The sequence below is a fragment of the Pseudomonas sp. GW460-LB5 genome (assembly GCF_059423245.1).
This window is the reverse complement of sequence record NZ_JBWKXT010000008.1, coordinates 90296-140695: the sequence shown is the minus strand read 5'-3', so window position 1 is coordinate 140695 and position 50400 is coordinate 90296. Positions and strand designations below refer to the sequence as shown.

The 50400-nt window shown below is 63.0% G+C and carries 40 protein-coding genes and 2 pseudogenes; 27 read left to right on the top strand and 15 right to left on the bottom strand.

Annotation, left to right across the window (positions count from 1 at the left end):
* Window positions 1-105 precede the first annotated feature (105 nt).
* From AC07XM_RS07905 to AC07XM_RS07850, 12 genes are all read left to right on the top strand, one after another.
* Window positions 106-675 carry a YqgE/AlgH family protein gene (locus tag AC07XM_RS07905; RefSeq protein ID WP_016489545.1) on the top strand — a complete coding sequence of 190 codons (570 nt, stop codon included), beginning with the start codon at window positions 106-108 and terminating at the stop codon, window positions 673-675.
* Window positions 675-1100 (top strand): Holliday junction resolvase RuvX, encoded by a 426-nt coding sequence (gene ruvX, locus AC07XM_RS07900; protein WP_016489546.1) that lies wholly within the window; start codon window positions 675-677, stop codon window positions 1098-1100. The genes AC07XM_RS07905 and ruvX overlap by 1 nt, the downstream gene beginning before the upstream one ends.
* A gap of 49 nt (window positions 1101-1149) precedes the next feature.
* Window positions 1150-1668, top strand: a complete 519-nt coding sequence (gene pyrR, locus AC07XM_RS07895) for a bifunctional pyr operon transcriptional regulator/uracil phosphoribosyltransferase PyrR (RefSeq protein WP_016489547.1) — start codon at window positions 1150-1152, stop codon at window positions 1666-1668.
* Window positions 1669-1680: 12 nt separating this feature from the next.
* The gene (locus AC07XM_RS07890; RefSeq protein WP_008099987.1) at window positions 1681-2685 is read left to right on the top strand and encodes an aspartate carbamoyltransferase catalytic subunit; all 1005 of its coding nucleotides are present in this window, start codon (window positions 1681-1683) and stop codon (window positions 2683-2685) included.
* Complete coding sequence (locus AC07XM_RS07885; protein ID WP_016489548.1) at window positions 2682-3953, top strand: dihydroorotase; 1272 nt, start codon at window positions 2682-2684, stop codon at window positions 3951-3953. Before AC07XM_RS07890 ends, AC07XM_RS07885 begins: the two co-directional genes overlap by 4 nt.
* Before the next feature lie 212 nt (window positions 3954-4165).
* The gene (hslV, locus tag AC07XM_RS07880; protein WP_003249309.1) at window positions 4166-4696 is read left to right on the top strand and encodes an ATP-dependent protease subunit HslV; all 531 of its coding nucleotides are present in this window, start codon (window positions 4166-4168) and stop codon (window positions 4694-4696) included.
* A 76-nt stretch (window positions 4697-4772) separates the two neighbouring features.
* Window positions 4773-6116 carry an ATP-dependent protease ATPase subunit HslU gene (gene hslU, locus AC07XM_RS07875; protein WP_016489549.1) on the top strand — a complete coding sequence of 448 codons (1344 nt, stop codon included), beginning with the start codon at window positions 4773-4775 and terminating at the stop codon, window positions 6114-6116.
* Window positions 6117-6303: 187 nt separating this feature from the next.
* Complete coding sequence (locus AC07XM_RS07870; protein ID WP_016489550.1) at window positions 6304-6681, top strand: gamma-butyrobetaine hydroxylase family protein; 378 nt, start codon at window positions 6304-6306, stop codon at window positions 6679-6681.
* 268 nt (window positions 6682-6949) lie between these two features.
* Window positions 6950-8629, top strand: coding sequence for a class II poly(R)-hydroxyalkanoic acid synthase (gene phaC / locus AC07XM_RS07865; RefSeq protein WP_102689460.1), 1680 nt, complete (start codon window positions 6950-6952; stop codon window positions 8627-8629).
* 62 nt (window positions 8630-8691) lie between these two features.
* Complete coding sequence (phaZ, locus tag AC07XM_RS07860) at window positions 8692-9543, top strand: poly(3-hydroxyalkanoate) depolymerase (RefSeq protein WP_016489552.1); 852 nt, start codon at window positions 8692-8694, stop codon at window positions 9541-9543.
* 41 nt (window positions 9544-9584) lie between these two features.
* Complete coding sequence (gene phaC, locus AC07XM_RS07855) at window positions 9585-11267, top strand: class II poly(R)-hydroxyalkanoic acid synthase (RefSeq protein WP_016489553.1); 1683 nt, start codon at window positions 9585-9587, stop codon at window positions 11265-11267.
* 13 nt (window positions 11268-11280) lie between these two features.
* Window positions 11281-11895 carry a TetR/AcrR family transcriptional regulator gene (locus tag AC07XM_RS07850; protein WP_016489554.1) on the top strand — a complete coding sequence of 205 codons (615 nt, stop codon included), beginning with the start codon at window positions 11281-11283 and terminating at the stop codon, window positions 11893-11895.
* A 121-nt stretch (window positions 11896-12016) separates the two neighbouring features.
* Here the strand turns inward: AC07XM_RS07850 and AC07XM_RS07845 are convergent, their stop codons facing one another.
* Window positions 12017-12793 carry a phasin family protein gene (locus AC07XM_RS07845; RefSeq protein ID WP_096426862.1) on the bottom strand — a complete coding sequence of 259 codons (777 nt, stop codon included), beginning with the start codon at window positions 12791-12793 and terminating at the stop codon, window positions 12017-12019.
* 10 nt (window positions 12794-12803) lie between these two features.
* Window positions 12804-13223, bottom strand: coding sequence for a phasin family protein (locus AC07XM_RS07840; RefSeq protein ID WP_016489556.1), 420 nt, complete (start codon window positions 13221-13223; stop codon window positions 12804-12806).
* Between the two features lie 182 nt (window positions 13224-13405).
* On the opposite strand from AC07XM_RS07840, the gene AC07XM_RS07835 reads away from it, so the two are divergent.
* Window positions 13406-18139 (top strand): DUF6543 domain-containing protein, encoded by a 4734-nt coding sequence (locus tag AC07XM_RS07835; protein ID WP_102689459.1) that lies wholly within the window; start codon window positions 13406-13408, stop codon window positions 18137-18139.
* 36 nt (window positions 18140-18175) lie between these two features.
* On the opposite strand, the gene AC07XM_RS07830 is transcribed toward AC07XM_RS07835, so the two are convergent.
* Complete coding sequence (locus AC07XM_RS07830; RefSeq protein ID WP_016489558.1) at window positions 18176-18451, bottom strand: polyhydroxyalkanoic acid system family protein; 276 nt, start codon at window positions 18449-18451, stop codon at window positions 18176-18178.
* 124 nt (window positions 18452-18575) lie between these two features.
* Between AC07XM_RS07830 and ubiE the strand changes: the two genes are divergently transcribed.
* From ubiE to AC07XM_RS07765, 13 genes and pseudogenes are all read left to right on the top strand, one after another.
* Window positions 18576-19346 carry a bifunctional demethylmenaquinone methyltransferase/2-methoxy-6-polyprenyl-1,4-benzoquinol methylase UbiE gene (ubiE, locus tag AC07XM_RS07825; protein WP_016489559.1) on the top strand — a complete coding sequence of 257 codons (771 nt, stop codon included), beginning with the start codon at window positions 18576-18578 and terminating at the stop codon, window positions 19344-19346.
* Complete coding sequence (locus AC07XM_RS07820) at window positions 19346-19969, top strand: ubiquinone biosynthesis accessory factor UbiJ (protein ID WP_016489560.1); 624 nt, start codon at window positions 19346-19348, stop codon at window positions 19967-19969. The genes ubiE and AC07XM_RS07820 overlap by 1 nt, the downstream gene beginning before the upstream one ends.
* Window positions 19966-21585, top strand: coding sequence for a ubiquinone biosynthesis regulatory protein kinase UbiB (ubiB, locus tag AC07XM_RS07815; protein ID WP_102689458.1), 1620 nt, complete (start codon window positions 19966-19968; stop codon window positions 21583-21585). The genes AC07XM_RS07820 and ubiB overlap by 4 nt, the downstream gene beginning before the upstream one ends.
* Before the next feature lie 72 nt (window positions 21586-21657).
* Window positions 21658-22050 carry a phosphoribosyl-AMP cyclohydrolase gene (gene hisI, locus AC07XM_RS07810; protein ID WP_023049299.1) on the top strand — a complete coding sequence of 131 codons (393 nt, stop codon included), beginning with the start codon at window positions 21658-21660 and terminating at the stop codon, window positions 22048-22050.
* A 1-nt stretch (window position 22051) separates the two neighbouring features.
* The gene (locus tag AC07XM_RS07805; protein ID WP_016489563.1) at window positions 22052-22387 is read left to right on the top strand and encodes a phosphoribosyl-ATP diphosphatase; all 336 of its coding nucleotides are present in this window, start codon (window positions 22052-22054) and stop codon (window positions 22385-22387) included.
* 25 nt (window positions 22388-22412) lie between these two features.
* Window positions 22413-22685 carry a twin-arginine translocase TatA/TatE family subunit gene (locus tag AC07XM_RS07800; protein WP_016489564.1) on the top strand — a complete coding sequence of 91 codons (273 nt, stop codon included), beginning with the start codon at window positions 22413-22415 and terminating at the stop codon, window positions 22683-22685.
* Between the two features lie 3 nt (window positions 22686-22688).
* The gene (gene tatB / locus AC07XM_RS07795) at window positions 22689-23066 is read left to right on the top strand and encodes a Sec-independent protein translocase protein TatB (RefSeq protein ID WP_016489565.1); all 378 of its coding nucleotides are present in this window, start codon (window positions 22689-22691) and stop codon (window positions 23064-23066) included.
* A complete protein-coding gene (gene tatC, locus AC07XM_RS07790; RefSeq protein WP_023047997.1) occupies window positions 23063-23851 on the top strand; it encodes a twin-arginine translocase subunit TatC in 789 nt (262 codons plus the stop codon). The genes tatB and tatC overlap by 4 nt, the downstream gene beginning before the upstream one ends.
* The gene (locus AC07XM_RS07785) at window positions 23848-24555 is read left to right on the top strand and encodes a 16S rRNA (uracil(1498)-N(3))-methyltransferase (RefSeq protein ID WP_016489567.1); all 708 of its coding nucleotides are present in this window, start codon (window positions 23848-23850) and stop codon (window positions 24553-24555) included. Before tatC ends, AC07XM_RS07785 begins: the two co-directional genes overlap by 4 nt.
* A 101-nt stretch (window positions 24556-24656) precedes the next feature.
* Window positions 24657-25718 (top strand): annotated as a pseudogene (locus AC07XM_RS07780) (methyl-accepting chemotaxis protein); the annotation flags it as partial.
* On the top strand, window positions 25701-26573 hold the full coding sequence (locus AC07XM_RS07775) for a methyl-accepting chemotaxis protein (RefSeq protein ID WP_371855228.1): 873 nt from the start codon (window positions 25701-25703) through the stop codon (window positions 26571-26573). The pseudogene AC07XM_RS07780 and the gene AC07XM_RS07775, both read left to right, overlap by 18 nt.
* 231 nt (window positions 26574-26804) lie before the next feature.
* Window positions 26805-27893: pseudogene (locus AC07XM_RS07770) on the top strand (methyl-accepting chemotaxis protein); the annotation flags it as partial.
* The gene (locus AC07XM_RS07765) at window positions 27876-28748 is read left to right on the top strand and encodes a methyl-accepting chemotaxis protein (protein ID WP_371855227.1); all 873 of its coding nucleotides are present in this window, start codon (window positions 27876-27878) and stop codon (window positions 28746-28748) included. The pseudogene AC07XM_RS07770 and the gene AC07XM_RS07765, both read left to right, overlap by 18 nt.
* Before the next feature lie 120 nt (window positions 28749-28868).
* Here AC07XM_RS07765 and AC07XM_RS07760 read toward each other — a convergent pair whose 3' ends face one another.
* From AC07XM_RS07760 to pip, 7 genes are all read right to left on the bottom strand, one after another.
* The gene (locus AC07XM_RS07760; protein WP_024717350.1) at window positions 28869-29603 is read right to left on the bottom strand and encodes an amino acid ABC transporter ATP-binding protein; all 735 of its coding nucleotides are present in this window, start codon (window positions 29601-29603) and stop codon (window positions 28869-28871) included.
* Window positions 29596-30558, bottom strand: a complete 963-nt coding sequence (locus tag AC07XM_RS07755; protein WP_016489571.1) for an amino acid ABC transporter permease — start codon at window positions 30556-30558, stop codon at window positions 29596-29598. The genes AC07XM_RS07760 and AC07XM_RS07755 overlap by 8 nt, the downstream gene beginning before the upstream one ends.
* A 77-nt stretch (window positions 30559-30635) precedes the next feature.
* Window positions 30636-31433, bottom strand: a complete 798-nt coding sequence (locus AC07XM_RS07750; RefSeq protein WP_024717349.1) for a transporter substrate-binding domain-containing protein — start codon at window positions 31431-31433, stop codon at window positions 30636-30638.
* Between the two features lie 258 nt (window positions 31434-31691).
* Window positions 31692-34265 (bottom strand): glucans biosynthesis glucosyltransferase MdoH, encoded by a 2574-nt coding sequence (mdoH, locus tag AC07XM_RS07745; RefSeq protein WP_060516893.1) that lies wholly within the window; start codon window positions 34263-34265, stop codon window positions 31692-31694.
* On the bottom strand, window positions 34258-35997 hold the full coding sequence (locus AC07XM_RS07740) for a glucan biosynthesis protein G (RefSeq protein WP_033734161.1): 1740 nt from the start codon (window positions 35995-35997) through the stop codon (window positions 34258-34260). Before AC07XM_RS07740 ends, mdoH begins: the two co-directional genes overlap by 8 nt.
* Window positions 35998-36259: 262 nt before the next feature.
* Window positions 36260-36697, bottom strand: coding sequence for a D-aminoacyl-tRNA deacylase (gene dtd, locus AC07XM_RS07735; protein ID WP_016489575.1), 438 nt, complete (start codon window positions 36695-36697; stop codon window positions 36260-36262).
* Window positions 36694-37665, bottom strand: coding sequence for a prolyl aminopeptidase (gene pip, locus AC07XM_RS07730; protein WP_016489576.1), 972 nt, complete (start codon window positions 37663-37665; stop codon window positions 36694-36696). The genes dtd and pip overlap by 4 nt, the downstream gene beginning before the upstream one ends.
* 183 nt (window positions 37666-37848) lie before the next feature.
* Between pip and AC07XM_RS07725 the strand changes: the two genes are divergently transcribed.
* Window positions 37849-43356: a dermonecrotic toxin domain-containing protein gene (locus tag AC07XM_RS07725; RefSeq protein ID WP_158248160.1), complete on the top strand. Its 5508-nt coding sequence runs from the start codon at window positions 37849-37851 to the stop codon at window positions 43354-43356.
* Window positions 43357-43370: 14 nt separating this feature from the next.
* Here the strand turns inward: AC07XM_RS07725 and hutG are convergent, their stop codons facing one another.
* The 5 genes from hutG to hutU all read right to left on the bottom strand — a co-directional run bounded on the left by hutG (window position 43371) and on the right by hutU (window position 50262).
* Window positions 43371-44165, bottom strand: coding sequence for an N-formylglutamate deformylase (gene hutG / locus AC07XM_RS07720; RefSeq protein ID WP_023048801.1), 795 nt, complete (start codon window positions 44163-44165; stop codon window positions 43371-43373).
* Between the two features lie 10 nt (window positions 44166-44175).
* Entirely contained in the window at window positions 44176-45381 is a 1206-nt protein-coding gene (hutI, locus tag AC07XM_RS07715) for an imidazolonepropionase (RefSeq protein ID WP_060516896.1), read from the bottom strand.
* Window positions 45382-45396: 15 nt separating this feature from the next.
* A complete protein-coding gene (locus AC07XM_RS07710; protein ID WP_016489580.1) occupies window positions 45397-46800 on the bottom strand; it encodes an amino acid permease in 1404 nt (467 codons plus the stop codon).
* Window positions 46801-46947: 147 nt separating this feature from the next.
* A complete protein-coding gene (gene hutH / locus AC07XM_RS07705) occupies window positions 46948-48480 on the bottom strand; it encodes a histidine ammonia-lyase (RefSeq protein ID WP_016489581.1) in 1533 nt (510 codons plus the stop codon).
* A gap of 108 nt (window positions 48481-48588) precedes the next feature.
* Window positions 48589-50262: a urocanate hydratase gene (hutU, locus tag AC07XM_RS07700; RefSeq protein WP_023048244.1), complete on the bottom strand. Its 1674-nt coding sequence runs from the start codon at window positions 50260-50262 to the stop codon at window positions 48589-48591.
* Window positions 50263-50400: the final 138 nt, after the last annotated feature.

Here is a 50400-nt window from a genome sequence, read left to right as displayed (position 1 = left end):
GGCGGCGCTCGATCTCATAAGCGCCAAAAACCTCAAGACAGCCGCCAACCAAGCGACACAAATCCGCACCTTGTCAGCCTCGCCGCCTGGCGCCACACTATCCCCATGAAAACCCTCGCCCCGAGCTATCTCAAGCACCAGTTCCTGATCGCCATGCCGCACATGGCCGATCCGAACTTCGCCCAGACCCTCACGTACATTGTCGAGCACAATGAACATGGCGCCATGGGCCTGGTGGTCAACCGGCCGCAGGAACTGAGCCTGGCCGACATCCTCGAGCAGCTGCGCCCGGACGAAACGCCGCCGGCCAGCACCCTGCAGGTGCCGATCTACCAGGGCGGCCCGGTGCAGACCGATCGCGGCTTCGTGCTGCACAGCAGCGAATGCAGCTTCCAGGCCACCGTGGCCCTGGAAGGGCTGTCACTGAGCACATCGCAGGATGTGTTGCTTGCGATTGCCGCAGGGGTAGGCCCGAAACAGAGCCTGATCACACTGGGTTATGCCGGCTGGGAGGCGGGCCAGCTGGAAGCGGAACTGGCCGACAACGCCTGGCTCAACTGCCCGTTCGACGCGCAAATCATCTTTGACCGGGCCAGCGACCTGCGCCTTGAAGCAGCGGCCGCCAGCCTGGGGATCAACCTGCACTTGCTGACCAGCCAGGCGGGCCACGCCTGATGGCCGAACTACGCCTCTTGCTGGGTTTCGACTACGGCAGCAAACAGATTGGCGTGGCCGTCGGCCAGGTGATCACCGGGCAGGCACGCGAGCTGTGCACCCTGAAGGCGCAGAACGGCGTGCCGGACTGGGCTCAGGTGGAAAAGCTCATCAATGAGTGGAAACCCGATGCCATTGTCGTCGGCCTGCCGCTGAACATGGACGGCACACCCAGCGAAATGAGCGCCCGCGCCGAGAAGTTCGCCCGCCGCCTTAACGGCCGTTTCAACCTGCCGGTTCATACCCACGACGAACGCCTGACCACCTTCGAAGCCAAAGGCGAACGCATGGCCCGTGGCGGCCAGCGCGGCAGCTACCGCGACAACCCGGTCGATGCCATCGCCGCCGCCCTGTTGCTGCAAGGCTGGCTGGAGGCCAATACCTGATCATCTTTGCCGCCGGGCCCGCCCGGCGCCCCCTTCCGAGGAGCCCGCAATGAGCCTACCCAATCCCGCCGACCTGATTCGGCAGATGGCTGTCGACCTTCGTGCCCACCTGGCGCGCCGGGCAATCACCGAGCCCCGTTACATCGGTATCCGCACCGGCGGTGTCTGGGTTGCCCAGGCCCTGCAGGAAGCCATGGGCGACAGCAGCCCGATGGGCACCCTGGACGTCTCCTTCTACCGCGACGACTTCAGCCAGAACGGCCTGCACCCACAAGTGCGCCCGTCCGAGCTGCCGTTCGAGGTCGAGGGCCAGCACCTGGTGCTGGTGGATGATGTACTGATGAGCGGTCGCACCATCCGCGCGGCGCTCAACGAACTGTTCGATTACGGCCGCCCGGCCAGCGTCACCCTGGTCTGCCTGCTGGACCTGGACGCCGGCGAATTGCCGATCCGTCCGAATGTGCTCGGTGCCACCCTGTCGCTGGCCGCCCATGAACGGGTAAAATTGACCGGACCCGCACCGCTCGCCCTCGAGCGCCAGGACCTCGCCTCCGCTTCCGCCCTTTAAGAGTCCCCCGCGATGACGCCAATCGACGCCAAGCGCCCGCTGCAGCTCAATGATCAGGGCCAGCTGCGCCACTTCCTCTCGCTCGACGGTTTGCCCCGCGAACTGCTCACCGAGATCCTCGACACCGCCGACTCCTTCCTGGAAGTCGGTGCCCGGGCCGTGAAGAAAGTCCCGTTGCTGCGCGGCAAGACCGTGTGCAACGTGTTCTTCGAGAACTCGACCCGCACCCGCACCACCTTCGAACTGGCAGCCCAGCGCCTGTCGGCCGACGTGATCAGCCTGAACGTGTCGACCTCCTCGACCAGCAAGGGCGAGACACTGTTCGACACCCTGCGCAACCTCGAGGCCATGGCGGCCGACATGTTCGTGGTGCGCCATTCCGACTCCGGCGCCGCGCACTTCATCGCCGAGCACGTGTGCCCGGATGTCGCCGTGATCAATGGCGGTGATGGCCGCCACGCGCACCCGACCCAGGGCATGCTCGACATGCTGACCATTCGCCGCCACAAAGGCAGCTTCGAAAACCTCTCGGTGGCCATCGTCGGCGACATTCTGCACTCGCGCGTGGCGCGCTCCGACATGCTGGCGCTCAAAGCGCTGGGTTGCCCGGACATCCGCGTGATCGGCCCGAAAACCCTGATCCCGATCGGCATCGAACAGTACGGCGTGAAGGTCTACACCGACTTGGCCGAAGGCCTGAAGGATGTCGACGTGGTGATCATGCTGCGCCTGCAGCGTGAGCGCATGGCCGGCGGCCTGCTGCCCAGCGAAGGCGAGTTCTACCGCCTGTTCGGCCTGACCACCGCGCGCCTGGCCGGGGCCAAGCCTGATGCCATCGTCATGCACCCGGGCCCGATCAACCGGGGCGTGGAAATCGAATCAGCGGTGGCCGACGGCAAACACTCGGTGATCCTCAACCAGGTCACCTACGGCATCGCCGTGCGCATGGCCGTGCTGTCCATGGCCATGAGCGGGCAGAACGCACAACGTCAATTCGACCAGGAGAACGCCCAGTGACCATCAGCATTCTTGGCGCCCGGGTCATCGATCCCACGACCGGCCTGGATCAGGTGACCGACCTGCACCTGGACGGTGGCCGCATTGCCGCCATTGGCGCCGCACCGGCCGGTTTCAGCGCCAGCCGTACGATACAGGCCGATGGCCTGGTCGCCGCACCGGGCCTGGTCGACCTGGGCGTGTCCCTGCGTGAGCCGGGTTACAGCCGCAAAGGCAACATCGCCAGCGAAACCCGCGCTGCCGTTGCCGGCGGTGTCACCAGCCTGTGCTGCCCGCCGCAGACCAAGCCGGTGCTGGACACCTCGGCGGTGGCCGAACTGATCCTGGACCGCGCCCGTGAGGCCGCCAACAGCAAGGTGTACCCGATTGGCGCCCTGACCAAAGGCCTTGAAGGCGAGCAACTGGCCGAGCTGGTGGCCCTGCGCGATACCGGTTGCGTGGCCTTCGGCAACGGCCTGAAACAAATCCCCAACAACCGGACCCTGGCCCGCGCCCTGGAGTACGCCGCCACCTTCGACCTGACCGTGGTGTTCCACTCCCAGGACCGTGACCTGGCCCAAGGCGGCCTGGCCCATGAAGGTGCCATGGCCAGTTTCCTCGGCCTGCCGGGCATCCCGGAAACCGCAGAAACCGTGGCCCTGGCGCGCAACCTGCTGCTGGTGGAACAGACCGGTGTGCGTGCGCACTTCAGCCAGATCACCAGCGCCCGTGGTGCACAGCTGATTGCCCAGGCGCAGGAGCTCGGCCTGCCGGTGACCGCCGATGTGGCGCTGTACCAGCTGATACTCACCGATGAGTCGCTGCGCGAGTTTTCCAGCCTGTACCACGTGCAGCCACCGCTGCGCACTGCCAAAGACCGGGATGGCCTGCGCGCCGCAGTCAAATCGGGCGTGATCCAGGCGATTTCCAGCCATCACCAGCCGCACGAGCGCGACGCCAAGCTGGCACCGTTCGGTGCCACCGAGCCGGGTATCAGCAGCGTCGAGCTGTTGCTGCCACTGGCCATGACCCTGGTGCAGGACGGCCTGCTCGACCTGCCAACTTTGCTGGCCCGCCTAAGCAGCGGCCCGGCAGCCGCCCTGCGCCTGCCCGCGGGCGAGCTGAAGGTGGGTGGCGCAGCTGACCTGGTGCTGTTCGACCCACAAGCCTCGACAGTGGCTGGCGAGCAGTGGTTGTCGCGGGGCGAGAACTGCCCGTTCATCGGCCACTGCCTGCCGGGTGCGGTGCGTTATACCTTGGTCGATGGCCACATCTGCCACGAGGCCTGAGTAACCCTCACAGGCCCCATCGCCGGCAAGCCAGCTCCCACAGGAAATCACTGCCCTCAAGCCCTGTGATGACCTGTGGGAGCTGGCTTGCCGGCGATGAGGCCTGTGCTGGAGAGCATTAACCATTCATCCCCCCCGGTTGAAATCTTTCACCCCACCCCCATATGAGTCTGCATCAGGCACTTTCGCCCCGCTGCGTGGAGACTCTCCCCTTGACCACCATCGTTTCTGTCCGCCGTAACGGCAAAGTCGTCATGGGCGGCGACGGCCAGGTTTCCCTCGGCAATACCGTGATGAAAGGCAACGCCAAGAAAGTGCGCCGCCTGTACCACGGCCAGGTCATCGCCGGCTTCGCCGGTGCCACTGCCGATGCGTTCACCCTGTTCGAGCGCTTCGAAGGCCAGCTGGAGAAACACCAGGGCCACCTGGTCCGCGCTGCCGTCGAACTGGCCAAGGAATGGCGTACCGACCGCTCCCTGAGCCGCCTGGAAGCCATGCTGGCCGTGGCCAACAAGGATGCCTCCCTGATCATCACCGGTAACGGTGACGTGGTCGAACCCGAAGATGGCCTGATCGCCATGGGTTCCGGCGGCGCCTATGCCCAGGCCGCAGCCCGCGCCCTGCTGAACAAGACCGACCTCTCGGCCCGTGAAATCGCTGAAACCGCCCTGAACATCGCCGGCGACATCTGCGTGTTCACCAACCACAACCTGACCATCGAGGAGCAGGACCTGGCCGACTGATTCAGCTGCTCTGGCGCCTCTTCCCGGTGAAGGGGCTTTTCCACGCTGACTCATCTGCCCAAGGACCCTATTGATCATGTCCATGACCCCCCGCGAGATCGTCCACGAACTCAACCGCCACATCATCGGCCAGGACGACGCCAAGCGCGCCGTGGCCATTGCCCTGCGCAACCGCTGGCGCCGGATGCAGCTGCCTGTCGAGCTGCGTGCCGAAGTGACCCCCAAGAACATCCTGATGATCGGCCCTACCGGTGTCGGCAAGACCGAAATCGCCCGTCGTCTGGCCAAGCTGGCCAACGCACCATTCCTCAAGGTCGAAGCCACCAAGTTCACTGAAGTGGGCTACGTGGGCCGCGACGTCGAGTCGATCATCCGTGACTTGGCCGACGCCGCGCTGAAGATGCTGCGCGAGCAGGAAATCATCCGCGTGCGCCACCGCGCCGAAGACGCCGCCGAAGACCGTATCCTCGATGCCCTGCTGCCGCAGGCGCGGGTGACCAGCTTCAGCGAGGAAGCCGCGCAGACCAGCAGCGATTCCAACACCCGCCAGCTGTTCCGCAAACGCCTGCGTGAAGGCCAGCTGGACGACAAGGAAATCGAAATCGAAGTGGCCGATGCCGTGGGCGTCGAAATTGCCGCGCCGCCCGGCATGGAAGAAATGACCAATCAGCTGCAGAGCCTGTTTGCCAACATGGGCAAAGGCAAGCGCAAGGCGCGCAAGCTGAAGGTGAAAGAGGCGCTGAAGATGGTTCGCGATGAAGAAGCGAGCCGCCTGGTCAATGAGGAAGAGCTCAAGGCCAAGGCCCTGGAAGCAGTCGAGCAGCACGGTATCGTGTTCATCGACGAAATCGACAAGGTTGCCAAGCGCGGCAATGTTGGCGGCGCCGATGTGTCCCGTGAAGGCGTACAGCGCGACCTGCTGCCGCTGATCGAGGGCTGCACCGTCAACACCAAGCTGGGCATGGTCAAGACCGACCATATCCTGTTCATTGCCTCGGGTGCGTTCCACCTGAGCAAGCCGAGCGACCTGGTGCCCGAGCTGCAAGGCCGCCTGCCGATCCGTGTCGAACTCAAGGCACTGACCCCGGAAGACTTCGAGCGCATCCTGCAAGAGCCGCACGCTTCGCTGACCGAGCAGTACCAGGCCCTGTTGAAAACCGAAGGCCTGAACATCGAGTTCATCGCCGACGGCATCAAGCGCCTGGCCGAGATTGCCTACCAGGTCAACGAAAAGACCGAAAACATCGGTGCCCGTCGCCTGCACACACTGCTTGAGCGTTTGCTCGAAGAAGTGTCGTTCAGCGCCGGCGACCTGGCCAGCGCACATGACGAAACGCCAATCCAGATCGACGCTGCGTATGTGAACAGCCACCTGGGTGAACTGGCGCAGAACGAAGACCTGTCGCGTTACATTCTGTAAGACCGCAGGGGGCCGCTGTGCGGCCCAATCGCCGGCAAGCCAGCTCCCACAGGATTATCACAACTCTGATGCTGTGAAGTACCCGTGGCCGCTGGCTTGCCGGCGACTGGGCTGCAAAGCAGCCCCCTTGCACAATCCCCAGAATGTCCCGAAGCTGTGCATCATCAGCTCCCGAGAGATTCTGCCCATGGCCCGCCTGCCCACTGCCATCAACCTGCACAAAGCCTCGAAAACCCTCACCCTCACCTACGCCCCCGGCGAGGTCTACCACCTGCCCGCCGAACTCCTGCGCGTGCACTCCCCCTCCGCCGAGGTCCAGGGCCACGGCAACCCCATCCTGCAGTTCGGCAAGATCAACGTCGGCTTGGTCGGCCTGGAGCCTGCCGGCCAATATGCACTGAAACTGACCTTCGACGACGGCCATGACAGCGGCCTGTTCACCTGGGAATACCTGGAACAGCTGTGTCTGCGCCAGGAACAGCTGTGGGCCGAATACCTCGACGAGCTGCACAAGGCCGGAAAATCCCGCGACCCGGCCGAATCGGTGGTCAAACTCATGCTCTAGCGCAAGGTCTTCAGGGTTTAGAGCGCATTTTCTAAATTCATCTGTTTGAATGACTTACAGACAGGCCAGTGAAGGGCTGTCTTGCGCATTACATGAAAGTCGGGTAACCAATGGGTGTGGCAAGTTCCCTGCATCACTTTGCAGGCAGTCAGAACCCCCGCAGCACCGCTGTTCCTTATCACTGGTCACCCGAGTAGCAGTACCGGGCTCAGGGCTGTGCCCCCGCCACAGCAACCGGTACTCGTCTCAGGACAACGGAGCGTCGTAGATGAGTAACAAGAACAACGATGAGCTGCAGCGGCAGGCCTCGGAGAACACCTTGGGGCTGAACCCGGTCATCGGCATTCGCCGCAAGGACCTGTTGAGCTCGGCACGCACCGTGCTGCGCCAGGCCGTGCGCCAACCGCTGCACAGCGCCAAGCATGTGGCCCACTTTGGCCTGGAACTGAAAAACGTGCTGCTGGGCAAGTCCAGCCTGGCCCCGGAAAGCGACGACCGCCGTTTCAACGACCCGGCCTGGAGCAACAACCCGCTGTACCGCCGCTACCTGCAAACCTATCTGGCCTGGCGCAACGAGTTGCAGGACTGGATCGGCAACAGCGACCTGCCACCCCAGGACATCAGCCGCGGCCAGTTCGTCATCAACCTGATGACCGAAGCCATGGCGCCGACCAATACCTTGTCCAACCCGGCAGCGGTCAAGCGCTTCTTCGAAACCGGCGGCAAGAGCCTGCTCGATGGCCTGTCCAACCTGGCCAAGGACATGGTCAACAATGGCGGCATGCCCAGCCAGGTGAACATGGACGCCTTTGAAGTGGGCAAGAACCTGGGCACCAGTGAAGGCGCGGTGGTGTACCGCAACGATGTGCTGGAGCTGATCCAGTACAGCCCCATCACCGAACAGGTGCATGCTCGCCCGCTGCTGGTGGTGCCACCGCAGATCAACAAGTTCTACGTGTTCGACCTGAGCCCGGAAAAGAGCCTGGCCCGCTACTGCCTGCGCTCGCAGCAGCAAACCTTCATCATCAGCTGGCGCAACCCGACCAAGGCCCAGCGGGAATGGGGCCTGTCCACCTACATCGATGCACTCAAGGAAGCCGTCGACGCCGTACTGGCGATTACCGGCAGCAAAGACTTGAACATGCTCGGCGCCTGCTCTGGCGGCATCACCTGTACTGCGCTGGTGGGCCACTACGCCGCCATTGGCGAAAACAAGGTCAATGCCCTGACCCTGCTGGTCAGCGTGCTGGACACCACCATGGACAACCAGGTCGCATTGTTCGTCGACGAACAAACCCTGGAAGCCGCCAAGTGCCACTCGTACCAGGCTGGCGTGCTGGAAGGCAGCGAAATGGCCAAGGTGTTCGCCTGGATGCGCCCCAACGACCTGATCTGGAACTACTGGGTCAACAACTACCTGCTCGGCAACGAGCCGCCGGTGTTCGACATCCTGTTCTGGAACAACGACACCACGCGTCTGCCGGCCGCCTTCCACGGCGATTTGATCGAGATGTTCAAAAGCAACCCTTTGATACGCCCGAACGCACTGGAAGTGTGCGGCACCCCGATCGACCTGAAGAATGTGCACTGCGACATCTTCAGCGTTGCCGGTACCGCCGACCACATCACCCCGTGGCAATCGTGCTACCGCTCGGCGCACTTGTTCGGCGGCAAGATCGAGTTCGTGCTGTCCAACAGCGGCCACATACAGAGCATCCTCAACCCGCCGGGCAACCCCAAGGCACGCTTCATGACCGGGGCTGATCGCCCGGGTGATCCGGTGGCCTGGCAGGAAAACGCCACCAAGCACGCCGACTCCTGGTGGCTGCACTGGCAAAGCTGGCTGAGCGAGCGGGCCGGGGAGCTGAAAAAAGCGCCAACCCGCCTGGGCAACCGTGCCTATGCAGCTGGCGAAGCCGCCCCAGGCACCTACGTTCACGAGCGCTGAGTTGCATTGCCGTGGCAGCCATGAGCGCGCCACGGCACTTTTTTCACGAAAGAGTCGAACGCATGCCGGAACCCTATATCTTCAGGACCGTCGAGCTGGACGACCAGTCCATTCGCACCGCCGTCCGCCCAGGCAAGCCGCACCTGACCCCGTTGCTGATCTTCAACGGCATCGGCGCCAACCTGGAGCTGGTGTTCCCCTTCATCGAGGCGCTGGACCCGGACCTGGAGGTCATTGCCTTCGATGTACCCGGCGTGGGTGGATCATCCACACCGCGCCACCCTTATCGTTTTCCTGGCCTGGCCAAGCTCACAGCGCGCATGCTCGATTACCTGGACTACGGCCAAGTCAACGCCATCGGTGTGTCCTGGGGCGGCGCCCTGGCCCAGCAGTTCGCCCACGACTATCCGGAACGCTGCAAAAAACTGGTGCTGGCCGCCACTGCCGCCGGCGCGGTAATGGTGCCGGGCAAACCCAAGGTGTTGTGGATGATGGCCAGTCCACGGCGCTACGTGCAGCCCTCCCATGTGATCCGTATTGCACCGCTGATTTACGGCGGTGCCTTCCGCCGCGACCCGGACCTGGCCATGCATCATGCATCCAAGGTGCGCTCGGGCGGCAAGCTGGGCTACTACTGGCAATTATTCGCCGGCCTGGGCTGGACCAGCATCCACTGGCTGCACAAGATCCATCAGCCGACGCTGGTACTGGCCGGTGACGACGACCCGCTGATCCCGCTGGTCAACATGCGCCTGCTGGCCTGGCGGATTCCCAATGCCCAGCTACACATAATCGACGATGGCCACCTGTTCCTGATTACCCGGGCCGAGGCCGTCGCACCGATCATCATGAAGTTTCTCCAGGAAGAACGTCAGCGCGCGGTCATGCACCCGCGCCCCGCCTCTGGCGGTTGATTGTCGCTGCCCAAGCATCGGGAAGACGAGGGAGTGTTGCCATGACAGACAAACCGGCCAAAGGAACGAAACCGCTGCCCGCCACCAGCATGAACGTGCATAACGCCATGCTTGGCCTGCGTGGGCGCGACCTGGTGTCGACCCTGCGCAGGGTTGGCCGCCACGGCTTGACCAACCCGCTGCACACTGCGCGGCACCTGTTGGCGCTCGGCGGCCAACTGGGCCGCGTGATGCTGGGCGACACGCCCTATCAGCCCAACCCTCGCGACAGCCGCTTCAACGACCCGACCTGGAGCCAGAACCCGTTTTACCGCCGGGGCCTGCAGGCCTATCTGGCCTGGCAGAAGCAGACGCGCCAGTGGATCGACGAAAGCCACCTGGATGACGATGATCGGGCACGCGCCCACTTCCTGTTCGGCATGATCAACGACGCCCTGGCGCCGAGCAATTCGCTGCTCAACCCGCTGGCCGTCAAAGAGCTGCTGAACACCGGCGGGCAAAGCCTGGTGCGTGGCCTGGCCCACTTGCTGGACGACCTGCGTCACAATGACGGCCTGCCGCGCCAAGTGGACGAACGCGCTTTCGAGGTGGGTGGCAGCCTGGCGGCGACACCCGGTGCGGTGGTGTTTCGCAACGAGCTGCTGGAGCTGATCCAGTACAAGCCGATGAGTGAAAAACAGCACGCCAGGCCCCTGCTGGTGGTACCACCGCAAATCAACAAGTTCTATATCTTCGACATGCAGGCGCACAATAGCTTCGTCCAGTACATGCTCAAGAACGGCCTGCAGGTGTTCATGATCAGCTGGCGCAACCCCGACCCGCGCCACCGCGAATGGGGCTTGTCCTCGTACGTTCAGGCGTTGGAAGAAGCGCTGAACGCCTGCCGCAGCATCAGCGGCAACCGCGACCCCAACCTGATGGGTGCCTGTGCCGGCGGCCTGACCATGGCTGCACTGCAGGGCCACCTGCAGGCCAGACATCAGCTGCGCAAGATCCGCAGCGCCACTTACCTGGTCAGCCTGCTCGACAGCAAGTTCGACAGCCCGGCCAGCCTGTTCGCCGACGAGCAGACCGTCGAGGCGGCCAAGCGCCGTTCCTATCAACGGGGTGTACTGGACGGCGGCGAGGTGGCGAGGATTTTCGCCTGGATGCGCCCCAACGACCTGATCTGGAACTACTGGGTCAACAACTACCTGCTTGGCAAAGCCCCACCCGCGTTCGACATCCTCTACTGGAACGCCGATAACACACGGCTGCCGGCGGCACTGCACGGCGACTTGCTGGACTTTTTCAAGCACAACCCGCTCACCCACCCGGCCGGCCTTGAAGTATGCGGCACGCCCATCGACCTCAAGCAGGTCGACCTGGACAGTTTTACCGTGGCCGGCAGCAACGATCACATCACCCCGTGGGACGCCGTGTATCGCTCTGCCCTGCTGCTCGGTGGCGACCGGCGTTTCGTGCTGGCCAACAGCGGGCACATTCAAAGCATCATCAACCCACCGGGCAACCCCAAGGCCTACTACCTGGAAAACCCCAAGCTTGCGAGCGATCCGCGCGCCTGGTTCTACGAGGCCAAACGCAGCGACGGCAGTTGGTGGCCGTTGTGGCTGGAATGGATCACACCGCGCTCTGGTCCGCTCAAGGCTCCCCGTACCGAGCTGGGCAATAGCACCTACCCACCGCTCGGCCCGGCGCCAGGCACCTATGTCCTGACCCGATGAGCCCGACGACCGGATGAAGACCCGCGACCGTATCCTGGAATGCGCCCTGCAGCTGTTCAACCAGCAGGGCGAACCGAACGTATCCACCTTGGAGATTGCCAACGAACTGGGCATCAGCCCGGGCAACCTGTATTACCACTTCCACGGCAAGGAACCCTTGGTGCTGGGCCTGTTCGAGCGCTTCGAGGACGCGCTGATGCCCTTGCTTGACCCACCCCTGGAAGTGCGCCTGGACGCCGAGGACTACTGGCTGTTCCTGCACCTGATTGTCGAGCACATGTCGCAGTACCGCTTCCTGTTTCAGGACCTCTCCAACCTCACTGGCCGCCTGCCAAAGCTGGCACGCGGCATGCGCAGCCTGATCAATGCCCTCAAGCGCACGTTGGCGGCGCTGTTGGCCAGCCTCAAGGGCCAGGGGCTGGTAGAGAGTGGTACGCAGGCGCTGGGGCAGCTGGTGGAGCAGATCACGATGACGCTGCTGTTCTCGCTGGATTACCAGCGTGTGCTGGGGCGCGAGGGGGATGTGGGGATCGTGGTGTACCAGGTGATGATGCTGGTGGCGCCGCATCTGCAGGCACAGGCGCGGGCAGCGGCGGAGCAGTTGGCTGTGCGCTACCTGGAGGGGTAGGCCTGCTGTTTCGGCGCTGGGGCCTTCGCGGCCATGCCCGCTCCCACAGGGCCTGCGCTGACCCGTTGATCGGCGCTGTCCCTGTGCGAGCGGGCAAGCCCGCGAAGAAGGCGATGCGGTATCAGATCAAGGTACCGGTGCCGTTTGGTGCCGACGGGGCGCTGCTGGCCGGGGCGGTGGCAGGTGTCGGTGCTGTGGTAGCGGCCGGGGCCGCGCTGGCCGCTGGGGCTGCCGGTTTCGCGGCTGCCGGCTTGGCCGGTGCTTTCTTCACCGCAGGTTTCTTCGCTGCCGCTGGCTTGGCCGCCGCAGCCTTGGCGGCGGCAGGTTTGGCCGCCGGCTTGGCAGCAGGTTTGGCCGCTGCCGTTTTAGCTGCAGGTTTGGCTGCCGCGGTTTTCGCCGCAGGCTTGGCCGCTGCTGCCTTGGCCAGTGGCTTGGCCGCTGCCTTGCTCGCAGCCGGTTTGGCCGCCGCAGCGCGCGACGAAACCGGCGTAACCGAAGCACCGGTCAGTTTCTCGATCTGCTTGGTCAGGCTGTCCACCTGCTGGTGCAGGGCCTTGATCTCGTTGCGGCTTGGCACACCCAAACGCGATATGGCGCTGTTCAGGCGCTTGTCGAAGGCTTCTTCGAGCTCGCTCCATTTGCCCAGCGCACGGTCTTTCACACCAGACACACGCGAGGTGGTCGAAGCCTTGGCGGTGTCGGCCACATCTTCAGCGGTCTTCTTCGCCTGTTTCTCGGCCTTCTCGCCATCCTTCACCAGCGAGTCGAACAGCTTGGGGCCGTCCTGGTCGATCTTCGAATAGATACCCAGCCCCGCCAGCCAGATCTTGCGGGAGTACTTCTCGATCCCGCCGACCCAGGAGCTGCTTTCTTTATCGGAATTCTTCTTGCCAGCCATCCTGCTCTCCTTATGGTTTGTGCGCGACGCGCTCAAGCAGCTCGTGCAGCTGTTCAAGCTTCACCGACAACGCCTCAACGTCATGTTTAGACGGAATGCCGAGGCGATTCAAGGCGCGTCCTACCCGCGCGTCGAAAGCTTTTTCGATCTTGTCGAGTTGAATTTCGACCTTGCCGCGTACGCGGCTGACTTCTTCAGCGGCGTCGTCGATCTGGTGGTTGGCAGCATCGAGCTCTTTGTCGATGCGTTTCTTGCCACGTTTTTCAACACCTTCGCCGGCCTTGACCAGCTCGCTGAAATACTCGGAACCTTCCTGGCCGACGCGGGCATAAGCGCCGATACCTGCCAGCCAGATCTTGCGCGCGTAGCCGCGCACCTCACCCAGCGTGCCCTGGGCGTCTTCCTTTTTCTTCACAGTCACTTTGGCCATGCTCAGTGCCTCATGTTCATCAGTGGAGGAGGATGCGCCCATGAACGCTGGGCTGATGCCTAAGGTAGGGAACAAAATTAGAAACCACACCCTAAGAACACGCATCACGACCTATCTACCTCACCCGTTACCCATGCAGCTTCTACCGTTCGCGCTCATTGACTAAACGGAGCTCGACTCGCATGGCTGTTTCCTCCTCGACAACCACCTATCGGCAGCTGGTGGCCAGCCGCTTCGCCAAACGCCCCACGCTACGTCAGCTGCTGGCTAGCGAAGGCTTCAGCGTGCTTGCCGATCGCTACCCGTGGATCGTTCGCAACTATCCGGACCTTGAAGGCCTCGAGCGTTTCACCGTGCTCAGGGCAGCACCTTCCGAGCCGCCAGTACAGCCACTGGTGCCCCTGCTGCTCGAGCACTACCTGAACGGCCGCCCCATGGACCTGGGGTCGGCGGATCAGCTCAGCATCGCACCACCGCAACCCTTCTACCCCCAGGAGCAAGGTGAAAACCCTGCCAGTCAGCCGCGAATCACGCTTGATATGGCAATGCTCAACCAGGATTTCGACACACTGCTGGCCGCTCTGGGCGATGCGTTCGAGCAGGCCCAAATCAGCTTCTGGGCCGGCACTGACGGCATTTCCGAGCGCTCCAACGTGCGCTGGCTGGCACACCTGCTGAAAGCTTCGCTGCTGAACGGGGTTGAACGCCAAGGGCTGGATGACACCGCCAAAGGCACGCTCTATCGCTTGCTGGAGAATGGGGCCGACACCCCCGCCGTCAGCGGCCTGCAGATATCGCTGGGCATGTCGGGCAACACCCAGTCGTTCACCCTGGCGGACCTTGTATTGTTCGGCCCCGATCAGGTGCTGTGGTGCAGCCCTGCGGGCAAAGTACGCCGCTACGTGGATGCAACCACCTTTGCCAGCGCCCTGCGCGACCAGTTGGCGCAAGCCTATCGCTTCGAGGCGTTCAGCTGGGCACATCGCCCCTTGCTGGGCGACCCCTTCGAACACCAGGCCACCGCCATGCTCAACAGCATTCTTGAGCGCCTCGGCCGCCTGAGCCTGGCCTCGTTCAGCACCGTCGAGGAGCTGGAACAGACGCTCGACGCCGTTACAGACCCCGCCTCCGATATTTCCGGCCAGTGGCTGGTGAACGAAGCCCAACCAGACATCGCCCTGCCGGCCTGGCTGGCTTCGGCGGCCGCCAGTGACCGCCTGCTGTACAGCGACGCAGTGCTGCGGCTATGCGCTCGCCAGGCGCAGGCGGGCAGCAAAGGTTCGCTGGACGACATCGAACCCCTGGACACCTATGCCAGAAGGCGCCTTCGCGAGCGCATGCAGCTCGACCACCCCGACCAGGCGCCGCTCGACCCTGACCTGCTGCTGATAGAGATTTCCGTCGTGGTTCCTGTGTCTTCGACAGGGCCGGCCGTGCTGCGGCACCTCAAACGCATAACCCTGACCGAGATGGCCGTAGTGCGCCTGCACACCGACCTGAACGAAGTGGCATCTGGCCTGACCTATCAGGGGCGCCAGCCGGAGCAAGCCTGGATGACCCTTGATTACCTCCAGGCACTGGTCACCGAGGTGGACATCGGCGGCCAGTACCCGGTGCACGTGGCGGCCCAGTTGCAGGCATTCGAGCATGACCCCGAACAAGTCCAGCGCTTCGCCCGAGAATGGCGTGGCAATCTGGCGTTCACGGCCCTAAAGGCGAAAATTGACGGCCAGATTGGCGAGACCGCCTGCCTGGCTGTTGTCGAATTCTGCCTGGGCAAAGCGCTGCCAGCAGAACCGTTGACCTTCTCGCCACTGGTGCTGCAACCGTTCAAGGGTGCCCCTGAAGGCGACACTGTGCAGGGCATGTTTGTGCTGCACGTCCAGGCCAGCGCCAGCTATTTGCTTTACCGCCCGTTGTTTGCCGAACAACCCTTGGCAGAACATGCCAGCCTGGATGCACTGATGGCTCAGATCCAGACCAATCCACAACTGCAACAGGACGTGCTCGACTGGGTAGATGACGAAAACCGGGCCGTCTATCAGAATGGCGGCTTCCTTCGGCCCCACCTGCATCCGCGCATGTCGAAACTGGCACACTGGCTGGGCGGTGGCACAGCGTGGACAGATGCTGCGCTGGAGTCGCTGCGGACCCCGGTTACCGTGGTGCATGAGCCTTGGCAGGGCGATCTGGACATCAAGCTGCACGAGTCGAGAGTCCAGGCGCTATTGCTTCTTGCCTCGCGCCAGACGGTCTCGAACTCACAGCAGCGCTGGGCGCTGGCCTGGCAGCTTGGCTGGATGCTGTTCAACGCCACCACGCCACTGCTGCGAGGCCCGGCGGCGGCCGTGGCCTGGGTGGTGGCTGCAGTGGCAGCATTGAAGGACGATTTGTCTGCCCTCACTCAAGGCACACCCGAAGCGCAGGCCTTGGCAGTCACTGACCTGCTGGCCAATGTCGCCATGTTGTTGATTCATGACGTTGGCAGCGTCACACCTGAGCCCCCTTCGGCCCGGCTGCAAGGCCCTCTGCCACGGCTTGAAAGCCTGGAAGCCCGACCGTCAGCTGCTGCGGCCTGGCGGGAGGCACCGGACGAAGGCGCCTGGCAATCGCCGGTTCCGACCCAAACCCACGTCACGCTGTTGAGCTGGGGCGACAACCAACGCTTGGGCAACCTTCCAGCGCCAACCCGACAAGCGCTGGGTCAACTGCAGGCCAACATTTCCCTGCAGGGGCGCACGGTGCAGCGCCAAGGCAGGCTTCGAGGGCTGTATGCCATCGAAGACCGCTACTACGTGAAGTTGCACGAGGTCGCCTACGAGGTGCTGGAAAGCGAGACAGGCCTGCGGATCATCGGCCCGCCGCAAAACGTGGATGAATGGCAAGCCCGCTGGGGTGGCAACCCGGACGGCTACCATATCGTTGGCCGCCAACGCAGTTACGGCCCCTGGCTGACACGCCGGAACGATACCTGGGTACTGGACCTCGCCCTGGCAGGTGGCATGCCGAAAAGCCGGCAGCAGATCATTGCGCAAAACCAACAGCAGTTCGACAGTTTGAACCAAGCGGTGTCTGCCAATCACAATGCCCTGAAAAAGATCAAGCCGCTGCTGGATGCCAACCAGCAATTGATGACCGACTACGATGCCGAGGCGAACGCCTTCGGGAAGGCCCTGGCCAGGGCAGGTGGCCAGGCAGCCATGGACGAACACTTGCAGCAACAGAACCGGGACCTGGCTGCCCGGCGTCTCGAGCTTATGCCGCAGATTCGCACGATATCGCTGTGCCTGGAAAAACAAGCGTCACTGCTGCAGACCAATGCCTCCCTCCTGCGCCAGCTGATGGAGCCCAGGTTCGCCAGGCTCGACCCGCTAGGCACCGCCCGACGCAGCCTGGGTGTCCTTTCCGAAACGCAGGTCGAGAACGACATCCTCTTGCTTCGCCGTCTGCTGGAACAATCGGACCACCAGGGCCTTGAGCAAAAATCTGTCGGCCTGAAAAAAGTGCCTGTGACCGATGAGCAAAAACAGCGCCATGTTTCGTTTCGCCAGGCAGTGCGTGACACGCTGGACATCGTCAGCCGCCTGCGCACGGTCAGTGAGCGGCTTGACACCCTCTTGCCCCGAATGCTGGAGGACCCGCTGATCACGTTCCCGAACAAGGACAAGAAAGCCAAGGTCGAAGCGGCCATCGCGCTGCGGCCCTATTCAACACTGGTCATTCGTGCGCAGCAGCTGAGCGACATGGCGTACCTGTTGCTGGACAAGACGCGCCTGACCGAACAGGTGGCCATCGATCTTCTACCGGTGCAGCAATCACTGGACAGCAGGCAGTTCTCACAAACCGTCTGGACACATGATGGGATCGCGACTGCAAACCTGCCCCAGGAAGAGCAGGCAGCGTTGCTCGGCGACGCATTGCGCGAGTATGAGACCACGCTCGGCAAGGCCCAGTACCTACAATCCTTCGAGCATCCGGCCATCGACCAGACCATACTGCAAGCGTACATCGAGGAATTGTCGGTACTGGTGCACATCACGGAATCACAACTAGCCAGCGCCCTGGTCAACGTCGACAGCGGCGCAAGCCCCGCCCCCGCCCCAGTGATGTACCGTGTACATCCTCGCAAGAGCATGGTGATCAGGACGGCGCAAGGTCGCAGGTTACTGGTTGACCGGGCGCAAGGCAGCAACCGGGCGGTTCAACATGACCCCGTCACTCAGCAACCTGCCAGCACCTTCGAGCAGCGCGACGGCGAGTGGTTCGAGCTGGCACCGGCGGAACCACCGGTGGCCCTCGACACCTCCGAACTGCGCCAGCGCGCCACCAGCCTGCTCGCCAGCCGTGAGGAGCGAATCGCCAAGGCCGCACGCCATATCCACGAGCCGAATGCCCTGTCCAACCTCATGGACTGGCATATCGAAGACATGCTCGAGATCGCCGTCAAAATCAAGGGCATCAAGGACGATCCCCGGTTGGCCGCGTTAACTGGCGAACTGCGTGAAGCGGTAGCCTACGTGCGGGCGGAGAAACAACGGCTGCTTACCCAGTCCTACCTCACCACACATCACCCCGATGCCACCGCATTGCGCTACCTGCATGAACAACAGCGCCTGCAGATCACGCCAACCGTGGCAAGGAAACCGACGCGTCGCGCGGATGATTTTCTGGACGTGTATGAGATCAGAGACACGCATGCCCCCACAGCGGTGCTTTGGGAGGCGCATTTTCATTACCGCAGCAAGCAGGCCAGCGCCCTCGACTTCGCCAAGGGTCACTTGAAGTTCTGGGAGCCCCGGAGCCTGGAGCGAGAGGAACAACTCAAGCAGGCCACAACCGCCGAGCGGATCAAGATCTACCGGGGCGATCTGAAGCGCGAAGATGTGGCAGACATCATACCGTTCCCTGCCGATTGATCGTGGGACGGGCCGACCTCGGTCGGCCCGTCAGGCTCAGACCAGCGCCTTGTCCAGCGCCCGCTCGATTTCACCCTTGATGGTGCCGCTCATCATCGACAGCATCATGCCCAGTTTCAGCTCCACACGGATGATGTCTTCGCCAATGTGCACGCTGCCGTTGGCGCCGCTGCGCGCCACATCGACCCGGTCACCGTTCCAGGTGGCCTTGAGGTCGTATTCGCGGCTGAGCTTGTCGACCAGCGCTTGCGCCTTGGCGCGGGCAGCATCGCGGCCGAGGGAGTGTTTGCGTTCAACGCTGATCTGGGTCATACGGGCATTCCTGAAGATGTAGACATAATTGGCATTATGCCCGCCCCTGCCCACTGGCACACCCCGCCAAGACAAATCCGCCCGTTCGCCCTAGAATGGCGGTAATTTTTTCCGGTGAAGCGATATGAACGACCAGCGCAAAGGCGACCACGCCGAACCCACCACCCACTTTGGTTACCAGGACGTACCTGAAAGCCAGAAGGCGAAAAAAGTCGCCGAAGTGTTCCACTCGGTGGCAGCCAAGTACGACCTGATGAACGATGTGCTTTCCGGCGGCATGCACCGCCTGTGGAAGCGCTTTACCATCGAGCTGTCGGGCGTGCGCAGCGGCAACCGGGTGCTGGACATCGCCGGCGGTACCGGTGACCTGGCTGCCAAGTTCTCGCGCCTGGTCGGCCCGACGGGTCAGGTGGTGCTGGCCGACATCAACGAGTCGATGCTCAAGGTTGGCCGTGACCGCCTGCTGGACCGTGGTGTAGCCGGCAACATCGAGTTCGTCCAGGCCGACGCCGAAAAACTGCCGTTCCCGGACAACCATTTCGACTGCGTGACCATCGCGTTCGGCCTGCGCAACGTCACCCACAAGGACGAAGCCATCCGTTCGATGCTGCGCGTGCTCAAGCCCGGTGGCCGCCTGCTGATCCTGGAATTCTCCAAACCGACCAGCAAGCTGATGTCCAAGGCCTACGACGCCTATTCGTTCGCCTTCATGCCGCTGGCGGGCAAGCTGATCACCAACGACGCCGAAAGCTACCGTTACCTCGCCGAATCGATCCGCATGCACCCGGACCAGGAAACCCTGAAGAGCATGATGGTCGAGGCCGGTTTCGACCGCGTCACCTACCACAACATGACCAGCGGCATCGTTGCCGTGCACCGGGGGATCAAACCCTGATGCTGCTGGCCGGGCTGCTCGCCAGCGTCGAACATGGCCTGAACCGCGTCCTGCGCATGGACAGCACGGCCCTGCCGCGGCTGGCCGCGCTGGAAGGCAAGGTCATCGAGATAGACTGCCGCCAACCGGCCCTGCAGGTCTTCATCCTGCCCGATGAAGACGGCCTGATGCTCGCCGCCCACTGGGAGGGCGAGGTCGACTGCAGCCTGCGCGCACCGGCCGGCAGCCTGGCGCAACTGGCCTTGGCCGGGGACAAGACCGCCGTGCTGCACAGCCCGCAGGTCGAACTGCATGGCGACAGCGCCGTGCTGCTTGACCTGTTCGGCGTGCTGCAGGACCTGGAACTGGACTGGGAGCACGAACTGCAACGCTGGCTCGGCCCGGTCGCCACGGCACTGCTGGCAGGCCACATCCGCCTGCGTGCACGCTGGACCCGGCAGGGCCTGGCGCGCTTCAGCCAGAACCTTTCCGAGTACCTGGCCGAAGAGTCCCGCGCCCTGGTAGGCAAACGCGAAGCCGAAGCCGCCTTCAGCGAACTCGATGCCCTGAAGCTCGATACAGAACGCCTCGAGGCGCGCATCAAGCGCCTCTCCCGATCCCTTGATACCAGCGAAAACGCATGAAGCTGCTCGCCGTCCGCCGTCTTTTTCGCATCCAGCGTGTGGTGATTCGCTACCGTCTCGATGACCTGCTGTTCGATCAGCCATTGCTGCCCTGGTGGCTGGCCAGCCTGCGCCTGCTGATGCCGTGGCGCTGGCTGCCACGCAAGCCCACTGAGCTCAGCCGTGGCGCGCGCCTGCGCCTGGCGTTGCAGGACCTGGGCCCGATCTTCATCAAATTTGGCCAACTGCTGTCCACCCGCCGCGACCTGCTGCCCACCGATATCGCCGACGAGCTGATGTTGCTGCAGGACCGCGTGCCGCCGTTCGACCCGAAACAGGCCGTGGCACTGATTGAAGCGCAGCTGGGCGCGAAGGTTGGTGAGGTGTTCAGCCGCTTCGACGTCGAACCGCTGGCCTCGGCCTCGGTGGCCCAGGTGCACGCCGCACGCCTCAAGACGGGCGAAGAGGTGGTAGTCAAGGTCGTGCGCCCGGGCCTGAAGCCGGTGATCGCCCAGGACCTGGCCTGGCTGTTCCTGATTGCCAAGGCCGCCGAGCGCGCCTCGGCGGATGCCCGCCGCCTGCACCCGGTGGAAATCGTCGGCGACTACGAAAAAACCATTTACGACGAGCTCGACCTGCTGCGCGAGGCTGCCAACGCCAGCCAGCTGCGGCGCAACTTCGAAGGCTCCGAGCTGATGTACGTGCCCCAGGTCTACTGGGACCTGTGCCGCCCTAAAGTGCTGGTGATGGAGCGCATCTACGGCGTACCGGTGACCGACATGGCCACCCTGGCCGACCAGCGCACTGACATGAAGCTGCTGGCCGAGCGCGGGGTGGAGGTATTCTTCACCCAGGTTTTCCGCGACAGCTTCTTCCACGCCGACATGCACCCGGGCAACATCTTTGTCAGTACGGTCAAGCCGTGGAGCCCGCAGTACATCGCCATCGACTGCGGCATCGTCGGCAGCCTGACCGCCGAGGACCAGGATTACCTGGCGCGCAACCTGTTTGCCTTCTTCAAGCGTGACTACCGCCGCGTTGCCGAGTTGCATATCGACTCCGGCTGGGTGCCGGCGCATACCAAGGTCAACGAATTCGAAGCGGCGATCCGCACCGTGTGCGAACCAATCTTCGAAAAACCGTTAAAGGATATTTCCTTCGGCCAGGTGCTGATGCGCCTGTTCCAGACGGCGCGGCGCTTCAACATGGAAGTGCAGCCGCAACTGGTGCTGCTGCAAAAGACCCTGCTCAACATCGAGGGCCTGGGCCGCCAGCTGTACCCCGACCTGGACCTGTGGAGCACCGCCAAACCCTACCTCGAACGCTGGATGCGCGACCGCTACAGCCCCAAGGCCGTGCTCGGCAACATTCATGGGCAGGTGGAGCAGTTGCCGCACCTGACCAACATGGCCCGAGACCTGCTCGAACGCCTGTCGCAACCGCACCTGCACGATCCGCAAATGCCGGAACGCCGCCAGGGTGATCGCTGGGCACTGCGCCTGCTGGGCGCCGGCCTGCTCGGTGGCGGCGCGGTGCTGGCCGCTGGCGCCGCCGAGGCCGCCAGCCTGGCCGCCCCTGCAGCCTGGCCGGCCTGGCTGATGCTGGCCGCAGGCCTTTACCTGATCGTGCGCCAATAGCCAGCCGCGCCTGCGGCTGGCACACTAGCGCAAAGGGCCCGATACAGGAGCGGGCCCGCTTTGGAGTCGACGATGAAAGACTGGCTGGACGAGATCAAGTGGAACAGCGACGGCCTGGTACCGGCAATCGCCCAGGACCACAAGACCGGACGCGTGCTGATGATGGCCTGGATGAACCGCGAATCGCTGGCGCTGACCGCCAGCGAACAGCGCGCCATCTACTGGTCGCGTTCGCGAGGCAAGCTGTGGCGCAAGGGCGAAGAGTCCGGGCATGTGCAGAAGCTGCATGAAATGCGCCTGGACTGCGACGCCGACGTGATCATCCTGATGGTCGAACAACTGGGCCATATCGCTTGCCATACCGGTCGGGAAAGCTGCTTCTACCGCGTCCATGAAGACGGCCAGTGGAAAATCGTCGACCCGGTCCTCAAGGACCCGGATGCCATCTACAGCGCAGGACACTGACATGAGCGACACCCTCAACCGCCTGGCCGAAGTGCTTGAAGAACGCAAGCAAGCGGCGCCTGACAGCTCCTATGTGGCCAGCCTGTACCATAAAGGCCTGAACAAGATCCTCGAAAAGCTCGGCGAAGAGTCGGTCGAAACGATCATTGCCGCCAAGGATGCTGCCGTCAGCAAGGATTACAGCGATGTCATCTACGAAACCGCCGACCTGTGGTTTCATAGCCTGGTGATGCTCAGCGCGCTGGGCCAGCATCCGCAAGCCGTGCTGGATGAGCTGGACCGCCGTTTCGGGCTGTCCGGGCACGATGAAAAGGCCGCTCGACAGCCTTCGGCTTGAGCACAACGCATTCTAGGAGAGCACCATGGGTATTTTTGACTGGAAACACTGGATCGTCCTGCTGGTTGTCGTGGTCCTGGTGTTCGGCACCAAGAAGCTGAAAAACTTCGGCAGTGACCTGGGCGAGTCGATCAAGGGCTTCCGCAAGGCCATGAACGAAGAAGAAACCAAGCCGGCCGAGCAAACGCCGCCGCCAGCCCAACCGGTGCCGCCGGTGCAAAACACTGCCCAGCCGCAACAAGGCCACACCATCGAAGGCCAGGCCCAACCGGTCCAAGAGCCGCAGCGGAAAGACTGACCCATGTTCGGCATCAGTTTCAGCGAGCTGCTACTCGTAGGTCTGGTCGCGCTGCTGGTGCTCGGCCCCGAGCGCCTGCCCGGAGCCGCGCGCACGGCAGGCCTGTGGATTGGCCGGCTCAAACGCAGCTTCAACAGCATCAAGATGGAAGTGGAGCGCGAAATTGGCGCCGACGACATCCGCCGCCAGCTGCACAACGAGCACATCCTGCAGATGGAAGAGGAAGCCAAGCGCATCCTCAACCCGATGACGCCACCCGCGCAGCCGCCGGTAACCACGGCCAGCGTGCAGCCACCTGCCGGGCTCGAAGCCAGGCCGGTCGAAGCACCTGCTGCCCCGGCCGTACCCTCTGAACCGCCTCAACCGCCGCGAGCCCCATGAGCGAGAATCCGGAACACGACCAGCCGATGCCGCTGGTCTCGCACCTGACCGAACTGCGCACCCGCCTGCTGCGCTGCGTTGCCGTCATTTTCCTGATCTTTGCCGGGCTGTTTTCCTTCGCCCAGCAAATTTACACCTTGGTCTCGGCGCCGCTGCGCGACCATTTGCCGGCCAACGCGACGATGATCGCCACCGACGTGGCCTCGCCGTTCCTTACGCCGTTCAAGCTGACCATGATCGTGTCGCTGTTCCTGGCCATTCCGTTCATTCTCCAGCAGATCTGGGGCTTTATCGCGCCAGGCCTGTACCGCCATGAAAAACGCATTGCCATTCCGCTGCTGGTGTCGAGCATTCTGTTGTTCTACGCCGGTATGGCCTTTGCCTATTTCCTCGTGTTCCCGCTGATGTTCAAGTTCTTTGCCGCCGCCACCCCGGCAGGCGTGGCAATGATGACCGACATCGCCAACTACCTCGACTTCGTGATGACGCTGTTCTTCGCCTTTGGCGTTGCCTTCGAAATCCCGGTGGCGGTGGTGTTGCTGGTGTGGATAGGCGTGGTCGACGTGAAGTACCTGAAGAAGATTCGCCCTTACGTGATCATCGGCTGCTTCGTGGTCGGCATGATCCTCACCCCGCCGGACATTTTCTCCCAGACCCTGCTGGCCGTACCTATGTGGCTATTGTTCGAGGTCGGCGTGCTATGTGGCAGCCTGATCCGCAAGCGTAGCGCCCACGACGAAGCAGCCAACGACCACAACGACCAGCCACCAGCGACCCAACCGTGAACCTGTTGCTCCTCGAAGAGGCCGACTTCGTCTCGGCCGACCGCGTCGTTCTCGCCGACCGGCGCTTCACCCACATGCAGGAGATCCACCGCGTGGCGGTGGGCGACCACCTGCGGGTGGGCCGGCTCAACGGCCTGATGGGCCAAGCCACGGTACTGCGCCTGGAAAAGCACGAAGCCGAACTTGAAGTGACCTTCGACCAGCAGCCACCGGCCAAGCTGCCGTTGACCTTGGTACTGGCAGTGCCGCGGCCAAAAATGCTGCGACGGCTGTTCCAGACCGTGGCGACCCTCGGCGTATCACGGCTGATTCTGGTGAACAGCTACAAGGTCGAGAAAAGCTTCTGGCAAACACCTTTCCTGCAGCCCGAGAGCATTCGCGAAAACCTGATCCTCGGCCTGGAACAGGCGCGTGACACGGTGCTGCCCGAGGTGATCATCGAGAAACGGTTCAAGCCTTTCGTCGAAGATCGGCTGCCCGCCATCGCCGCGGGCACCCTGGGCCTGGTCGGTCACCCCGGCCCCTACCCTGCCTGCCCGCGTGCCGTGGAACAACCCGTAACCCTGGCCATCGGCCCCGAGGGCGGCTGGATACCCTACGAAATCGAGCTGCTGGGCAAGGCTGGCCTGGCACCGGTGCAACTGGGTGATCGCATCCTGCGGGTAGAGACCGCCGTGACTGCGCTGCTTTCGCGTATTTTCTGACGCAAACGCCACTTTTTTGGCCATCAAGTTTCCCTCCCCCGGGCCGATGGCCTTGGCAACACAACAACTATTTGTGCTGCCAAGCCGCCGGGGAGTCGTACATGTATCAATGGTTAGCCCAATCGCTGGGCAATGTGAGCGTGAATCGCAAACTGGGGCTGGGTTTCGGCCTGGTGCTGCTGTTGACCCTGGCTATTACCCTGGCCGGCTGGCACGGCATGGACAGCATCATCGACCGCGGCGACAAGCTGGGTAACATCTCGGTCATCCAGCAGTACACCCAGGAACTGCGCATCGCCCGCCAGCATTACGAGCGCCGCAGTGATGACGCATCGGTGGCCGAGCTGGAGAAAGCACTGGCCAACCTCGACCGCCAGGTGCAGCTGATGCTCGGCCAGATCGAACACCCCGCCGACCGCCAGCGCCTGGAGCAGCAGCGCGAGGCGGTGCGCATCTACCAGCAGGCGTTCAACGAGCTGAAGCAGGCGGGCCAGCGCCGCGAGGCCAGCCGTAGCGTGCTCGGCGACAGCGCCGACAAGGCGGCAGAGCTGATCGGGCGCGTCCAGCGCGGCCTCCTGCAAGCTGGCGATATCAGCCAGTACCAGCACGCGGTAGACGTCAGCGCCCTGCTGCAACAAGCGCGTTTCCAGGTGCGTGGCTACACCTACAGCGGCAATACCGACTTCCAGCAAACAGCGCTGAAGGCCATCGACCAGGCCCTGGCCGAGCTGCGTGCATTGCCAGCCAAAGTGCCGGCCGAACATGCCGCCGGTCTCGACGATGCCGCCACCGCCATGGGCGGCTACCGTGATGCGGTCACCCAGTTCGGCAATGCCCAGGCTGCCAGCGAGCAGGCCCTGCAGCACATGGCCGAGCAAGGTACGTTGCTGCTGCAGACCAGCCAGGCGATGACCACCTCGCAGACCGCCGTGCGGGACGCCGGGGCCACCCAGGCCAAGACCCTGCTCGCCGTGGCCACCGGGTTGGCCTTGGCCCTCGGCCTGCTGGCGGCATGGGCTATTACCCGGCAGATCATCATTCCCCTGCGCCAGACCCTGCGCGCCGCGGAGCGGGTCGCCAGTGGCGACTTGACCCAGAACCTGCAGGTAAACCGCCGCGACGAACTGGGCCAGTTGCAAGCGAGCATGCAGCGCATGACCCAAGGCCTGCGCGAACTGATCGGCGGCATCGGTGACGGTGTCACTCAGATCGCCAGTGCCGCAGAGGAGCTGTCGGCGGTGACTGAGCAGACCAGCGCCGGGGTCAACAACCAGAAGGTCGAAACCGACCAGGTTGCGACCGCCATGAACCAGATGACGGCCACCGTGCACGAAGTGGCACGCAATGCCGAACAGGCCTCGGAAGCTGCCTTGATGGCCGACCAGCAGGCCCGCGAAGGCGACCGCGTGGTGGGCGAGGCCGTGGCGCAGATAGAGCGGCTGGCGGGTGAAGTGATCAACTCCAGCGAAGCGATGAACCAGCTCAAGACTGAAAGCGACAAGATCGGCAGTGTGCTCGACGTGATCAAGTCGGTGGCCCAGCAAACCAACCTGCTGGCCCTGAACGCCGCGATCGAAGCCGCCCGCGCTGGGGAGGCCGGGCGTGGTTTTGCCGTGGTCGCCGACGAGGTGCGCAGCCTGGCCCAGCGCACCCAGCAGTCGACTGAAGAGATCGAAGAGCTTATCGCCGGCCTGCAAAGCGGCACACAACGGGTGGCCAGCGTGATGGACAACAGCCGCCAGCTGACCGACAGCAGCGTCGAGCTGACCCGCCGTGCCGGTACCTCTCTGGAAACCATCACCCGCACGGTGTCTTCGATCCAGGCGATGAACCAGCAGATTGCAACTGCTGCAGAGGAACAGACCGCCGTCGCCGAGGAGATCAACCGCAGCGTGATGAATGTGCGGGATATATCCGACCAGACCTCGGCGGCAAGTGAAGAGACGGCCAGTTCCAGTGTGGAGCTGGCGCGGCTGGGGACCCACCTGCAGGGGTTGGTGGGGCGGTTCAAACTCTGACCCCGCCATTTCAGCTTCGCCGCACCTATTGCCGGGGGCGCTTTGCGGCCCTTTTTGCGACGCCTGGCAGCCTCCGCAGAGGCTGCGCCGCAGGGCGATTCTTCCTACAGTCGCCAGTGATTATTCCTACCTGATTATCAGGTCAAGTCCTACAGCTCCCCTGCCGATTGGCAGAGATGTGATGCCAGCAATGCGCCTGCATCCTCCCTCTCATTCGCTCGGAGACGCTCTATGTTCGCCTACCTCAACCGCAAGCTTGGCAATATCAGTGTCGCTGCCAAGCTGGCCCTCGGCTTCGCCGTAGTGCTGCTGCTCACACTGGCCACCACCATCAGCGGGTGGCGCGCCCTGGATGACGCCATCGTGCGCTCACAGCAACTCAGCGAAATAGGCCTGATCAACGACCTGACCAAAGACCTGCGGGCAGAACGCATCACCTACCGCGTGCTCAACGACGACACCAGCAAAGCGCGCATCAGCAGCATCCTCGAACAACTCAACAGCATGCTGACCACCCTGCAAAAACGCAGCAACGTCGATGAATCAAGACAGTTGCTGACCGAAAAGCTGGCGCTGTTACAGCGCCTGCGCGGCGATTTCAGCGAATTGCAACGTAGCACCGGTAACCGCAGCACGCTGCGCGAAGCCATGCAGGCTCGGGAACAGGCACTTAATGATGCGATCGACGAGCTGCAGACCCAAGCCCTGCTGAGGATGCCAGCCGACAGCCAGCAAAGTGGTGTTCTGGGCCTGATGGACACCCTCACCCGGCAGGTCGAAGGGGCCAATCAGCAAAGCCTGGTGCCAGCCTATACCTTCACTCCGGTCGAGGATTTCGCAAAAGTCGGCGACAACGCCCTGGATGCTGCCAAAAATAGCCTTGGGCAACTGCTTGCCGGCCTTGCGCCGCTGGGTTTGCCACGCGCAGTCAGCGAGCAGCCCGGTGTCGAGCTGGCCAAGTACCGCGCCGCCCTGGACGAGTACCGCCACGCCGCCATACGTGTCGAGCAGCTGCAGAACAATATGGAAAATATGGGCAATGAGCTGCGCGCGGTCAGCCTCGAATTGGGTAAACGCAAGGTCGAACAACGTGACAGCGAAGCCTTGGCCGCACGCTCGCTGCTGACCAGTGTGGCGCTGCTGGCACTGGCGGTGGGCGTACTGGCTGCGTGGCTGATCACCTTGCAGATCACCCAACCGCTGCGCCAGACGCTGGCCGTAGCCGCACGTATCGCCAAGGGTGACCTGAGCCAGGTTGACGCAGTGCAACGCCGTGATGAAATGGGCCAGCTGCAAAGCAGCATGCGCGAAATGACCTTGAGCCTGCGCGAGTTGATCGGCGGCATCGACCAGGGGGTCGGGCAGCTGTCACAGGCTGCTACACAACTGGCGGCCAGCAGCGAGGACACCAAGCTGCGCATCAACCAGCAGCGCGAGGAAACCGACCAGGTGGCTACCGCCATGAACCAGATGAGCGCAACCGTGCAGGAAGTGGCACAGAATGCCGAACAAGCCTCGCAGGCCGCGACCAACGCTGACCAGCAGGCGCAGATGGGCGACCAGGTCGTGTCCGAAGCCATCGGCCGTATCGAGCAACTGGCCGGGCAGATGGATCATTGCCTGGCGGCCATGCAGCACCTGGCGGGCGAAAGCCAGCGCATTGGCAGCATCCTTGACGTGATCAAGTCGGTGTCCGAACAGACCAACCTGCTGGCGCTGAACGCCGCCATCGAGGCGGCCCGTGCAGGCGAAGCCGGCCGTGGCTTTGCCGTGGTGGCCGATGAAGTACGCGGTTTGGCCCAGCGTACCTCGACGGCGACCGAGGAGATTGGCCAGCTGATCGACAGCCTGCACAACGGTACGGACGACGTGACCCGTTTGCTGGACAGCAGCAAGCGCCTGACCGAGCAGAGCGTGGCGCTGAGCCGCAGGGCCGGGCAGGCGCTGAGCCAGATCACCGACACAGTGTCGAGCATCCAGGGCATGAACCAGCAGATTGCCACGGCCAGCGAAGAACAGAGCGTGGTGGCCGAGCAAATCAACCGAAGCGTGATCAATGTGCGGGATGTGTCGGATCAGACCAGTGCGGCCAGTGAGCAGACGGCGGCTTCGAGCGGGGAGCTTGAGCAGCTGGGGCAGCAGTTGCGGGGGATGGTGGGGCGGTTCAACCTGTGAAATGCCGGGGCCGCATTGCGGCCCATTCGCGGGACAAGCCCGCTCCCACAAGCATCACGCACCCTGACAGCAGCCGGGCACCTGTGGAAGCGGGCTTGTCCCGCGAAGAGGCCGGTGCGGTTACAGCACCTGGCGCAGGAACGCCTGCGCGCGCGGGTCCTTCGGCGCATCGAAGAACGCCCCAGGCGCGGCATCTTCAAGCAGCTTGCCATGGTCGAAGAACAGCACCCGGTCCGCCACTTCGCGGGCAAACCCCATTTCGTGGGTGACGCAGACCATGGTCATGCCTTCCTGGGCCAGGGTCTTCATCACGTCCAGCACCTCGCCGACCATTTCCGGGTCCAGCGCCGAGGTCGGCTCGTCAAACAGCATCACTTTCGGGTCCATCGCCAGGGCGCGGGCAATTGCCACCCGCTGTTGCTGGCCGCCGGACAGGCGCGACGGGTACTCGTTGGCCTTCTGCGAAATACCCACCTTCTCCAGCAACGCCCGGGCCTTGGCTTCACGCTCGGCCTTGTTGCGCTTGCGCACCACCTTCTGCGCCAGGCACAGGTTTTCGAGCACGGTCATGTGCGGGAACAGGTTGAAGTGCTGGAACACCATGCCGACTTCGCGGCGGTAGGCGTTGATGTCGGTCTTTGGGTCGGCCAACTGCAGGCCGTCGATGGCCACATGGCCTTCGTCGAAATGCTCCAGGCCGTTGAGGCAGCGCAGGAAGGTCGACTTGCCCGAGCCCGATGGGCCGAGCACTACCACCACTTCGCCCTTGGCGACCTGGGTGGTGACATTGTCCACAGCCCGGACCACTTGGCCACGGGTGTCGAACACTTTCAGCAGGTCACGGACTTCAATCACTTTGCGCAAGCCTCCGCTCGAGCCGGCTGGCCAGGTGCGACAGCGGCAGGTTGATCAGCAGGTACAGACCTGCCACGCAGAACCAGATCTCGAAGGTCGAGAACGAGGTGGTGATGGCCTCGCGGCCGCTTTTGGTCAGTTCGGTAATCGCAATCACCGAGACCAGCGAGGTGTCCTTGACCAGGCTGATGAACTGGCCAGCCAACGGCGGCAGCACGCGTTTGAAGGCTTGCGGCAAGATCACGTGCCGCATTGACTGGCCAGCGTTCAGGCCCAGCGAGCGGGCGGCTTCGTTCTGGCCCTTGGCGATGGACTGCACGCCAGCACGGACGATTTCCGCCACGTAGGCGCCCGTGAACAGTGCCAGCGCGGCCACCCCGGCAAACTCGCGGGACAGGTTGAGGACGGTGCCGATGAAGAAGTAGAAAATGAAAATCTGCACCAGCAGCGGCGTGCCACGCACCAATTCGACATAGACGGTTGAAAGGTCGCGCAGGGTCGGGTTGCTGGACAACCGGCACAGCCCAGCGAACAGGCCGATGACCAGGCCCAGGGCGCCAGACACCACCGACAGCCACAATGTGGTCCACAGGCCCCAGGCCAGCGGGCCGGCTGCCCAGTGGCGGGTGACACCGATCTGGTCGCCTTCGGCAACATCGTCGCCGCGGCTCAGTTGCAGGCTGTCCTTGGCCACGTCGAGCACCTGCTCGTCACCTTGCTCGTCCTTCAGTGTGACGCGAGCGTTATCGCCGGCAATGACGATGTCCTGCACGGTGCCGTTACCGGCGGCGCGCTGTACGTCCTCGGCCTTGTAGGCGAAGTACTGGGGTACACGGTTCCAGCGCCACTCGTAGGACATCATCGAGGTGGCCATGTACAGGCTGATCGCCAGGCCGACCAGCACCAGGGCGGTCAGCCCGTGCCAGGGCCACTGGGCTTTCTTGTGTTTGATCACGTGGGGTACTTCCGTAAATGCGAACGCGCAGGGTTTGCCTGCGCGTCGGGGTCAAAGCCGGGCTTGTGGCCTGGGCCTTATTCCATGTCCTTCAGCCAGTCCTTGTTCTTGAACCACTTGTCGTGAATACGATCGTAGGTCCCGTCATGCTTGATCTGGTGCAGGAAGTTGTTGATGAAGTTGATGCTGTCGTAGTCGCCTTTCTTCAGGCCGAAGGCCAGCGGCTCGTAGGTGAAGGGCTCTTCGAGGAACAGCAGCTTGCCGGCACCGGCCTTCTCCACGGCGACCACGTTGTACGGCGCGTCATAAACGAAGGCGTCAGCCTTGCCGTTGACCACGTCCATGACCGCTTCCTGTTCGTTGTCGTAGCCGTGGTACTTGGCTTTGCCGATCAGCTTCTTGGAGACCATTTCGCCGGTGGTGCCCAGCTTGGACGTCAGGCGGTACTTCTCGTTGTTCAGGTCCTTGTACGACTTGATCTCGCCCGCCAGCTCCTTGCGGATCAGCAGGGTCTGGCCAACCACGATGAAGGGTTCGCTGAAGTTCAGGCGCAGGTTGCGTTCCTGGGTCAGGGTCATGCCGCTGCCGATCATGTCGAACTTGTCGGTCAACAGGGCCGGGATGATGCCGTCATAGGCGGTGGACACGGCCTCGAACTTGACGCCCATGGACTTGGCCATGGCCTTGAGAATGTCGACTTCGAAGCCGATGATCTCACCACGCTTGTTGGTCATCTGGAACGGCATGTAGGTCGGGTCCATGCCCACCTTCAGGGTACCGCGCTTGACCGCGTCATCAATGGCGCCTGCCTGGGCCGCAGTTACAGCGACCAGGGCGGTTACACCGACCAGCAGTCGCGAAAGGTATTGCTTGATCATCACCAAGTCCCCTAGCAAGAAAAGTAGCGAATCTTATTGTGTTGGCACGGCCGTACTGGCCGAGGCGTCGTATCGGAATGGGATGCTAACGCATGGCGGCTCGGGGACCTAGCGCCGGGGGGGACTTTGTTGGCCAAAATCGAATGCATGGGCTGTTAAAAGCTTCGCGGGGCAAGCCCGCTCCCACAGGGACCGCACAGCATTCAACAACTGTGAGGTCCCTGTGGGGGCGGGCTTGCCCCGCGAATGGACGGATCAGGCGCCGACGAGTGCCGGTTGGCCTTCATTCTCCGGATGCAGCGGCAACAACGGCGAATGCGGGTCATTTTTGATCGACGCGCGCCACACATCGATCCACGCCGCGTTGTGCTCTGCCCATACCTGCTCGTGCAGGCGGGCCAGCGCAACCGGGTCGCTGAGCAGGGCCAGGCGAGTATTGAGGTCCAGCCCTTTCGGCCCGACTTCCATGGCCTTGGCCACGCGCTCGGCACGCAGCGCTTCGATCGGCGCCGCCTGGCCATGACGGGCAGTGGCCATGGCACAGGCCAGGGCGTTCTGCCGGGGGTCGACCACAGCCCGCACAAAGCCGTCATGCAGGGCATGCCAGCGGTTTTCGTGGGTGTACTGGTCGGTGGCCAGCAACTCTTGTGGGGTGGCGTATTCCTCCGGGATGAGGAACAGCTTCTCGTCCTTGGCCGCAAGGCCCAGGCGAGTGCGGCTGGAAATCACCGAAACCGGGATCGACAGCACCAGCGAGCCAACGATTGGCGCCAGCCACCACAGGAAGCTCGGGTTCAACCACGCCACCAGCGCGGCCCAGGCAATACCCAGCAGGGTTTGCGGACCATGGCGACGCACAGCCTCGCTCCACGGCGTGGAGTCGTCGTCACGCTGTGGCGAGTTCCAGGTCGCCGCCCAGCCGAGGAACGCGGCCAGCACGAAGCGGGTGTGGAAGATCATGCGCACCGGTGCCAGCAGCATGGAGAACAGCATCTCCATCAGCATCGACAGGGTGACCTTGATCCGCCCGCCAAACTCGACGGCGCCCTTGGCCCAGATCAGGATGATGCTGAGCAGCTTGGGCAGGAACAGCAGCACGATGGTGGTGGAGAACAGCGCCACGGCCTTCTCCGGGTGCCACTGTGGCCATAGCGGGTAGAGCTGGTACGGCTCGATGAAGTACTGCGGCTCCATCAGGGTGTTGGTCGCCAGCAACGCCGTCGACAGCACCAGGAACAGGAACCACAGCGGCGCCGACAGGTACGACATCACCCCGGTGAGGAACACCGCACGGTGCACTGGGTGCATGCCCTTGACCAGGAACAGGCGGAAGTTCATCAGGTTGCCGTGGCACCAGCGCCGGTCGCGCTTGAGCTCGTCGAGCAGGTTGGGCGGCAGCTCTTCGTAACTGCCCGGCAGGTCGTAGGCGATCCATACGCCCCAGCCGGCACGGCGCATTAGCGCAGCTTCGACAAAGTCGTGGGAGAGAATCGCACCGGCAAACGCCCCCTTGCCCGGCAACGGCGCCAGGGCGCAGTGCTCGATGAACGGCTTCATGCGGATGATCGCGTTGTGGCCCCAGTAGTGCGACTCGCCCAGCTGCCAGAAGTGCAGGCCAGCGGTGAACAGCGGGCCGTACACGCGGGTGGCAAACTGCTGCATGCGTGCATACAGGGTATCCATGCCCGAGGCTCTAGGCCCGGTCTGGATGATGCCGGCGTCCGGGTTGGCCTCCATCAGGCGCACCAGGCTGCTCAGGCACTCGCCGCTCATGACGCTGTCTGCGTCCAGCACGACCATGTACTTGTACTCGCCCCCCCAGCGACGGCAGAAGTCGTCGAGGTTACCGCTCTTGCGCTTCACACGGCGCCGACGGCGGCGGTAGAAGATGCGGCCGAAGCCTTTGGTTTCGCGGCACACGTCCAGCCAGGCTTGTTGTTCGGCCACGGCAATGTCGGTGTCGTTGGTGTCGCTGAGCACGAAGAAGTCGAAGCGGTCGAGGTTGCCGCTGGCGGCCACCGACTCGAACGTTGCGCGCAGACCGGCGAACACGCGAGGCACGTCTTCGTTGCAGATCGGCATCACCAGTGCGGTACGCGCCTCGGGTGCAATCGGCTCGTTGCCGGCGCTGCTGCCCGAAATCTTGTATTTGTCGCGCCCGGTAAGCAGCTCAAGGAAGCCCATCAGCGCGGTCCAGAAGCCCGCCGACACCCAGCAGAACAGGATACCGAAGAGGATCAGGATGGAAGTTTGCAAGGCATACGGCCACACCTGCACCACGGTATCCCACAGCGGCTGGCTGAGGACTTCGTCAAGGTCGACGAACGACCAGCCCTGGTACGGCAGGATGCCCTTCATGTACCAACCGGCGATGATGGTCTGGCCGATCATCAGGGTCAGCAGGATGTAACGGCGGATAGAGCCCACCGTGCGCCAGCGTGCCGGCGGCAGCTCGCGCTTGGGCGGCTGCGGCGCGTTGGTGCGGCCGGTCATGCGCCGCCACATGCGGATCAGCACGTTGGTGCGCCAAGGCTCGGGCACAACTTTGGTGCGTTTGATCGGCGGGGCGATCTTCAGGCAAAGGCGGCCGCTGCCGTCGACGCCGAGCATTTCGGCCTCTTCCAGCTCGGCGGCGCTGCCCACGGTCAGGCGCGGGCCCACCGAGGCCTGCACGGCCTCGGCAGCGTTGGCGGCCGGGTTGGCCGCCAAGCGTTGGTGCAGCTCACTGAACGACGTGCAGCTGGCGAGTTCCGCCCGTTGCTCGTCACTCAGTGGTAGGTGAGCCAGGTACTCGCCAAGCGATACTGGCCTTGCGTTTGAGTTACTCATCGGCAGGCAACTGATAGCTCCAGGTCTCGGTCAGCACCTTCTCGGTGGTGGCCGGGGTCCCGTTGGTGGGCGCCGCATCGGCGGCAGGTTGTTCGGCCTTGGCAGGTTGCTCAGCCTTGACGGCTTTCTCGGCCTTGGCATGCTTGGCTGCGGCCTTGTCCTGCTTGGCGTCCTGGGCAGGCTTGGCGGTTTCGGCCGGCACATCACGCACCAGCGCGGCACGCATTTCGGTCGACTTGTTAGCTTCCTTGATCTTCAGGCGCAGGGTCAGGCGCCAGCCCTTGGTCTCAGGGTTATAGCGCAGATTGTTCTCGACCACCTCGGCATTGTCGCCAACGCTGATCTGGCTGCGCACCGCGGTGTCTTCCGGCAATGCGGCCAGGGCCGGCCCGGCGAAGTCGACCAGGAAGGCCACGCTGCCGTCTGGCTGGCGGATCAGGTTGGACTGTTTCACGTCACCGGTGGAACGCAGGGTCTGCTTGACCGAGCCCAGCTCAGGGGCCTGGAACTTCGCCTCGTCGATGGTCCAGTGCAGGCGGTAAGCGTACTCGAACGGCTTGCCTGGCTCCGGCAGTTTCTCCGGGCTCCAGAAGGCTACGATGTTGTCGTTGGTCTCGTCGGCGGTCGGAATTTCGACCAGGTCGACGGTGCCCTTGCCCCAGTCGCCCTTCGGCTCGATCCAGGCGCTTGGGCGCTTCTGGTAGTTGTCATCGAGGTCTTCGTAGTCGCTGAACGCGCGCTGGCGCTGCATCAGGCCGAAACCACGCGGGTTCTCGACGCTGAAGTTGCTCACGGCCAGGTGTTTAGGGTTGTTCAGCGGGCGCCACAGCCACTCGCCATTGCCGGCGTGAATCGACAGGCCTTCGGAGTCGTGCAGGGCCGGACGGTAGTTGAGGACCTTGGACGGCTGGTTGGGGCCGAACAGGAACATGCTGGTCAGCGGGGCAATGCCCAGGCGGCTGACCTGGTCACGCAGGAACACGCGGGACTGCACGTCGACCACGGTGTCGTTGCCCGGGCGCAGGGTCAGCTTGTAGGCGCCGGTAGAGCGCGGCGAATCCAGCAGGGCGTAGATCACCAGATGCTTGTCGGCCGGCTTGGGCTTCTCGACCCAGAACTCGGTGAAGCGCGGGAATTCCTCGCCCGACGGCAGCGCGGTGTCGATGGCCAGGCCACGGGCCGACAGGCCATAGACATGGCCCTTGCCGACCACGCGGAAATAGCTGGCGCCAAGCAGGGTCATGATCTCGTCCTGCTTGTCGGCCTTGTTGATCGGGTACAGCACGCGGAAACCGGCGTAACCCAGGTTCTTGGTGGTTTCCGGGTCGTGGGGCACGTCACCGAACTCGAAGCGGCTCGGGTCGTACTTGATTTCCTCGACCTTGGTAGCGGTGACTTCGTTGATTTTCACCGGGGTGTCGAAGTGCATGCCCTGGTGGTAGAACGACAGTTTGAACGGGGTCTTGTCCTTGGCCCACTCGGCCTTTTCCTGCAGGAAATGGATTTTCTGGTAGTCCGCGAACTTCATGTCGCGGAACACCGCCGGCAGGTTGCTTTTGGGTACGTCGTACTTCTGGCCGGCCAGATCCTTTGCCTTGGCTGCAACATCGTCAAGATTGAATGCCCACAGCTGGCCCGCGCTCATCAGGCCGACCAGTGCCACACTGGCCATCAGGGCCTTGCGTAGCCGGATGCCGGGGATTCTTGATGCTTTTTGGGGACTAACAATCACGAGCAACCCTCGCCGAAAACAGATCATGAAACCAACGGCCAGCGACAAATGCCGGGTTGGCGAGCACTGTTCGGACCCCGTGAGGGCGTAATGATTCCCCAAACGGATCCAGACAATGCTCGAGTCAGAGTGAAACGAACCTGCGAACGCAGGTCCATGCAGCGCGCGATTATCCAGCAGGTCGCGTGACAACGCATCAGGCTGAACCAACTATTTATCGTACAAAACCCCTTGTTTTCTTATAAACAAAGGGTTTTTGACCTCATATTTGTAACATAAATGTTACGGGGCCATCATTGACCAGATGCACCTGCATGTCCGCACCGAACTGCCCGCTCGCCACGTTGGCATGCTGGCTCTTCGCTCGCTGCAAAAGATAGTCGAACAATTCAGCTCCGAGGGCCGGCGGCGCTGCCGTCGAGAAGCTCGGGCGCATGCCGTTGCGGGTGTCTGCGGCCAAGGTGAACTGCGACACCAGCAGCAAATCACCCCCGACATCCTTCAACGACAGGTTCATCTTGCCCTGCTCATCGCTGAACACACGGTAGTTCAGCAGCTTGTGCAACAGTTTGTCGGCCTGCTCGCGGGAATCTTCAGGCTCGACTGCCACCAGCACCAGCAAACCCTGGTCGATGGCGCCGACCACCTCCCCCGCCACTTCAACCCGCGCACCGCGCACGCGCTGCAGCAAGCCCCTCATGCTTCTTCCAGGGGCAGGTCAAGCAGGCGGCGGGCCATCTGGTCGGCGGCACGCACCAGCGCATCGGTGATGCCCGGCTCGGACGCAGCGTGGCCAGCGTCACGAATGACCTTGAGTTCGCTGTTCGGCCAGGCCTGGTGCAGGGCCCAGGCGTTATCCAGCGGGCAGATCACGTCATAGCGACCGTGCACGATCACCGCTGGCAGATGGGCGATCTTCGGCAGGTCGCGGATCAGCTGGTCCGGTTCGAGGAAGGCGTTGTTCATGAAGTAGTGGCACTCGATACGCGCAATCGACAGCGCCCGCTGCGGCTCGGAGAAGCGGTCGACCACCAGCGGGTTCGGGCGCAGGGTGGCGGTACGGCCCTCCCAGGTTGACCAGGCCTTGGCAGCGTGCATCTGGGCAATCTGGTCATTGCCGGTCAGGCGCTTGTGGAAGGCCTTGACCAGGTCCCCACGCTCTTCCGGCGGAATCGGTGCGATGTAGTCTTGCCAGTAGTCGGGGAACAAGCGGCTCGCACCCTCCTGGTAGAACCATTCGATCTCCTGCGGCCGGCACAGGAAGATGCCACGCAGGATCAGCCCATGGACACGCTCGGGATGGGTCTGGGCGTAGGCCAGGGCCAGGGTCGAGCCCCACGAGCCGCCAAACAGCACCCATTTGTCGATGCCAAGGTGCTCGCGAATGCGCTCCAGGTCCTCGACCAGGTGCCAGGTGGTGTTGTTTTCCAGGCTCGCATGGGGCGTGGAGCGACCACAGCCACGCTGGTCGAAGGTGATGATGCGGTACAGGTTGGGGTCAAAGTAGCAGCGGCTCTGGGCGTCGCAGCCAGCCCCCGGGCCTCCATGGATGAACACCACGGGCAGACCTTCGGGCGAGCCACTTTCGTCGACATACAGCACATGCGGCGCTTCCACGGCCAGATCGTGCCGGGCGTAGGGTTTGATCTGCGGGTAGAGGGTCTGCATTGCGCACTCCGTGTGAGGATATTGACTGCCGTTGGGCATCATAAACCTGAATTGCGCTTTGAGCATGTTCTCGTACCCTCGAACATGAAAGTTCGAGGACCACCGTACGAATATCTACCACATTCTCCCTGGCCATGTAGCCATAGTCGCTGAGCCTTTCACTGCACACAGGTTCATATGACCATGGAACAAGACACCCGCCTCCCGTATGCGCTGATCGCAGGTAAAACCCCCAACTGGTTGAAAACCGCGGCGCCATCGACCCACGCCCTCATGAAGCAGGTCATGAGCACCCGTGCAACTGCACTGGAGCAGGCATGCCAGACCCAACCGGCCATCGCCAGCGCGCTGACAAGCGAGCATGCGCGGCTGCAGGCGGCCATGGCCGAGGTGCAGGCGCTGTATCGTGCCTTGCCGAACCTGGAAGCATTCGCCAGCGAACAATTGAGCACAGCCATCAAGCAAACCTTCGGGTTTGAGGTAGACGTCTGCAACAACTATCTGCTGGACGTCCGTCACCTCGACAAGCAACCCGGACAAGCGCTGGAAGCTTACAAACATGCCACCCATACATTGCTGGAAAGTGCGCTGCACAACTTCGAGGCCAGCGCAGCAGAGCCCGGTGGCATGGACAACGATAATGCCCTTCTGAAGAAATCGGTGATCCTTGACCACAAAGGTTTCATGGGCACAGTGCCCATCCCCAATTCCCTCGACATCGCACCCGAACGCTTCGCCCGTCTGTGCCGCGAGCTGGATATCGGTGGCCAGTACCAGGCAAAGTTGCAGGCAATCTACTACAGCGATATCAAAACCGGCGCGAGCAACCCGGCAACCTTCGACAAGCTCGCCGAGCTCGAACGCTGCACTTTCACGCAAAGCCTGCACCTCGCCCGGCTGCAGAATGACATCAGCCAGGCTCTCTATGAAACCGCTCTGGCGCTGCCCCTGGATGTTCCAGTGCAGTCCTCCAGCCTGACGTTCAGTGCACTTTCGCTGTGGGATGCGCAGCTGACCCGACTGCGCCTGTTCGATTACCAGGCAGCGGACGGGCACCCATCAGTGGCGCTTTACATTCCGGACGATCCTGAAACACCGCTCAAGGAATTTGCGTCGCAGACAGAATGCGAGCAATGGCTGCGCGATCGCCTGCTTGGCGACATTCACTACCTCGACCACTGCATGAAAGAACGAGACAAGGCCCACCTGAGGGTCCGGCTGCTCGACCGACTGATGCCGTTGACGCTGACGGTAACGGGCGTGCATGAGCGCACCGCAGACCCACATGCCAAGGTGTTGTTGCAGGCACGCCAGCTCAGTGGCTCCCTGTTACAGGGGCTGGTGACGGAAAAGGTGTTTCGCCATGAAGAAGACGTCGCCTTCCATGCCCTGCCCACAACGCTCATGGATACCATCAGTGCGGTAAGTCACCGCGAGCACCTGCTGCAAAAAGCACTGACCACGCTCAACATTGCCGGGTTCTTCGTGCCTGCGATCGGCGAGGTCATGCTGGGGATCTGCGCACTGCAACTGGCTTACGAGGTTTATGAAGGTATCGAAAGCTGGGCCCACGACGATAAGCAGCAGGCTTACCAGTACCTGCTGGACGTGGTGCAAAACGTTGCGCAGATGGCCGCATTCAGCCTGGCCATCAAAGCGGCCGAGGGCGGCGTGAGGGCCGCTGCTGGCGGGCCGGGCGAGCCAACGGTGTTACCAGAGCCAATGCCCGTTGAGACCCCTTCTTTCATCGAAGAGCTCGACGATGTAGAACTCCCCGAGGGCCAGATCAAGCTCTGGAAACCCGACTTGGCGCCCTATGCCCAGCCCATCGACATACCCGACACACTCGGACCAGACGAGCTGGGCCTGCATCATCACCAAGGTAGAACCTGGCTGAAGCTGGACGGCCAGACCTACGCGGTCAGGCGCTTACCCCAAGGCGATGGATATCGCATCGAACACCCAACCCGGGCGAATGCCTACCAGCCACCACTGCGTCACAACGGCGCCGACATCTGGCTGCACCCACTGGAACATCCCGAACAATGGCAGGAACAGCAATTGTTGCGTCGCTCCGGAACAGCCAACGAAGGGTTTGACGACGACACCGCGCAGCGCATCTTGCGGGTCAGCGGCATCAGCGAGGATGTGCTGCGCAAGGTGCTGTGCGACAGCCAGCGCCTGCCTGGACAGCTGGAAGATACCTTCACCCGCTTCAAATTGTACCGGGCCATTGAGCAGGCGAACGCCCAGGCATTACCCGGTCAGATTCAACGCGACTTTTACCAGCAGTACCAGCGCCTTCCTGCCAGCCAGGCGCCGGGGGCAGACCTGCTGCGCACCCGCTATCGGCAGCTCCCTTCCCCGGTCATCGAAGAGCTGCTACACAATGCTACCGCCAGCGAACTGGCCGACCTGGGCGATGGCAAGGTCCCCAGGCGCCTGGCCGACGAAGTTCGCCTGCTCCAGCAACAGCTCAGGCTCAACCGTGCTTACGAAGGGTTGTACCTTGAGCAGTTGCGCAACTGGGACACCGATTGCCTGGTCCTGCATACCCTTGCGCGATTGCCCGCCTGGCCGGCGGATACCGGCATCACCCTGGAACAGCGCATGCACTCGCCCAACCAGAGCGCCCGGATCGGTCCCGTTGATGCGGCGCAGAATCCGACGATCATCAGTGCCCGGGCTGGCTACTTGCTGATGCACAGCGAAACACCCGATGCCCCCTTGAATGCCCATGCCACCTTGTATGGCGCCCTGTTCGAAGCCCTCAGCGAAGCACAGCGCACGGCGCTGGGGATCGACGATGAGGCGGCACTCAAGGCATTGGTGGTACACGCCCAGTGGCTGCCACGCCCAGCACTGAGGCAGGTATTGGGCCTGCAGCCGATAAAGCCTGAATTCCGTTCGCCCATGCGCCTGTCCGATGGCCGTCTCGGCTACCCGCTGGGCGGAGCCCGCCCGCGCGCCACCAGTTTTTCACGGCATACACTGCTCAACAGAATCAGGCAGATCGGCCTGTACCTCCCCCTACCCCACCCCGCCGAACAGACGCTGGCAACGCTGGAAAGCCGCAACCTGGACCGCAGTGCGATCAACGACCTGCTCGACACGCTCCTGGAGCAACGCCACCAGTTGCAGTCGAGCCTTGACAACTGGCGGCAGAGGGGCGAAGCGCTGACCCACCAGAGTGCGAACGAATTCGAGCAGTTGGCAGGTAGCATTTTGCAGCACTGGTATGATCGAGCCTTCGCAGCAAGCCCCGATCCGGGCAATCCGTTACGGCTGCAGCGCCTGTCCCTGTTGGATTTCCCCCTTGAGTTACCGACGTTCTTCACCGCAGGCGTACGTGAGCTGCAATTGCTCGAGACCCAGCCCGAGCGCTTTGAAGGCTTAGGCGAACACACCTCACGCCTGAACAGCCTGCTGCGGCAATTCGCCAATCTCACAACGCTGGAGATCAGCCGCGCCTACCGGCCTGAGGCGCCTCCTTCGCCGTTCCAGTCCAGCTTGCCCCTGATCGCAGAGCATCTGCCCTCACTGCAATCGCTGAGCCTGATCAACCAGAATATGGTAATTGCCACCTCCGATATCGACAGCCTTACGGCCTTGGGCGAGCTGCGCCGCCTGGACCTCAGCGGAAATCGCTTTTCCGACGACTCGCCGCCCGATTTCAACCGCCTGGAGCTGACTCATCTCGGCCTCGATAACATGCAGCTGGAGCATTGGCCCAACGGGCTTGGCTGGCACGTTGCCCACGAAATCCGCGAAATCTCCCTGCGCAACAACCGGATCACCTTACTGCCCCATTTCCTGCTGCAACACATTGTCGGTATTACCCGACATCCCCAGCTCTTTCTGCAAGGCAACCCGATCAGCTATGACGACATGCTGACCGTGATGCTCCGCAGAGACGAATTTCAGACACGTTTCGAGTGGGACCAGCCAGCCGATTTTCGTGAGCTCCTTGACCAGCACCTGCAGATGCGTCAACAGTTGCACGACCTTCTGGACAACTATGTCAACGCTTCCTCCTCCACCACAGTGGTCAGCCAGGCTGTATTGGCGGGCAGAATGCGCATCGAGAATGCCTTGAATCAGTTCTGGATTGCTCAGGAGACGCGTCAGTACAGCCCCGCGCTGTACCTGTCAGGCATTGCACTGGAGCTGTTCCCGACTCGTCTGCCCACATTCCTCAACGAACGCGTACATACCCTCTACCTGAACAATGTCAGCGGCACCACAGCACAGTTGCAAGACCTGCTTGGTCGATTCCCGCACTTGGTCCGCTTGACTGCAGATAATTTCGTCCGGGCTCAACAAGACCTGCCGATGGCACTGCAGCGGTCCTCTGAACTTCATTCTCTGTCCTTGAACAATGTCGGGCTGGAGATCGATCAGCGTTTCATGGATGCCTTGGCACCCCTGCAAAGACTCGAAGTACTGGACCTCAGCAACAACCGCTTGGGCACGATCGTCAGTGCGCCACCTGCGCTGAGGTCGCTGCGACGCCTTGATCTTTCCCGGGCGGACCTCGAGCAGTGGCCCGCCTGGGTGGATCGTCTGTTGCCCCTGGAGGTGCTGGACCTACGCCATAACCATATCAGGGAGCTGCCACAGCACATTCAGGAAAACCTTCACAACAACGTGCTCGTCAGCACGATCGACCTGGGCGGCAATCCATTGTCGGAGCAAGCGGTTCACCGCGCACGAGGGATATCGGAGAGCGAAGGCAGCTTCACACTGAGGTACGATGCCCCAGACGAATGGGACCAAGACTTGCTTGACGAATTTTTCCGCAACTTTGGCGGACAGGTCATCGACGACGCCCCCGTGCTCACGGACTGGCTGCAGGCCTCGGAGCCTGAAAACGAAGCCCTGCGCGACATTTGGGAGCAACTTCAGGCGTCGGGCGACGCCCAGGACCTGCTTGCCCTGATAGGCCGGTTGAAAAACACCTCCACCTACCAGAATAACGAAACCCGCGTGGCGTTCTGCAAGCGGGTGCGACAGGTGCTGGTCAGGGCGTTGCTCAACCCGGACGAGCGGGCACTGTTCAACATCCAGGCCAGTGAAGCCCTGACGCAGGAAAATGGCAGCCGAACTTGTCACGACGGTGCACTGCTGACATTCAAGAACATCGAGTTCTACATCGCCAGTGAGTACCTGCAGTTCGAAGGCGCGGACAACCAGGCCAACCTCTACCGTGAAGTGCGCCGGCTGTACCGCGTGCATGCGGTGGATGAACTGGCGACCCGCGAAGCCGGGGACCGGGATATAGCCGAAGTGCGCCTGACTTACCTGCGTGAACTGAATGCGCCCCTGCAGCTAGGCCTGCCTGTCGACAGGCTGCGCTATGCGATCAACCCCAGTATCGACGAATTGATCGATGCCGAGGTGCAAGTTCAGCGCGGCGAGCTCGGGGAGGACTTCCTGCGCTTTGCCTCCGCCAATGAAGTGTGGGTCCAGCATTTGCGCGAGGCCTACCCGGAGCGTTTCGCGCAAATCGAGGACAGCTACCGAGGCCAGGTGATCGAATTGCAGGATCGTTATCCAGAACGGTCACTGGACACCCTGGCGGATGAGTTCAACGCACTGGAAAGAAGACGGCAGGCTCGCGAATTACACTTGATCCGCGAACTCACCGTCTGGGCCGACCCTGATCGCAGGCCTCGTTCTTCAAGCGAGTGACCTGGCTCAAGGCCCTAAGCGGCCGGCTTCCATGCCAGCATGGTTTCGAGCAGTTTGCGCAGCACACCCTGGGTTTGGTGCGCAAGCTGTTCGCAATAGGCGAACGGCTCGCACTCTTGCATATAGGTGCTTTGCGCCAGCTCCAGCTGCACGGCGTGGATGCCGTCGCATGGCTGGCCGTAATGACGGGTGATGTAGCCGCCCTTGAAGCGCCCGTTCAGCACATGGCTGAAATCCACCGCCTCGGCGCAAACGCCTTGCAGTTGCTCTGCCAGTCGCGCATCGCAACTGGCGCCATTGAACGTACCGAGGTTGAAGTCCGGCAACTTGCCCTCGAACAGGTGCGGGATCTGGGAGCGGATCGAGTGGGCGTCCCATAGCAGTGCATAACCGAACTGATCACGCAGGCGCAGCAGCTCTTCACGAAGGGTGTCGTGGTAAGGCCGCCAGATACGTTCCAGATAACTCGCGCGCTCGGCTGCCGAGGGTGCCTTGCCCTCCTTGAACAACGGCTCGCCGTCGAACAGCGTGGCCGGGTACAGCCCGGTGGTCGCGCCGACATACAGCGGTTGGTCATCTTCAGGCCGGTTCAGGTCGATTACAAAGCGCGAATACTCCGCCGCCACCACGCTCGCACCCAGTTCCCAGGCAAAATCGTACAGACGCGGGATGTGCCAGTCGGTGTCAGGCAAGCTGCGCGCCGCATCGACCAGCCCCTCGTCCACGGCGGGAGTCAGTTTCAGGCCGGCGTGCGGCATGCTGATCAACAGCGGCAAGCGGCCTTGGTGAAAACTCAGAACCTTGTCCATCGTGCCTCGCTCAGTTGGAGATTTCGTGGCCCTTGCGCACCACGCGCTTGGGCAGGTCGCCACCCAGCCAGTAGGCCAAGTCGGCGGGGCGTTCGATTTGCCAGGCGACGAAGTCGGCTACCTTGCCCACTTCCAGCGAGCCGTGGCTGTCCCCCAGGCCCAACGCCGTGGCGGCATGCACAGTGACGCCGGCCAAGGCTTCTTCCGGGGTCATGCGGAAACAGGTGCAGCCCATGTTCAACATCAGCCGCAGCGACAGCCCTGGCGAAGTACCGGGGTTGAGGTCGCTGGCCAGGGCAATTTTCACCCCGTGGCGGCGCAGTGCATCCATGGGTGGCAACTGGGTTTCGCGCAGGAAATAGAAGGCGCCCGGCAGCAGCACGGCGACCGTGCCGGCTGCAGCCATGGCAATGGCGTCCTCCTCGGTCATGAACTCCAGGTGGTCGGCCGACAGCGCCTGGTAGCGGGCCGCCAGGCTGGAGCCATGCAGCGACGACAGCTGTTCGGCGTGCAGCTTGACGGGCAGGCCCAGTTCGCGGGCCTTGATGAACAGCCGCTCGACCTGGGCCGGGGAGAACGCCAGGTGTTCGCAGAAGGCATCCACCGCGTCCACCAGGCCTTCGGCGGCCAGGGCCGGCAGCATCTCGTCACAGATGTGCGCGATGTAGTCGTCGGCCCGGCCGGCATACTCCGGCGGCAGGGCATGCGCAGCCAGGCAGGTGGCGCGCACCGCCAATGGCAGCTCGTCTGCCAGGCGCCGGGCCACGCGCAGCATCTTGCGCTCGTTGGCCAGGTCCAGGCCGTAGCCGGACTTGACCTCAAGGGTGGTTACGCCATCGCGCATCAGCGCCTGCACCCGCTGGCGGGCACTGGCGAACAACTCGTCCTCGCTGGCCGCACGGGTGGCCCGCACGGTGCTGGCGATACCGCCGCCCTGCGCGGCGATTTCAGCGTAGCTGACGCCTTGCAGGCGCTGCTCGAACTCGCCGCTGCGGTTGCCACCGAACACCGCGTGGGTGTGGCAGTCGATCAGCCCGGGGGTGACCCAGGCGCCGCCCAGGTCCACCGTGCGGTCAGCGTCAACCGCTGCCAGCTCGGCGCGTGGGCCGATCCATTCGATCAGGCCGGCGCTGGTGACGATGGCCGCGTCTTCGATGGCCGAATAACGGCCCTCGGCCATGGTTGCCACATGGCAATGCTGCCAGAGGGTTCTCATGCACAATCTCCTTTGCTAGCGGTGCAGCTCGACCGGCTCTGCTACTGGCTGGCCCTGCCCTGCGCGTGGCTTGCACCACAGCAGGTAGGAGGCCACCAGGAACACCACCCATATCACGCCGACGATCAATGCCGCCTGGGTATCCGGGAAGTAGCCGAGCACGCCAAAGATGAACACCATGAACGCAATGGCCATGGCTGGGCCATAAGGCCAGAAGGGTACCGGGAACTTGAGCTGGGCCACTTCTTCACGGCTCATGCTGCGGCGCATGGCCACCTGGGTGAGCAGGATCATCAGCCACACCCAGACGGTGGCGAAGGTGGCGATCGAAGCGATCAGCAGGAACACGTTCTCGGGGATCAGGTAGTTGAGCAACACGCCGATCAGCAGCGCAGCGCCCATCACCACCACGGTCATCCACGGCACGCCGTGTTTCGACAGCTTGCCGAAGCTGCGTGGCGCATGGCCTTGCTGGGCCAGGCCATACATCATGCGGCCTGCGCCAAAGATGTCACTGTTGATGGCAGAGATCGCGGCAGAAATCACCACCACGTTCAGCACTGCGGCGGCAGAGCCAATCCCCAGGTGGCTGAAGATCTGCACGAACGGGCTACCTTCGCTGCCGATCTGCGGCCACGGGTACAGGCACATCAGCACAAACAGGGTGAGCACATAGAACAGCAGGATGCGCAGCGGCACGGCGTTGATTGCCTTGGGGATAACACGCTGCGGGTCCTTGGCCTCACCGGCAGTGACACCAATGATCTCGATACCGCCAAAGGCGAACATCACCACGGCAAAGGAGGCAATCAGCCCGCCCACGCCATTGGGCATGAAGCCACCGTGGTCGAACAGGTTGCTTACCCCCACGGCATGCCCGGTACCGACCTGGCTGAAGCCGAAGGCCATGATGCCGAGGCCGGCCAGGATCATCGCGACGATGGCGCCGACCTTGAGCAGCGACAGCCAGAATTCCATCTCGCCAAAGACCTTGACGTTGCACAGGTTGAGGCCGCCGATGACGAAGACGATGCCCAGCACCCAGACCCAGCGGGCTACCTCCGGGAACCAGAAGCCCATGTAGATACCGAAGGCGGTAACGTCGGCGATGGCGACGATGACCATCTCGAAAGCGTAGGTCCAGCCGAGGATAAAGCCGGCCATGGGGCCGAGGTAGGTGCTGGCGTAGTGGCCAAAGGAGCCGGCCACCGGGTTGTGCACAGCCATTTCGCCAAGGGCGCGCATGACCATGAACACGGCGGCGCCGCCGATCAGGTAGGCCAGCAGCACGGCCGGGCCGGCCATCTGGATGGCCGAGGCCGATCCGTAGAACAGCCCGGTACCGATGGCGGAACCGAGGGCCATGAAACGGATGTGGCGGGCACTTAGCCCGCGCTTGAGACCTTGAGCTTGTTGCATGTCACGTCCTTAAATTGTTTTTGTGGTCGTGAGATCAGGGGGGCGCCATGCAACCCCATCGCGAGCAAGCTCGCTCCTACAAGGGAACGCGTTGCCTTTGGAGGAGCGAGCTTGCTCGCGATGGGCCGCAACGCGGCCCTAGGGGCATTACAGGCTTGGCAGTACACCCGCCGGCAGCAAACCGGTCAGACTACCCTTGGCCAACAGTTCCACAGCCTTTTCGATGTCTGGTGCAAAGAAACGGTCACGGTCATAGTGCGGCACTTCGCTACGCAGCGCCTGGCGCGCTTGCTCCAGCTTGGCGGAAGTTTTCAGGCCTTTGCGCAGGTCCAGGCCCTGGCAGGCGCCCAGCCATTCGATGGCCAGCACGCCACGGGTGTTTTCGGCCATTTCCCACAGGCGCTTGCCGGCAGCCGGGGCCATCGACACGTGGTCTTCCTGGTTGGCCGAGGTCGGCAGGCTGTCCACGCTGTGCGGGTGCGACAGGGCCTTGTTCTCGCTGGCGAGAGCGGCAGCGGTAACCTGCGCGATCATGAAGCCGGAGTTGACCCCACCGTTTTCCACCAGGAACGGCGGCAGCTGGGACATGTGCTTGTCCATCATCAGCGAGATGCGGCGTTCACTGAGCGAACCGATTTCGGCGATGGCCAAGGCCAGGTTGTCGGCGGCCATGGCCACCGGTTCGGCGTGGAAGTTGCCGCCGGAAATCACGTCACCTTCGGCAGCGAACACCAGCGGGTTGTCGGACACGGCGTTGGCTTCAATGCCCAGCACCTCGGCGGCCTGGCGCAGCTGGGTCAGGCACGCGCCCATGACCTGCGGCTGGCAGCGCAGCGAGTACGGGTCCTGAACCTTGTCGCAGTTCTTGTGCGACAACGACACTTCGCTGGCTTCGCCCAGCAGGTCGCGGAAGCAGGCGGCGGTGTCGATCTGGCCGCGCTGGCCACGCGCTTCGTGAATACGCGCATCGAACGGCGAACGCGAGCCCAATACGGCCTCGACGCTGAGGCCGCCGCAGGCGATGGCCGCCGCGTACAAGTCTTCGGCATGGAACAGGCCGCGCAGGGCATAGGCGGTGGACGCCTGGGTGCCATTGAGCAGGGCCAGGCCTTCTTTTGCAGCCAGGGTCAGCGGTTCGAGCCCGGCAACTGCCAGGGCTTCGGTGGCCGACAGCCACTGGCCCTTGTAACGGGCTTTGCCTTCGCCCAGCAGCACCAGTGACATATGTGCCAGGGGCGCCAGGTCACCGGAAGCACCCACCGAGCCTTTCAGCGGGATGTGCGGGTAGACTTCGGCGTTGACCAGGGTGATCAACGCGTCGATGACTTTGCGACGAATACCGGAGAAGCCACGGCTGAGGCTGTTGATTTTCAGCACCATGATCAACCGCACCAGGTCGTCATCCAGCGGCGCGCCGATACCGGCGGCGTGGGACAGCACCAGCGAGCGCTGCAGGTTTTCCAGATCGTGGCTGGCGATGCGGGTCGAGGCCAGCAGGCCGAAACCGGTGTTGATCCCGTAGGCGGTGCGGTCTTCGGCAATGATCTGCTCGACACAAGCGACGCTGGCGTCAATGGCCGGCGCGGCGCTGGCATCCAGTTGCAGGCGCACAGGCGCGGCATGGATCGCGCGCAGCTGGGCCAGGGTCAGGGTGCCGGGCTTGAGGGTGAGTTCAGTCACGTTACTACTCCAAATCGCGTGGAGCCGCAGGCCCGTTCGTGGGTGCCTGCGCGCTCCTTCTTGTTGTTCAGTATCACCCCTGGCGGGGTGCGATCCAAAGCGTGGCAATCAGCCAGTGATCATCGGCAGGTCCAGGCCCTGCTCCTTGGCGCAGTCGATGGCGATGTCATAACCGGCATCGGCGTGGCGCATGACGCCAGTCCCTGGGTCGTTGGTCAGTACACGGGCGATGCGCTCGGCGGCTTCATCGGTGCCGTCGCAGACGATGACCATGCCCGAGTGCTGCGAGAAGCCCATGCCCACGCCACCACCATGGTGCAGCGACACCCAGGTAGCGCCGCCTGCGGTGTTCAGCAGGGCGTTGAGCAGCGGCCAGTCGGACACAGCGTCCGAGCCATCACGCATGGCTTCGGTTTCGCGGTTGGGGCTGGAGACCGAACCCGAGTCCAGGTGGTCACGGCCGATCACGACCGGCGCCGACAGCTCGCCGCTGCGGACCATTTCGTTGAAAGCCAGGCCCAACTTGGCGCGCAGGCCCAGGCCAACCCAGCAGATACGTGCTGGCAGGCCCTGGAAGCTGATGCGCTCGCGGGCCATGTCCAGCCAGCGGTGCAGGTGGGCGTCGTCGGGGATCAGTTCCTTGACCTTGGCGTCGGTCTTGTAGATGTCCTCGGCCTCGCCAGACAGCGCCGCCCAGCGGAACGGGCCTACGCCGCGGCAGAACAGCGGACGGATATAGGCAGGGACGAAGCCCGGGAAGTCGAAGGCATTGGCCACGCCCTCTTCCTTGGCCATCTGGCGGATGTTGTTGCCATAGTCGAAGGTCGGGACACCCTGCTTCTGGAAGTCCAGCATAGCCTGCACGTGCACAGCCATCGACTGCTTGGCCGCCTTGACCACAGCAGCAGGTTCGGTCTGCGCGCGGTCGCGGTACTGTTCCCAGGTCCAGCCCGCAGGCAGGTAGCCGTTCAGAGGGTCGTGGGCGCTGGTCTGGTCGGTGACCATGTCGGGGCGTACGCCACGCTTGACCAGCTCTGGCAGGATTTCGGCGGCGTTGCCATGCAGGGCGATGGAAATGGCCTTGCCTTCGCCGGTGTATTTGGCGATACGCGCCAGAGCGTCGTCGAGATCAGTGGCCTGCTCGTCGACGTAGCGGGTTTCCAGGCGGAAGTCGATGCGGCTCTGCTGGCATTCGATGTTCAGCGAGCAGGCGCCGGCCAGGGTAGCCGCCAATGGCTGGGCGCCGCCCATGCCGCCGAGGCCTGCGGTGAGTACCCACTTGCCTTTCAGGCTGCCACCGTAGTGCTGGCGACCGGCTTCGACGAAGGTTTCATAAGTGCCCTGGACGATGCCCTGGCTGCCGATGTAGATCCAGCTGCCGGCGGTCATCTGGCCGTACATGGCCAGGCCTTTGGCGTCCAGTTCGTTGAAGTGCTCCCAGTTGGCCCAGTGCGGCACCAGGTTGGAGTTGGCAATCAGAACGCGCGGGGCATTGCTGTGGGTCTTGAACACGCCGACCGGCTTGCCCGACTGCACCAGCAGGGTTTCGTCGTCTTCCAGGCGGGTCAGGGTTTCGACGATCTTGTCGTAGCATTCCCAGTTACGCGCGGCGCGGCCGATACCGCCGTACACCACCAGTTCTTTCGGGTTTTCCGCAACCTGTGGGTCGAGGTTGTTCATCAGCATGCGCAGTGGCGCTTCGGTCAGCCAGCTTTTGGCGGTCAGCTTGTTGCCACGTGGGGCACGGATTTCAACGTCACGGTATTTGTTGTTGTCGGTCACGGGAAAGGTCCTCTGCGGTCGTCCGCGGGCGGGTATGTCGTGGTCAATATACAAACACACCTTTACTTGTATGTACAAGCATGGACAACCAAAATAATTGGACCTTGCCGTTCCTGGCTTGAGTTGTGTGGCGGCGCA

Excerpts from the sequence above, each read along its gene's own strand:
- pyrR (WP_016489547.1), top strand. The coding sequence starts at position 1,150 with ATGAGCCTACCCAATCCCGCCGACCTGATTCGGCAGATGGCTGTCGAC.
- mdoH (WP_060516893.1), bottom strand. The coding sequence starts at position 34,265 with ATGAGTAACTCAAACGCAAGGCCAGTATCGCTTGGCGAGTACCTGGCT.
- AC07XM_RS07835 (WP_102689459.1), top strand. The coding sequence starts at position 13,406 with ATGGCTGTTTCCTCCTCGACAACCACCTATCGGCAGCTGGTGGCCAGC.
- phaC (WP_102689460.1), top strand. The coding sequence starts at position 6,950 with ATGAGTAACAAGAACAACGATGAGCTGCAGCGGCAGGCCTCGGAGAAC.
- phaC (WP_016489553.1), top strand. The coding sequence starts at position 9,585 with ATGACAGACAAACCGGCCAAAGGAACGAAACCGCTGCCCGCCACCAGC.
- AC07XM_RS07905 (WP_016489545.1), top strand. The coding sequence starts at position 106 with ATGAAAACCCTCGCCCCGAGCTATCTCAAGCACCAGTTCCTGATCGCC.
- ruvX (WP_016489546.1), top strand. The coding sequence starts at position 675 with ATGGCCGAACTACGCCTCTTGCTGGGTTTCGACTACGGCAGCAAACAG.
- tatC (WP_023047997.1), top strand. The coding sequence starts at position 23,063 with ATGAGCGAGAATCCGGAACACGACCAGCCGATGCCGCTGGTCTCGCAC.
- AC07XM_RS07710 (WP_016489580.1), bottom strand. The coding sequence starts at position 46,800 with ATGCAACAAGCTCAAGGTCTCAAGCGCGGGCTAAGTGCCCGCCACATC.
- dtd (WP_016489575.1), bottom strand. The coding sequence starts at position 36,697 with ATGAGGGGCTTGCTGCAGCGCGTGCGCGGTGCGCGGGTTGAAGTGGCG.
- hutG (WP_023048801.1), bottom strand. The coding sequence starts at position 44,165 with ATGGACAAGGTTCTGAGTTTTCACCAAGGCCGCTTGCCGCTGTTGATC.
- AC07XM_RS07840 (WP_016489556.1), bottom strand. The coding sequence starts at position 13,223 with ATGGCCAAAGTGACTGTGAAGAAAAAGGAAGACGCCCAGGGCACGCTG.
- AC07XM_RS07820 (WP_016489560.1), top strand. The coding sequence starts at position 19,346 with ATGCTGCTGGCCGGGCTGCTCGCCAGCGTCGAACATGGCCTGAACCGC.
- AC07XM_RS07870 (WP_016489550.1), top strand. The coding sequence starts at position 6,304 with ATGGCCCGCCTGCCCACTGCCATCAACCTGCACAAAGCCTCGAAAACC.
- AC07XM_RS07845 (WP_096426862.1), bottom strand. The coding sequence starts at position 12,793 with ATGGCTGGCAAGAAGAATTCCGATAAAGAAAGCAGCTCCTGGGTCGGC.
- phaZ (WP_016489552.1), top strand. The coding sequence starts at position 8,692 with ATGCCGGAACCCTATATCTTCAGGACCGTCGAGCTGGACGACCAGTCC.
- AC07XM_RS07775 (WP_371855228.1), top strand. The coding sequence starts at position 25,701 with ATGCAGCGCATGACCCAAGGCCTGCGCGAACTGATCGGCGGCATCGGT.
- AC07XM_RS07765 (WP_371855227.1), top strand. The coding sequence starts at position 27,876 with ATGCGCGAAATGACCTTGAGCCTGCGCGAGTTGATCGGCGGCATCGAC.
- ubiB (WP_102689458.1), top strand. The coding sequence starts at position 19,966 with ATGAAGCTGCTCGCCGTCCGCCGTCTTTTTCGCATCCAGCGTGTGGTG.
- hisI (WP_023049299.1), top strand. The coding sequence starts at position 21,658 with ATGAAAGACTGGCTGGACGAGATCAAGTGGAACAGCGACGGCCTGGTA.
- AC07XM_RS07850 (WP_016489554.1), top strand. The coding sequence starts at position 11,281 with ATGAAGACCCGCGACCGTATCCTGGAATGCGCCCTGCAGCTGTTCAAC.
- AC07XM_RS07800 (WP_016489564.1), top strand. The coding sequence starts at position 22,413 with ATGGGTATTTTTGACTGGAAACACTGGATCGTCCTGCTGGTTGTCGTG.
- AC07XM_RS07725 (WP_158248160.1), top strand. The coding sequence starts at position 37,849 with ATGGAACAAGACACCCGCCTCCCGTATGCGCTGATCGCAGGTAAAACC.
- ubiE (WP_016489559.1), top strand. The coding sequence starts at position 18,576 with ATGAACGACCAGCGCAAAGGCGACCACGCCGAACCCACCACCCACTTT.
- AC07XM_RS07890 (WP_008099987.1), top strand. The coding sequence starts at position 1,681 with ATGACGCCAATCGACGCCAAGCGCCCGCTGCAGCTCAATGATCAGGGC.
- tatB (WP_016489565.1), top strand. The coding sequence starts at position 22,689 with ATGTTCGGCATCAGTTTCAGCGAGCTGCTACTCGTAGGTCTGGTCGCG.
- AC07XM_RS07830 (WP_016489558.1), bottom strand. The coding sequence starts at position 18,451 with ATGACCCAGATCAGCGTTGAACGCAAACACTCCCTCGGCCGCGATGCT.
- hutI (WP_060516896.1), bottom strand. The coding sequence starts at position 45,381 with ATGAGAACCCTCTGGCAGCATTGCCATGTGGCAACCATGGCCGAGGGC.
- AC07XM_RS07805 (WP_016489563.1), top strand. The coding sequence starts at position 22,052 with ATGAGCGACACCCTCAACCGCCTGGCCGAAGTGCTTGAAGAACGCAAG.
- pip (WP_016489576.1), bottom strand. The coding sequence starts at position 37,665 with ATGCAGACCCTCTACCCGCAGATCAAACCCTACGCCCGGCACGATCTG.
- hslU (WP_016489549.1), top strand. The coding sequence starts at position 4,773 with ATGTCCATGACCCCCCGCGAGATCGTCCACGAACTCAACCGCCACATC.